A 57260-nucleotide genomic window follows, 5' to 3' on the forward strand; every position below is an offset into this window, starting at 1 on the left:
CCCGGGCAGGGGCTCGTGCGGCTCGGCGTCGATCCCCAGGGCCCGTACCCGCGTGCGGGACGCCACGGCCGCCGCCCGGTACCCGGCGCAGTGCGTCATGCTGCCGACCACCCCGTGCGGCCACACCGGCGCCCCGCGCTCGCCGGGCAGCACCGCCACGGGCGGTACGCCGAGGTCCGCGAGGGCGCGCCGGGCACAGTGCCGGACGGTGGTGAACTCCCTGCGCCGTCCTTCGTGGCGCGCCGCCCCGAGGGCTTCCAATTCCTCGGGAAGAAGGGTGGATTCGGGAACGTCGGCAAAGCTCTCGGCGTACGCCACGGCGGTCGGAAGGATCAGTTCGAGCACTTCAGGACCCTAACGACCGGAACCGTTCTTCCGCCATTTCTACCGGTCGGTCCGGCTGCTAGCGTGATTCGGGACCAGCAATTGCATTCGAACAAAACGCAGATGTTCGTCCACCTAGGGGGATTTCCGCAATGACCAGCGGTATTGATGATGCGTCCACCGCCATAGGCGCGGCCGAAATCGGTTCGAGGAAGCGGCCGCCCAGCCTGCGCCTGCCCGCGGTGGTCCAGACCCTGCTGTTCGCCCAGTACCGGCACAAGCTCTTTCCCCTGCTCCGCCGCAGGCACGGGGACATCTTCACGCTCCGGCTCACCGCGCCCACCCGCCATCTGGTGATCCTCACCAAGCAGGAGGACATCAAGACCGTCTTCGGCGGCCCGGTGGACGTCCTGCACGCGGGCGAGGGCAACGCGATCATGGGGCCGGCCCTCGGCGACCACTCGGTGCTGCTCACCGACGAGGGCGAGCACCGCAGGTCCCGGCGGCTGCTGATGCCCGCCTTCACCGGAGCGGCACTGGCGGGCTATCAGCAGATGGTGGGCGAGCTGACCGGGGCGGAAGTGGAGAGCTGGCCCGAGGAGACCGTGTTCAGCTCCCACGAGCGGATGCAGGCGCTCACCCTGGAGGTGATCCTGCAGGTGGTGTTCGGGGTGACCGACGAGGCGCGGCTGACGCGCATGCGCCCTCTCGTGCGCGGTATCGCGGACATCGGCCCGGTCACCCTCCTCGGCCTCCCCTACCCCCTCCTGCAGCGCTTCGGACCGTGGCGCCGCCACACCGGTCTCCAGCGGGGCCTGGACAGATTGCTGTACGCGGAGATCACCGACCGGCGCCGCGCCGCCGACCTGCACAGCCGGACCGACGTGCTCTCGCGCCTGCTCCAGGCGGCGGAGAACGAGGAGGGCGGCGGGTTCACCGACGCCGAGCTGCGCGACCAGCTCATCACCCTGCTCCTCGCCGGGCACGAGACCACGGCCACGGGCCTGGCGTGGGCCCTGCACGAACTGGTGCGCCGACCGGAACAGTTGCGGCGGGCCCAGCGCGCCGCGGACGAGGGTGACGACGCCTATCTCACGGCCGTCGCCAAGGAGGCGCTGCGGCTCAAGCCCGTGGTGTACGAGGTGGCCCGGCAGCTCACGAAGCCGCTCACCGTCGGCGGCTACCGACTGCCCGCCGGTGCCACGGTGATGCCCGCCATCGGCATGGTGCAGTCGGACCCTGCGTACCACGACCAGCCGGACGAGTTCCGTCCCGAGCGCTTCCTCGACGGTCAGCCGCCCGCCCACACCTGGATTCCGTTCGGCGGCGGCGCCCGTCGCTGCATCGGTGCCGGTTTCGCGCTGCTGGAGGCGACGGTGGCACTGCGCGAGGTGCTCCAGCGGTACGAGATCCGGCCGGACCGGCCCGCTCCGGAGGAGCAGAAGGCCCACCACGTCACGCTGATCCCCTCCCGGGGGGCGCGTCTCGTGGTGAGCCGTCGCCGCTGAGCGGGCCGCACCGGACGAGCGGGCCGCGGCCACCCCCGTAGCGGGGTGGCCGCGGCCCGCGTCATGAGCCCCGCGTCATGAGCCCCGCGTCATGAGCCCCGCGTCCTGCGTCCTGCTCAGCGGGTGACCTCCGCCAGCACCTCCAGACGGCCCGTCAGCAGGCGCTCCCGGCACAGGCCCCGCTGGACCTTTCCGGAGGAGGTGCGGGGGATGGCGCCCTTGCCCAGTGCCACGACCCGGTCGGGGGCGTGGCCGAGCTGCTCGCGCAGTCTCTGCATCACCCGGGCCGCGATCTCCTCGTGCTTCTCGAAGCCCTTCGCGGACTCGAAGGCCACGATCATGCGCTCGGTGTCCGGCACCGCGAAGGCCGCGCACACGGGCCGCACGCCCTCCACCTTGGCGGCGACGTGCTCGTAGTCCTCCGGGTAGAGGTTGCGACCCGAGACGATGATCATGTCCTTCGCGCGGCCGCAGACCACCAGGCCGCCGTCCTCGGTCCGGTAGCCGAGGTCGCCGGTGTGCAGCCAGCCGTCGCGCAGCACGGCCGCGGTCGCCTCCGGGTCCTCCCAGTAGCCCTGCATCAGCGCGGGGCTGTGTACGCAGATCTCCCCGACCCGCCGTTCGCCCAGCGGCTTGCCGTCCGCGTCCCTGATCTCGATCCGGACTCCCGGCACCGGGGGTCCGCAGACCGCCAGCGCGCGGGCGCCGGGGGCGGCGGCGGGCACCGGGGCGGCGAGCGCGCCCGGCTGGAGGCCGTCCCGCGCCACGTGGTCCCAGACCAGCGGCCGGGTGGCCTCTCCCATGGCCACGGCCAGGGTGGCCTCGGCCAGGCCGTACATCGGGGTCATCGCCTGCGGCCGGAGCCCGTACACGGCGCCGGCCTGCACGAACTGTTCGAGGGTGGCGGCGCGGATCGGCTCCGCCCCGTCCCCGCACACCTTCAGGGCGGAGAGGTCCAGCTCCCGCGGACGAAGCCGCATGCCCTGGGCGGCGAGACCGTAGGCGAAGTTCGGGGCGACCGTGCTGGTGGCCCCGAACCGGGAGAGGGCGTCCACCCAGGAGTCCGGCCTGGCCAGGAAGTCCTCCGGCGGCTGGAGCATCATCTTGATCCGGTAGGCCATGCCGGAGAGCACGGAGATCAGGCCCATGTCGTGGTAGAGCGGCAGCCAGCTGACGTGCACGCTGCGGTCCCGCTCCAGTTCGAGCCGCTCGCAGCAGACGGCGGCGTTGGTGAGCATCTGCCGGTGGGTGAGCGCGACCGCGCGGGGCAGGCCGGTGGTGCCCGAGGTGAACTGCAGGTAGGCGAGGTCCTCGGGTCCGACCTGGACCGGACCGCTGATCTCCGTCCGCTCCGCGGCCAGTTCGCCGCAGGTCAGCACGGGTCGGTCACCGGTGATCCGGCCGGTGACGAAGTCGCCGAAGGCATCGGCGACCACCACGCAGCGCGCGTCCACGTGGTCCAGCCTGCGGTTGATCTCGGCGGTGAACTCCGGCAGGTCGGAGAGCCGGTGCGGCAGGGGCAGGATGACGGGCACGGCGCCCGCCCGCCAGACCCCGAAGAGGCTGAGCAGGAAGCCGGGCGAGGTGGAGGAGACGATCGCGACGCGGTCTCCCTTCGCGACGCCCGCCCGGGCCAGACCGCCAGCCACCCGCCGCGCTCCGGCGGCCAGCAGCGCGTACGGCAGCGGCGTCTGATCCAGCCGCCGGTTCACCACGGTGATCCCGCGGGGGGTGGTGGCGGCGAGTTCCAGGACCTCGGGCACGGTCACCGCGCCGAACATGTCCTCGGGACGCGGATGGTCCATGGTCTTCTCTTCCCCGTTCATCCGGCGCTCCGCGCCAGGGCGTGCAGTTCGTCGATGAGGCGGTCGGCCAGGGCGCGCACCGTCGCCTCCGTGTGCAGGTTGGTGCTGTACGTCCACACCAGCCGCAGCGTGCCGTCCGAGGCCATCGCCATCAGGTCGAGGGTCCTGGTCCGGTGGCCGAGGTCGCTGCGGTGGTGGCCGAAGGATTCGACGACCGGCCGGGCGTCGCCGGTGAAGTACTCGCTGACATCGCCCCAGTAATTGAAGCCGATCTCGGGCACCGGGACCCCGGCCATCCGGGCCCGCACCGCCGGGTCGGGGTGCAGGTACCTCAACAGGCCGTATCCGACACCCTGGTGGGGCATCTCGCGGATCTGGCCGCGTACCGAGGCGAGGTCGCCCGGGCGCAGGACCAGCGGCGACAGGGTGGAGAAGCGTGCGACGGTACGGGAGATGTCCAGCGTGCCGAAGGCCCGCTGCCGGCCGTGGCCCTCGACCTCGACGACCAGTTCCGGCTGCCCGGTCCAGTCGGTGACGGCGCGGGCGAGAGCGGTCAGCAGCACCTCGCGGACCTCGGTCCCCTGCTGTCGGGCGAACCCGTTCAGCACGGCGTCCGCGGTCCGTCCGGTCACCTCCGTGAAGTGGCGGGCTGCCGAGGCCTGCGCGTTGGGGCCCAGCCGGTGGTCCACGGGCAGCGGTGCGGGCGACAGCTCGGCGAGCCCGCTCCAGTAGGGAAGTTCGGCCGTGACCTCCTCGCTCGCCGCATGGGCGTGGAGCTGCTCCGCGGCCTGCGGGAGCGAGGCCGTCTTGGGTGGCAGGACCGGCACGTCGCCCCGCTCCAGGGCGACGTAGGCGGTGCGCAGGTCCTCGTAGAACACCCGGGAGGAGTAGTAGTCCATGACCAGCCAGTGGGCGCTGACGAGGAGCCGGGGGCGGCGCCCCGGGCCGAGGTCGAACTGGGTGAGCCGGACGGTCGTGCCGGCGGCCAGGTCGAGCCCGCCGTTGCGCAGGGCGACGTGCCGGGCGATCTCCGCCTCGATGTCGGCATCGGCGACGGCACCGAGGTCGACCTCCGTGACCGCGGACGCGTCCAGGGGCCGCGCCGCGGGCAGCTCCGCGTACGGCCCCTGCTCCTGGGCCGTGCGGAACTCGGCGCGCAGCCCGTCGTGGTGGGCGAGCACGGTGGTGAGGGCCTCGCGCAGCGGTTCGGGTTCCAGCCGCCGGTCCAGCTCGAAGACGGGCCACATGCCGTTCCAGTGGTCCGCGTCGGCGAAGTCCTGCTCGAAGAACCAGAGCTGACTGGGCGACAGGCCGGCCCGGCCGGTGATCTGCCGCTGGTCCGCGGCGGCCGGCGGGCGCTCCGTGGCGAGGGCGGCCTGTTCGGCGACGGTCGGGTGGGCGAAGAAGTCCGCGAGGGTGAGGTGGAGCCCCTGTTCGGCGGCCTTGGCCACGGCGCGTACGCCGAGGAGCGAGTCCCCGCCGAGCGCGTTGAAGTTGTCGTGGCGCCCGATCCGCTGCGCCGGCAGTACGCAGGCCCAGGCGCGGGCCAGGATCTCCTCGGCCGGGGTGGCCGGTGGCTCGTCCCCCGCAGCGATGGCCTCCGGCACGGGCAGCGCGCGCCGGTCGAGCTTTCCGTTGGGGCCGGTCGGCAGCCGGTCCAGGGTCACCACGGCCGAGGGGACCATGTACGAGGGCAGCTTGGCCGCGAGGTGGGTGCGCAGCTCCTCCTCCGCGAGGTCGGCCCCGCTCTCGGGGACGGCGTATCCGATGAGCCGCCGTGCGTCCCTGGCCACGACGACGGCGGTCCGTACGCCGGGGTGGCCGGCGAGCACGGCCTCGATCTCACCGAGTTCGATCCGGTGGCCGCCGATCTTGACCTGGAAGTCGTCCCTGCCGAGCAGTTCGAGGGTGCCGTCGGGCCGGTAGCGGCCGAGGTCGCCCGTGCGGTACAGGCGTTCGCCGGTGACCGGGTGGACGAGGAACTGCGCGGCGGTGCGCCCGGGGTCGTCCCAGTACCCCTGGGCCACTCCCGCGCCCCCGATGTAGAGGTCACCGGTGACATGGTCCGGCTTGTCGGTCAGTTCGGCGTCCAGGACGTGGAAGGTCTGGTTGCGCAGCGGGGTGCCGTACGGAACGCTGCGCCATCCGGGATCGACCTCCTCGATCGGGTGCCAGATCGACCAGATCGCGGCCTCGGTCGCACCGCCGAGGCTGATCAGCTCGGGCGCGTCGGCGGCGATGGCGCGGACCCGGCCGGGCAGGGTCAGCGGGATCCAGTCACCGCTGAGCAGGGCCGTCCGCAGCGATCGCGGGAAGTCGGCGCCCTGCTGTTCGCAGTGCTCCACCAGCAGTTCGAGCAGCGGCGGGACGGTGTTCCACAGCGTCACCCGGTGCTCGTCGGCCAGGGCGGCCCAGCGGCCGGGATCGCGGGCCTCGCCGGGTGCGGGGAGCACCAGGGCGCCGCCGGCTCCGAGCACGCCGAAGACGTCGTAGACGGACAGGTCGAAGCTGAGCGAGGAGAGCCCGAGGACGCGGTCCTCGGAGCCGACGGCGAAGCGGCTGCTGATGTCGTCGACGGTGTTGACCGCCGAGCGGTGGCTGATCATCACCCCCTTGGGGCGGCCGGTCGATCCCGAGGTGAAGATGACGTACGCGAGGTCGTCGGGGCCGGTGGCCGGCGCCCCCTCCGATCCATCCGATCCGTCCGGCCCATCCGGTGCGTCCGATCCGTCCGGTGCTTCCGCCTCCGGCTGCCGGTCCACCACCAGGGCGGTGACGCCCTCCGGGACGTGGCCGCCGGGCTGGACGAGGGCCAGTGTCGCGCGGCCCGCCCCGATCAGCTGGTCGATGCGCTCCCGCGGCAGACCCGCGTCCACCGGCAGGTAGGCCGCGCCGGAGCGGAGCACGCCGAGGACGGCGGGGATCTGCTGCCACCCCTTGTGCATGAGGACGGCGACGAGGGTGTTGGGGGCCACGCCGAGCGCGCGCAGCCGGTGGGCGATCCGGTCGGCCATGCGGTCGAGTTCGCCGTAGGTGAGCGTGGTGTCGGCCGTGATCACGGCGGGCGCCCCCGGCCGGGCGGCGGCCTGACGGTCCACGGCGGTGTGCAGGAGCTCGTCCGGCACCGGCCCCGCGGTGCCGTTCACGCCCTCGCGCACGGCGCGCTGCTTCGCCGGCAGGGTGACCGGGGGTGGCGCCTCCTGCTCGGCGACGGCCCCGACCAGGTCGAGGTAGGCGGTGAACATGTCGTCGAGCACGCCCTCGGGGAACATCTCCTCCACGGCGTCCCAGCTGATCAGCAGATCGCTGCCGCGGGCCACGACCTGGTTGTCGAGGTAGACCTGCGGGGTCTGGGAAATGGCGTACGCGGTCTCGAACACCACGCCTTCGAGGGATCCGAGGCTGTCCTGCTCACGCAGCAGGCTGGTGAACACCACGGGCATGCGCGCCCGGCTGGCGTCACCGCGGCGCCCCAGCTCGCGCTGCACCTCGACACCGCTGAACCGGGCGTGCGCCAGGTCCTGGCGCAGCTGCGTCTGGATCCGCTGTGCGGCGCTCGCGAGGTCGGGCGCGCCGCCGAGGTCGCACTCCAGCAGGATCGTGCTGGTGAAGTCGCCGATCAGCCGGTCGATGTCGACGTGCCAGCGCGGCCGGTCGGCGAGGGTCAGGTTCAGGGTGAACCGGGAGCTCCGGCTCCAGGTGCGCAGGACCTGCGCGTACGCGGCGCACAGCAGCACGGAGGGGGTGACGCCCAGCGAATTGGCGCGGTCCCTGAGCTGCCGCCACACCCGGCCGGTCAGGCGGCGCTCGCGGCGTACGAAGGCGGGTGCCTCCCCGGAGCGGGGGACGGCGCGTACCGGCAGTTCGGGAGCGGGCGGCAGGGTGTCGAGGCGTCCCTGCCAGTACGCGCGGGCCTGCTCGTGGCCCGGCTGCGCACGGTGCGCCGCGACACCGTCGAGGTAGTCGCGGAAGGTCGGTTCGGGCGCCGGGCCGAGCGAGTCGGGGTCGAGGACCAGGCGGATCCACTCGGCCAGCAGTACCTGGATGCTGCCGGCGTCGACGAGCAGCAGGTCGATGCTGATGTGGAGGCGGAGCCGGCCGGCGTCCAGCCGGTGGGTGCGGATGTCGTACAGCGGCCAGGTCTGCGGGTCGAAGATTTGGGCGGCCATCTCCTCGCGGGTCTCTTCGAGCCGACATCGACTCTCGGCCTCCGGGACGCCGCCCAGGTCGCCGTGGCGGAAGCGGTAGTACGGGACCTCCCGCGCCACCTGCTGGCGGCCGTCGGGGAGCAGGACCGCCCGCAGCATGCCGTGGCGGCCGATCAGGGTGTTGAAGGCCTCCTCGACGCGCTCGCGGTCCGCGGTGAACAGGTCGACTTCCACGTAGAAGTGGGCGGAGCGCCCGCCGAGGTCGAATCCCCGGCTCCCCAGCCAGTACGCCTGCTGGACGTCGGTGAGGGCGAAGGGATCGTGATCGCGCTCGGGATCCGGAACCAGCTGCGGGACCGACCCGCCGTCCGTACCATGGTTGAGCAGCGCTCCGGCGAGCGTTTCGAGCGTGCAGTGGCCGAAGAACAGCTCCAGCGGGAGGTCGACGGTGCACGCGGTGTCGATCGCGGACTTGAACCGAACGGCGTCCAGTGAGTCGAGGAAGAGCGGTTCCTGCGGGTCGATCCAGCGGTCGTAGTCGCTGTTGACGCCGGCCAGCAGGTCTCGTATCTGGTTGATGCCCTTGTCCTGGTCAGGGATGGGCACAGCGGATATCTCTGACATCGGTCCCCCGTATCGACCAGCCAGTCATGCTGGTTTGAGAGTGTTATTGCGATGTGGCCTGCGCGTCGGCAACCTTGCGCAGGTAGGAATAGATGCCGCCATTCCTGGCAATCCAGGCAGTAAGTCGGGGTGAGAGGGCGCTGACCACGTCCGCGACCTTCTCCATGACGGGAGCCACGGTGATCTCCACCCTGTTCTCGCGGATGCACTTCAGTACCGCGCGCGCGACCTCGTCCGGCCCCACCCGGCCGAGCATCGGCGGGCGCCGGCCCGCCTGCCAGCCCGCGGAGATCCCGACGTCGGCGATCAGCGTGGGGTAGACCGCGGACACCCCCACGCCGGTCCCCCGCAGCTCCTCGCGCAGGGACCAGGTGAAGCCGACGAGGCCGTGCTTGGCCGAGGAGTTGATCGTGGCGTAGGGATAGGCCGTCCGCCCGCCCACCGAGCCGATGTTGACCACATGGCCGCGCCCCGCGTCCAGCATGTGCGGGAGCACGAGCCTGGTCATCGCCTCGGCCCCGAAGAGATTGACCAGCAGGACTTTCCTGATGTCCTCGATCGAGGCGTCCTGGAACCGGGTGATGCATTCGATCCCGGCATTGTTCACCAGCAGCCCGGGCGGACCCAGTTCGCTCAGGACCGTTTCCACGATCCGCCGCTGAGCCTTCTCGTCGGAAATATCGGCGGGCACCACGAGCGGCTTGTGACCGTGCCGGCCGATTCTTTCCGCGGTGGCCCGCAGGCCTTCCTCCGATCGGGCGACGAGTGCCAATCGGACACCCGCCCTCGCCAGATGTTCGGCGATGTGCGGGCCGACGCCGCGCGAGGCCCCCGTGACGATTCCCACCACATTGTTCAATTCGCGCACGAACATCGTCCTTTGCCGAGAGAAGCGGAGCTAGCGGGACGGCTGCGGAGCGCCGCGGCCGCCGGACAACAGCTGGACCAGCACCGCGACGCAGCACAGCAGTGCCCCGGTCAGTGCCACGGCGCCGATGCCGACGTGATCGAGCACCGCCCCACCGATGACCCCGGACAGTCCGATGCCCAGGTACAGGGCCGACGCGTTGAGCGCGAGCAGCAGACTGCCGGCGCCCGGGGAGAGTTCGAGCAGGCGGCGCTGGACCGGCGGGTTGAACCCCCAGCTCGACACGCCCCACACGAACAGCAGCACGGCTGCGAGCGCGGTGCTGTGCACCACGGACAGCGCCGACAGCGCGATCACGCTGCCGGACACGGCCACCAGCAGCGGCATCCGGTAGCCGAACCGGTCCGCCGCGACACCGCCGAGGACATTGCCGATCGCGCCGCCGATGCCGTACCCGAAGAGCAGCAGGCTCAGCCCGGTGCCGTGCGCCCCGACGGTGTCGGCCAGCACGGGTGCCGCGTAGGTGTACACGGTGAACACCCCCAGGCTGGCGGCCAGGGTGATCCCGAGGACGCTGACCACGCGCGCGTCCGAGGCGACCTCGACGCGCCGGCGCAGCGACACCCGCGCAGGTGCCGCGACCTCGGGCACCGCCACCGCAACGGCCACCGCCGAGAGCGCGCAGAACGCCGCGACCAGCCAGAAGACGCCCCGGTACCCGAGCGGGCCGACGAGCAGCGTGCCGGCGGGGACCCCGACGATGGTGGCCGTCACCAGACCGCCGAACACCCAGGCCGCCGCGCGCGCCCGGCGCTCCGGTCCGCTCAGTTCGGCGGCGACGGCGGTGGCCGCCGGGGTGAACACCGCGGCGCCGACGGCCGTGACGATCCGGGCGGCCAGCAGGACGCCGAAATTCGGTGCCAGCGCGGCGAGCGCGTTGCCCGCCGCGGCCACCAGCAGTGCGGCGACGATCAGCGGACGACGGCGCCACCCGCCCATCGCGACGGCCAGCAGCGGGGAGCCGATCGCGTACGCCACGGCGAAGGACGTGGTCAGCAGCCCCGCCGTGGAAAGGGATACGGACAGCTCCTCGCTCAGCTGAGGCAGTACGCCGGTGACGACATAGCCACTCGTCCCCACTGCGAACGCTCCGAGAGCGAGCGTCAAGACCTTGCCCAACACGAAATGAACCCCCTGCCCCCGGCCGGTCGGTGCCGATTGCGATCATGGCACGGGCCGCGAAGGCCACGCGAACCGGAGTCATCACCACACTCCCACAACAGAAGTTGCAGGCCAACGGGGGTTTTGCGCCAAGATCGACCGGCCCGGGTCCGGACGCGCGCGAGCGGCCCGCGGCAAGGGACACCTTGCCGCGGGCGGTCACCTGCCCGGCCCTACGACCGGATCACTCCTGGCCGGAAGCCGACGGATTCGCAGAGGCGACGCCCGACCGACGGGCCTTCTCGATATCCGCGGCGGAGGGCTTTACCCGGCTGAACTCGTCGTGCCCGACCACGGTGGACTTCCACTGGTCGGCGGCCGTGGTCCCGTAGCTCAGCAGCCACTGGGTCACGATCCGCTCCTGGCTGCCGCCGACGTACTGGCCGCTCCAGGTGGCGACGGAGTGCGCGTTGCGGTAGGCGTTGCGATAGGCGACCGTCCATCCGATGGCGGTCCCGCTGCCGTCGGTGGCGGGTGCGCTGTCGTAGCGGCCGGTCATGACGTAGCGCTTCTCGGCGTTGCCGACGGCGGACTCGTAGGTCCCGACGAACCCGCCGTTCGCGGCCTTGGTCACGACCATGGTCGAGCCGAGCTGGTTGTACCAGGTACCGAGCACGGACGGGCGGCCGTTCGCCCCGTCCTCGGTCCCGGCGATCTCGGCGGACGCGGCCGCCGGGGTGTCCGCGGAAGCACTCGCGGATACCGTGCCGAAGGCCAGGAGCGTTGCGCTGAGAGCTATGAAGACATGGCGTACACGCGTCACGAGATCGATCCCCCTGTGCGGTCCGACAGCCCGGTCCGGTTGCCGGTGGTGGCAGAAGGCCAAAAGGCCGCTTTCGGGGAATATCGTAGGGCGGCACGCTTGCGACGGGCCGGACGTCCGGCGCGAATGTCGGAGTTCGTACCAAGACTCGGCGTGATTCGTTCGCCCGCCTGCCCCCGGGGAATTCCGGAGGCAGGCGGTCCGTGTCAGTTGTCGCGGACCGCGACGATGCCGTTGAACACTCCGACGTACGCGGTGCCGTCGGGGCCGAGCGTGATCGGGGCCCAGTTGTTGTCGTAGAGCGGACCCGTGCCGGTCAACTGCCGCCAGCGGCGCTCACCCGTACGGAAGTCCACGGCCGTGAGGTACCAGGCGTCTATGCCCCAGGCGTTGGGCTCCTTCTCGTAGAAGTAGAGCAGCCCGTTCGCGGTGGAGAGCTTCGGGACCACGGAGGGAGCGCGGATCGCACTCTCCCAGACCGTGTCGCAACCGGTGCCGTCGGCGCGGACGTCGATGCGGGTCACGCCGCCCACGACGGACTTGCCCAGCAGCAGGGTGGTGGGGTTCTCGTAGCCGTAGTTGTTCTCGACGACGATGCTGTTGCCCCAGGTGATCAGGGAATTGTCGGTGGTGGAGGCCCCGGAGCCGAAGACCGGCACCCTGCACACCAGCCGCCGGTCGGCGGGCACCTCCACGCCCCGCTTGTAGACCAGGACGTTCATCCGGTCGTCGGCGTTGTCGGTGATGGCGACGTAGCCCTGGCCGAAGAGGTCCGGGGTGGTGCCCGAACCCTGGTTGACGGAGCCGGGCTTGGCCGCCGTACCCCGGTCGTAGGTCTGGCGCCACTGCACCTCGGGGGTACCGTCGGCGCCGGCGCGGAAGCTGTAGAGCGCATGGTCGGAGACGATCGAGACACCGTCCTCGGCGACGGAGAAGGAGTTCTGGATCTCCTCGCCGCGCAGCTGGACGGAGCGGATCCGGTCGGTCGCGGGGTCCACCGTGCCCACCCGGCCCTGACGGGTAACCCACCAGATCCGGCCGTTCCAGTCGGGCATCACCGAGGTGACGGGGTCGCAGGTGCCGCTGGGCCACAGGTTGGTCCAGGTCACGCAGTCGTGCGGGACCTGCCCGGTGAGGTCCCAGTCGTCCTCGACCGTGAACCGCCAGCTGCCGTCCGGGTTCTGTGCGTGGGCGAGGCGCAGGATGTGCTGGCGGGAATCGGCCAGCACGGCCCGGTCCTGGTGGTCCAGGTAGAAGTAGGCGCCGCCCGAGGTGTCCTTGAAGATCTTCGCGAAGTCGAGCGAGGTGATCGCCTCGACCGTCGAAGAGCGCTGAGGGAGCTGGTACTCCGCGAGCGTGGCGAGCGTACGGGGTTCCAGGAGCTTGACCTTGAAACCGGAGAAGGTGCCGCACACCGTGACGATGCGGCCGCCCGAGTCGAAGGTGGCGGTCGCGCACTCGCCGCCGAGGGCGGCGATCTTCTCGCTGGTCACCTTCGGGTTCCTGCCGAGCGGACCGGACCAGGGGGAGGTGGCGCTGCCCGCCGCGTCGGAGTGCATGCCGCTGCGGCCGTTGGGCGCGAGGAACGGGTGCTGCGGCGGCGCCTCGCCGGGCAGCGGGGCGGCGGCCGCGGGGCTGCCGTCGTAGTGGGTGACGAGGCGGTGACCGGGGGCCTTGGGTATCTCCTCGGCCTGGACCGGCGAGCCGCCGTACATCACCGTGAGTGCGACGACGGGCAGCACGGCGCAGTTCAGCGATCTTCGGAACATCCGGGCTTCCTCCACTTCTTGCCAGCCTTGTTGACAATGCGTCTGATGTCGCGCCGCCGCCAGACGCTAGATCGCACTGTCCGAGGAGTCCATGGATGGGCCGGATGATTCATGAAGGCGCAACAGTCGATCAAGGATTGAGGCTGGAGACCACGTTCGCGGTGGCCGTCAGGCCGTCGTGGATGGTCGCGGCCATGCTGCTGCTCGCGAGGTAGAAGCCGAGCAGCGCGCAGACGACGGCGTGCGAGAACTTGAGCCCGCCACTGCGCAGGAAGATCCACGCGAGGATGAGGAGCAGGACGACCACCGAGAGGGAAATCACCATAGAAACCTCCTTGCTCGCCGTCATCGTGGCGCAGGAGGGGGTGCCTTCGGGCGAAAGACGTGTCCGCCGTACGGGTGTTGACCGTCCGTGACCAGCGGTCAGTCCTTGACGACCTCGTCCCGGTGGGTCGTACGGTCGCACCAGCGCTCCAGCAGCACGGGGTCGTGCCCCAGCGCGAGCAGTGCCGCGAGCAGCGGGGAAGTCCACCGAGGTGGCCGTCCGGACGGTGCGGCCGCGATGCCGGGCCGGCTGAAGACGGTCTCCACCAGCAGCGCACCCGTGATCAGTTCCGGGACCCGGGAGCCGATCAGTGTGAGCATCGGCAGCATGCCGGAGCGCAGCCCGTGCCCGAGCAGGACGATCCGGACACGAACCCGGCCACAACGCCGGCCGCCCGCCGCAGGGGTCTTGTCGGGCTCCCGCCCGCCGTGCCATATATGTCTAGACCTTTAAGGAAGCCGAGGAAGGCACCCCGTGCGACGCAGCGCCCCCACGCCCGCCCTCTGCCTGGCCGCCCTGAGCCTCACCGCCCTCACGGCCTGCACCGCGCCCGACACCGAGCCCCCGCCCGCCCCCGCCGGACTGACCGCCCAGGCCGGCAGCGCCACCAGCGTGCACGTCATGTGGGACGCCGCGGCCGGCCGGGACGGGGTGATCGGCTACCAGGTGTTCGAGGCCGACCACATGGTCCGTGAACTCCCCGCCGAGAAGACCATGGTGGACATCACCGGCCTGGCCCCGCAGACCGGTTACACCTTCACGGTCCGGGCCAAGGACGCCGCCGGGAACCTCTCCGGCCCCGGGCCGGCCGCCCGGGTCACCACCCCGGCGGCCAAGGCGGAGGACCACAGGGCCCCCACTACCCCGGCGACCACCACCGCCCGGGCGACCGGCCCGCGGTCCGCCCAGGTCTCCTGGACGGCGGCGACCGACGACACGGGCGTGACGGCCTACGACGTCTACCAGGGCGGTGTGCGGATCCACACCGCGGGCCCCACCGAGAGCGGCACCGCGCTGACCGGCCTTCAGCCGGACACCGTCTACACCTTCACCGTCCGGGCCCGCGACGGGGCGGACAACTCCTCCCCCGACGGCCCGGCGGTGGACGTGACGACCCCGCCCGCCTCCGGCGACGGCCCGGGCACCGCCCCCGCCGCCTTCACCGCCGCCGCCTCCCCGGGTGCGGTGACGCTGACCTGGACCGCCCCGGACACCGGCCGCGAGACCACCGAGTACGAGCTGTACGTCAACGGACTGCCCACGACCGTCATCCAGTTCGGAGCGGGCGCGGTGCCCCGCGGCCGGGCGGAATACCGGCTCACGGTGGCCGAGCCGGCCGGCACGGTGTGGGCCGTCAAACTGCGGGCCAGGCTCCCCGACGGCAACTGGGGATCCTTCTCCGCGGAGCGGCGGATCACACTCGTCGCGTGAAAAAAGGTACCGATCCGGCCTGAACGGCACGGCCGCACAGGAAGATCGCGCACAATACATCCGTGTTCGGTGCGTACTCGTTCAATGACAATCAGGCAGACTCCGCGGACGGCGATCCGGGACCCGACCCCCGCCCGGTGCCGGGCAACCTGCCGGCGGAACCTGCGAGCTTCATCGGCCGGGAGCGTGAACTCCGGCTGCTCGGCGACCTGTTGCGCGAGCGAAGACTGATCACCCTCACCGGGGCGGGCGGCGTCGGCAAGTCACGGCTCGCCCTGCGGGCCGTCGCCGCCGCCCGCGGGACGCGGCCCGACGGGGTCTGGTGGACGGAGCTGTCACCGCTGCGCGATCCGAGCCTGCTCACCGCCACCGTCGCCCACACGCTGGGCCTCGCCGACCACTCCCCGCGCCCTCCCGACGAGGAGTTGTGCGCGTGGATGGCCGACAAGAAGCTCCTCCTGGTGCTGGACACCTGCGAGCACCTGGTGCCCGCCTGCCGCCACCTGGTCGGTGAACTCCTGCAGTCCGCCCCCGGACTGACGGTCCTGGTCACCTCCCGCGAGCCCCTCGACATGCCGACCGAGGAGGTCGTCGAGGTCCGGCCGCTGCCCTGTGAGGGACCCGACAGCGACGCCCTCGCCCTCTTCCGGGCCCGCGCGCTGGCGGCGGCGCCACGGGCGGCGGCCGTCTTCACCGACCCCGACCGGGCCGCACTGGCCGCCGAGGTGTGCCGGCGCCTGGACGGCATCCCGCTCGCGCTGGAACTCGCGGGCGCCCGGCTGCGGTTGTGGACGCTGGAGCACATGGCCGAGCGGATCGGCGAACGTTTCGAGGTGCTGTCGGACACCCGGGCCTCCCTGCCGCGCCGGCACCGGACGATGCGCACCACCATCGGCTGGAGCCACGAACTGTGCGAACCGCTGGAGCGGTTGCTGTGGGCCCGGCTCTCCGTCTTCACGGGGGACTTCGACATCGCCGCGGCCCGCGCGGTCTGTTCGGGCGGCCCGCTGCCCGCCGCCCGCGTGGAGCGCGTGCTGGCGGGCCTGGCCGCCAAGTCCGTGGTGCTGCGCACCGAGGAACGCGGCGCCGGGGCCCGGTACCGGATGCTGGACACGATCCGCGAGTACGGGCAGGACTGGCTGGACGAGCTCGGCGAGGTGGGGATCGTCACCGACCGGCACGCCCACTGGTACGCGGCCTTCTCCCAAGCCGCCGACCTGGGCTGGATGGGCCCGGGGCAGGTGGACTGGTACCGAAGGATCACCGCCGAGCACGCGCAGCTGCGTACCGCCCTGGAACACCTGCTCACCGCCGACCCGACGGCCGCGCTGGAGATGGCCGGGGCACTGTGGTTCTACTGGTTCGCGTGCGGGCACGTGCACGAGGGCCGCGGCTTCCTGGAACGGGCCCTGCGGGCCGCTCCGCGCACGGGGAGCGCGCACAACCAGGCCGTATGGGCCCTCGGGCTCACCGCACTGCTCCAGGGCGACATGGAGGCGGGACAGCAGCTCGGCGACTTGTGTGCGCGGGACGCCGCCCGGCTCGCGGACCCGGAGCGGGAGCTGCGCGCGGCCTACTTGCACGCGGTCTCGGTCCTCATGCCCGGCGACCCCGTACGGGCCCTGCGGCTCGCCGGCCCACGGGCCCGGGCCGGTCACGGCGGGCGGCCCAGCGGCGCCGGCTGGCTCCTGTGCAAGCTGGCCACCGGCTACGCCCTGTGCGACCTGCGGCGGTTCGAGGAGGCGACCGAGGAGGCGCGGTCCCTGCGGGAGGCCTGCGTGGAGCTGGGCGAGCGCTGGCTGCGGGCGTACGCGGACTACATCCTGGCGGTGGCCGCGCTGGGCCTGGGGGACCACGGGGAGGCCGCCCGGCACGTACGGTCCATGCTCTCCGGGAAACGGCTGCTCGGCGACCGCTTCGGCATCGCGCTGGGCCTGGACCTGCTGGCCGCCGCGGTGGCCGGACTGGGCGACGGGGAGCTGGCGGCTCGGCTGCTGGGCACCGGGCACGCCTGGTGGCGCACGGTGGGCCGGCCGCAGATGGGCGGTTCGCCCTCGCTGACCGCCCTGCGGGACCAGGGCGAGCAGCAGGCCCGCGCGACGATCGGGGACACCGCGTACGAGAGGGCGTTCCTGGGCGGCGCGGCTGCGCCCACCGGCTGATGCACGGCCGGTGGGCCCGGTGATCGGCCTGGGTCCTGGGCTCCCGTCAGTACGGGAGGGGTCTGCCCGACGGTGTGCGCAGGTCCAGGTCTCGGGGGGCGGGCTTCGGGACGGGCTTACGGATCAGCTGCTGGCGCATGCTGCCTCCTCGCTCAGACCAGTGCCGGGCGGCGGGGTTCCACCGTGCGGCTGTCGGGGAGCAGTTCACCGGTGTCGTCGAACATCACGACTCCGTTGCACAGCAGGCTCCAGCCCTGTTCCGGGTGAGAGGCCACAATGCGGGCGGCGTCGTGATCGGCGCTGTCGGCGGTAGGGCAGGGTGGCTGGTGGGAGCACATGGCGCACCTCCTCGCGAAGTGGGGCGGGAGCGCCGGTGGTCACCCGGTCGAATCCGCGATCCACGGTGGCGGTGAGTATTACTGATCGCCGCCCCCGGACGGAACCCATATTCGCCGTCCAGTTCAGGGTGTGTATGCCCGATTACCATGCGCTCATGCCCGCTATCCGGATCGTTCACCGCACGTCTTTTTCACCGGTCGAGGCGTGGCCGAAGCTCACGGACTGGGAGCGCCACGGCGCACAGGTCCCGCTCACCCGGACGATCATCGAGACGGCTCCGCCGACGCACGCCGGAACGATCTTCACGGCCCGCACGGGCGTGAGCAGGATCACGTTCGACGACCGCATGGAGGTCGTCGTCTGGCGACCCCCCACGGAGGGGTTGCCGGGATTGGTCCGGCTGGAGAAGCGCGGACGGTCGGTGACGGGCTGGGCGGAGATCGAGATCCGCCCCCTGCCCGCGGGCGGCTCGGAGGTCCACTGGCGCGAGGAACTGCGGCTGCGCGGCCTCCCCCGCGCCCTGGACCCAGTGGTCGCGGCCGCGGGCCGGTTCCTCTTCGGCCGGGCCCTCGCCCGGCTGCTGCGGCCCTGAGCCCGCGGGCTAGGGTGCCGTGATCACCGCGCCGGTGATCACCAGCGACCGAGGAGATCCCCGTGGCCACTCCGCCACAGCCCCAGCACCGGCCCCAGCAGGGCGCCGGCCCGTACAACCCCTACACCGCGCCCGTCCCGCCGCAGAGCGGTCCGCCCGGCCCGCGGTACGCCGCGCCGCAGCCGTACGGCGCGTACGGCACGCACCCCGAGCCCGGCCGGTACGGCTGCCGGCTGTGCGGGGCCTGGCCGGCCGCGCACGCGACCGTACGCGGCCACCAGGGCATGATCGTGCTGATGCGGTTCCTGAGCCTGCGCGGGCCCTTCTGCCGTGACTGCGGGCTCGCCACGTACCGCCGGATGTCCTCGGACACCCTGTGGCAGGGCTGGTGGGGGCCGCTGTCCCTGTTCATCACGCCCGTGACCCTGCTGATGAACCTCGGCCCCCGGGCGGCCTTCCGCAGGCTCGCTCCCCCGGCGGGCGGTCACCGGCCCGCGCTCGACCCGGGCAGGCCGCTGTGGCGCCGGGCCCCGGCCCTGCTCATGATGGCGCCGGTGCTGCTCGTCCTGCTGGCCGTCCCGGCCCTCGTCCTGCTCGGCATGCTGGTCGGCGACACGAAGCTGACCACGGGCCAGTGCGTGCGCAACGAGGGCAGCTGGACCGACCAGGACCTGCGGGTCGAGTCCTGCGCCTCGCCCCGCGCCGAGTTCCGCGTCACCGGTCCGCCCTGCGCCGCGGGCGACTACATCGCCGACCGCGAGTACGGGCGGGAGGAGTTCACCATGCTCTGCCTCACTCCACTGGGCCGGGCGCAGGGTGCGGCCACCGCACCCGGCACCCCGCCCTCCACGGACTAGCGGATCGGCATACCGGAGATCGTGCGGGCGATCACGAGGCGCTGGATCTCGCTGGTCCCCTCGAAGATCGTGTAGATGGCGCTGTCCCGGTGCATGCGCTCCACCGGGTACTCGCGGGTGAAGCCGTTGCCGCCGAGGATCTGGACCGCCTGGGCAGTGACCTTCTTGGCGACCTCGCTGGCGAAGAGCTTCGACATCGAGCCCTCCGCCGATTCGAACGGCCGGCCCGCGACGGCCATCCAGGACGCCCGCCACACCAGCAGCCGGGCCGCGTCGATCTGGGTCCGCATGTCGGCGAGCTGGAAGGCCACGCCCTGGTTGTCGATGATCGGGCGGCCGAACTGGGTGCGGGTCTTCGCGTAGTCGAGGGCGACCTCGTACGCCGCGCGCGCCGTGCCGACGGCCATCGCGCCGACCGCGGGCCGGGAGGCCTCGAAGGTGGCCATCGCCGCGTTCTTCACCCGCTCGCCCCCGCCGCTGCGCGCCCGCTCGTGGGCCCGCGCGAGGCGCTCGTCCAGCTTCTCCTTGCCGCCGAGCAGGCAGGAGCCGGGGATCCGTACGTCCTCCAGCACCACCTCGGCGGTGTGGGAGGCGCGGATGCCGTGCTTCTTGAACTTCTGACCCTGGGACAGTCCGGGGGTGTTCGGCGGGACGATGAAGGAGGCGTGCCCCTTGGTCCCCAGTTCGGGATCGACGACCGCGACCACGATGTGCACGTTGGCGATGCCGCCGTTGGTCGCCCAGGTCTTGGTGCCGTTGAGCACCCACTCGTCCTTGGCCCGGTCGTAGACCGCGCGGGTGCGCATCGAGCCGACGTCGGAGCCCGCGTCCGGCTCGGAGGAACAGAAGGCGGCGACCTTCACGTCGTCCGGGGTCCCGTACATCTGCGGGATCCAGGTGCCGATCTGCTCCTCGGTGCCGTTGGCGACGACGCCGATGGCCGCGAGCCCCGTACCGACGATGGACAGCGCGATGCCCGCGTCGCCCCAGAAGAGCTCCTCCATCGCCATCGGGATGCCGAGGCCGGTGGGGTCGAAGAACTGCTGGGCGTAGAAGTCCAGCGAGTAGATTCCGACCTTGGCGGCCTCCTGGATGACGGGCCAGGGAGTCTCTTCGCGCTCGTCCCATTCCGCGGCGGCGGGTCGCATCACGTCGGCGGCGAAGCCGTGGATCCAGTCCCGTACCTGCTTCTGGTCGTCGTTCAGCTCCATGGTGAACTCCGCCATGTCCCCTCCACCTGTCTGTACTCGTCCCTGCGGCGGTTACTAGCGGTAACCTACGCGAAGAGCACAGTCTGTTACTGGCGAGTAAGCACTGTCAAGCACCGTCGGCACCGGCCACGACGCCGGACGGGGTGACCGCCGATTCGATCGACAGGGTGTACCGGGTGTTACGTTGCGTGGGCGTCACGCACATCGCAAGGGCGGGGAGAGAAACACGTCATGGAGACCACTCAGCGGGCCGGCGAGCCGGGAGCGGCCGAACGCCGCCGGCGGGAGCTGCTCGAAGCCGCCGACCGGGTCGTGCTCAGGGACGGCCCCAAGGCCTCCATGAACGCGATCGCGGCGGAGGCCGGCATCACCAAACCCATCCTCTACCGGCACTTCGGGGACAAGGCGGGCCTCTACCAGGCCCTCGCCGTCCGGCACACCGACGCCCTGCTCGACTCCCTGCGGGCCGCGCTCGACGCGCCCGCGGAGCGGCGCCGCCGGGTGGAGGCGACCCTCGACACCTACCTCGCCGCCATCGAGGCCCGTCCGCAGGTCTACCGCTTCCTCATGCACCCGGCCGAGGACTCCCACAGCGCCGAACGCGGCTTCGACGTCGGGCTGCACTCGGCCCCGCTGCTGCGCAGGCTCGGCGAGGAGCTGGCCGAGGTGATCGGCGAACGGGTGGACCTCGGCCCGGGCGGCGACCGGCTCGCCCGGATCTGGGGCCACGGCATCGTCGGCATGATGCACGCGGCCGGCGACTGGTGGCTGGGCGAACGCCCCTGCGACCGCGCGGCACTGGTCACGGGCCTGACCGACCTGCTCTGGGGCCGCCTGGCCACCGCCGGCAACCGCCACGACGGCCCGGGCTTCTAGCCCCCGCCGGGGCCATCTTCAGCCTCGCCGGGCCCCCGGCCCCGCCGGCCGATCCAGCCTCGGCCGGGGCCACACCCAGCCTCGCCGGCGTTTGAGGCGCGGGGTCTGGGGCGGCGCCCCGGGAATCCGGCTCCGCCGGGCACCGGGCTCCGCCCGGACCCTCCCCCAGCTACCGCTGGGAGGTGCCGCCTGCTCAAACGCCGGCGAGGCTGAAATACGGCCCCGGCCGAGGGGGAGACGGGCTAGCCGCGCAGCGCCTCGGCCCCCCAGGGGGTCTTCCGGATGGCCCGCCGCAGGCGACGGGCGCGCAGGCCCGTCACGCGCTCCGCGTACACGGTCCCGTCGAGGTGGTCGCACTCATGCTGAAGGCACCGCGCGAAGAAACCGGTGCCCGAGATCCGGACCGCCGCACCGTCCGAGGTGAACCCCTCCACCACCGCGTGGTCGTGGCGGACCGTCCCCGCCTCCAGCCCCGGCAGGGACAGGCACCCCTCCGGCCCCAGGAACTCGTCCCCGTCGGCCGTCACCAGCCGCGGGTTGACGATGTGCCCGACGTGGCGGACGTCCTCGTCGTCGGGGCAGTCGTAGACGAAGACCCGCTGCCCGACCCCGATCTGGTTCGCGGCGAGCCCGACGCCCTCGGCGGCGTACATCGTCGCGAACATGTCCTCGATGAGCCGGTCGAGATCCGGGCCGAATTCGGTGACTTCCGCGCACGCGGAGTGGAGCACCGGATCACCCAGCAGGCTCATGGTGCGGACGAGGCCGGTGGTACCGGGGATGGGGCGCTGTCGCATGGCCGTAAGCCTACGACGGGCGACTATATGAGGAGATCCGCGGCGGGGCGGGGGCGCCGCGGTCAAGGCCCGGGCCGGTACTGGATAGGCTGGGGCCGACCGACGCAAGGAGGACAAGGGACGATGGCAGGCAACACGGAGCCGCTTTCGCCGCGGGCCAAGCTGGCCGTGACGGCGGGCAAGGCCGCGGCGGCGGTGTCGCGGGCCGCGGGACGCGGAAGCGGATCGGTGATCGGTGGCAAGGTCGCACTCAGGCTCGACCCCGATCTTCTCGGCGCGCTGGCGCAACATCTCGATGTCGTCCTCGTCTCCGCGACGAACGGCAAGACCACGACGACCCGGCTGATCGCGGAGGCCCTGCGGGCCAGCGGTCCGGTCGTCTCCAACGCCCTCGGCGCCAACATGCCCGCCGGCATCACCTCGGCGCTGGCCGGCGGTTCGGACGCCAAGTACGGCGTCATCGAGGTCGACGAGAAGTACCTGGCCGGGGTGGCCCGGGACGTCACCCCGAAGGTGATCGCCCTGCTCAACCTCTCCCGCGACCAGCTGGACCGCGCCGCCGAGACCCGCATGCTCGCGGAGAAGTGGCGCGAGGGCCTCCAGGGCTCCAAGGCGGTCATCGTCGCCAACTGCGACGACCCGCTGATCGTGTGGTCCGCCTCCTCCTCCCAGAACGTGGTGTGGGTCGCGGCCGGCCAGGAGTGGAAGGACGACGCCTGGTCGTGCCCCTCCTGCGGCGGCGTCATGCAGCGCCCGGGCGACGACTGGTTCTGCGGCGAGTGCGGCTTCCGGCGCCCGACCCCGACCTGGGTGCTCTCCGGCGATCACGTCCTGGACCCGCACGGCAGTGCCTGGCCGATCCACCTCCAGCTGCCGGGCCGCGCCAACAAGGCCAACGCCGCCACCTCCGCCGCCGTGGCCGCCGTCTTCGGCGTCCCGCCGCAGGTCGCGCTGGAGCGGATGTACCAGGTGCAGGCCGTCGCCGGCCGCTACGACGTGGTGCACTTCCAGGGCCGTGAGCTGCGGCTGCTGCTCGCGAAGAACCCGGCGGGCTGGCTCGAAACGTTTTCGCTGATCGATCCCCCGCCGACCCCGGTGATCCTCTCGGTGAACGCGCGCGGCGCCGACGGCACCGACACCTCCTGGCTGTGGGACGTGGACTACCCGCGGCTGCTCGGTCACCCGATCTTCGTCATCGGTGACCGCAAGCTGGACCTCGCGGTCCGCCTCGAGGTCGCGGGCCTGGACTTCCGGGTGTGCGAGACCCTCGACGAGGCCGTGCAGCTCGCGCCGCCCGGACAGATCGAGCTGATCGCCAACTACACCGCCTTCCAGGACGTGCGCCGCCGCGTCGGCAACTAGTACCCATAAGGACAAGAGCATGAGCGACAACAGCCTGCGTCTGGTGTGGGTCTACCCCGACCTGCTGAGCACGTACGGAGACCAGGGCAACGCCCTGGTGGTGGAGCGCCGGGCGCGCCAGCGCGGCCTGGACGTGCAGCGCGTGGACGTGCGCAGCGACCAGCCCATCCCCACCTCGGGCGACATCTACCTGATCGGCGGCGGCGAGGACCGGCCGCAGCGCCTCGCCGCGGAGCGACTGCTGCGCGACGGCGGTCTGGAGCGCGCCGTCTCGAACGGGGCGATCGTCTTCTCCGTCTGCGCCGGGTACCAGATCCTCGGCAAGGAGTTCGTCAACGACCAGGGCCAGCGCCAGGAGGGCCTCGGCCTGCTGGACGTGGTCACCGTGCGCGGTGAGGGCGAGCGGTGCGTCGGCGACGTCCTCGCCGACATCGACCCGCGCCTGAACCTGCCGCAGCTGACGGGCTTCGAGAACCACCAGGGCGTGACCCACCTCGGCCCGACGGCCAGGCCGTTCGCCCGGGTGAGCATGGGCCGCGGCAACGGCACCGGTGACGGCACCGAAGGCGCGTACAACGACACGGTGTTCGGCACGTACATGCACGGCCCCGTGATGGCCCGCAACCCGCAGATCGCGGACCTGCTGCTGAAGCTGGCCCTCGACGTGAACGCGCTGCCGGCCATAGACGACCGGTGGTACGAGGCGCTGCGCGCGGAGCGCATCGCCGCCGCGACGCAGCCCGCGTAGCGCCCGGCGGACCGCTCATCGGGGCGGCCCCGTCATCATGTGTTCGGCCCGGTTTTCCCTAGGGGGAACCGGGCCGACGTGGTTTCGCACGACGAGTGGGACCAGCATGTGGAGGATGGTTCAGTCCACCGCTCCACCGCTTGTAGGGTGGCCGTAGTTCCAACCGGACGACGTGGTCCGGTCGCCGGCCCACGTTGCAAAGGTCCGTTCCTGCCATGCGCATAGGTGTGCTCACTTCCGGTGGCGACTGCCCCGGTCTCAACGCCGTCATCCGTTCCGTCGTGCACCGCGCCGTCGTCGACCACGGCGACGAGGTGATCGGCTTCCACGACGGCTGGAAGGGCCTTCTGGAGGCGGACTACCGCAAGCTCGACCTCGACGCCGTCGGCGGCATCCTCGCCCGCGGCGGCACCATCCTCGGCTCGTCCCGGGTCCAGCCGGCGCACCTGCGCGACGGTGTGGAGCGCGCCCGCGGCCATGTCGCGGACCTGGGCCTCGACGCGATCATCCCGATCGGCGGCGAGGGCACCCTGAAGGCCGCGAACCTCCTCGCGCAGGCCGGTCTGCCCATCGTCGGGGTCCCGAAGACCATCGACAACGACATCGCCTCCACCGACGTCACCTTCGGCTTCGACACCGCCGTCGGGGTGGCCACCGAGGCGCTGGACCGGCTGAAGACCACCGCCGAGTCCCACCAGCGCGTGATGGTCGTGGAGGTCATGGGCCGCCACACCGGCTGGATCGCCCTCCACTCGGGCATGGCGGCCGGCGCGCACGCCATCGTCGTACCGGAGCGCCCCTTCGACATAGAGCAGCTGACGGAGATCGTCGGCGAGCGCTTCTCCGCGGGCAAGCGGTTCGCGATCGTCGTGGTCGCCGAGGGCGCCAAGCCGAAGCCGGGCTCGATGGACTTCGAGGAGGGCGGCACCGACATGTACGGGCACGAGCGGTTCGCCGGCATCGGCAACCGGCTCGCCGTGGAACTGGAGCACCGCCTGGGCAAGGAGGCCCGGCCGGTGATCCTGGGCCACGTCCAGCGCGGCGGCACGCCCACCGCGTACGACCGGGTCCTCGCCACCCGCTTCGGCTGGCACGCCGTGGAGGCCGCGCACCGCGGTGAGTTCGGCATGCTGACCGCGCTGCGCGGCACGGACATCGTGATGGTGCCGCTCTCCGAGGCGACGTCGACCCTCAAGACGGTCCCCGCCGAGCGGTACGACGAGGCGCAGACGGTTCTCTGACATCCCTTTTGTGCGCCCCTTCTATCGTGGGCCGCCCCCGCGCGCAAGAGCGTGCGGGGGCGGCACTACTGTGGTGGGGCACCACGGTCAAGGGAGTGAACAGATGGATCACAGCGGGCACGGCATGGACATGAACATGGACCTGCCGCCGTTCACTCTCGGGCGTGGTCTGGAGTTCTCGTTCGACGCCTTCTTCCTGTTCGGCTCGCTGATCGCGCTCGCCCTGTACGGAGGGGCCGTGCTGCGGCTGCGCCGGCGCGGGGACTCCTGGCCGCCGGGCCGGACCATCGCCTTCGCCGTGGGCGTGCTGACCGTGCTCCTCGTGATGTGCACCAAGCTGAACGACTACGGCATGGTCATGTTCAGCGTGCACATGGTCCAGCACATGGTGATCAGCATGGTCACCCCGATCCTGGTGCTGCTGGGCGCTCCGGTGACGCTGGCGCTGCGTGCGCTGCCGCCCGCCGCCCGCGGTCACAAGGGGCCGCGCGAGCTGCTGCTGATGCTCCTGCACAGCCGGTACATGAAGGTGATCACCCACCCGGCCTTCACGATCCCGATGTTCATCGCGAGCCTGTACGCCCTGTACTTCACGCCGCTCTTCGACTTCCTGATGGAGAGCCGCACCGGGCACGTCGCGATGATGCTCCACTTCCTCGCCGTCGGCCTGATCTTCTTCTGGCCGATCATGGGCATCGACCCGGGGCCGCACCGGCCGGGCTACGTGATGCGGATGCTGGAGCTGTTCGCGGGCATGCCCTTCCACGCCTTCTTCGGCATCGCCCTGATGATGGCGAGCCAGCCGATGATCAAGACGTACGCGAACCCGCCGGCGTCGCTCGGCATCGACCCGCTGCTCGACCAGCAGTGGGGCGGCGGCATCGCCTGGGCCTTCAGCGAGATTCCCTCGGTGCTGGTCCTGATCGCCCTCGTGTACCAGTGGTATCACTCCGAGCAGCGGGCCGCACGGCGGTCCGACCGGGCCGAGGAGCGCAACGGCGACAAGGAGCTGGAGGCATACAACTCGTATCTCGCCTCGCTCCAAGCGCGTGGCCAGTAGCGCGATCCCGCCTCGGGGCGCCACCATGGGGCATGACCGGATCCGTTAAGGCGATGGCAGTCATGACCTTCGCCGCACTGGTGGCCGTGGCCGCGTACTCCGTGGCCCTCGGCAGCAACGGCTGGCTCTGGTTCGGCTGGGTCGTGCTGGGACTGCTGACCGCCGGGATGGCCGCCACACGCAATGTCTGAGCAATGCCACGTCCGACCCCTGCAGCCCGCGGCTCACCGTCCGTAAAATGGCGGTGACAACGGGATATCGACAGGAGCGGCCTGGTGTTCTACCACTTGCTCAAGCACGTGTTGCTCGGTCCCCTGCTGCGGCTGCTGTTCAGACCGCGGATCGAGGGCCTGGAGAACATCCCGGCGGAGGGGGCCGCGATCGTCGCGGGCAATCACCTGTCGTTCTCGGACCATTTCCTGATGCCGGCGATCCTCAGGCGGAGGATCACTTTCCTCGCCAAGGCCGAGTACTTCACGGGCCCCGGGGTCAAGGGCCGGCTCACCGCCGCCTTCTTCCGCAGCGCCGGGCAGATCCCCGTGGACCGCTCGGGGAAGAACGCCGGACAGGCGGCCCTGCGCGAGGGCCTGGGCGTACTGGCCAAGGACGAGCTGCTGGGCATCTATCCGGAGGGGACGCGCTCGCACGACGGCCGGCTCTACAAGGGCAAGGTGGGGGTCGCCGCGATGGCCCTGGGCGCCGGGGTGCCCGTCGTGCCCTGCGCGATGGTGGGCACTTTCGAGATCCAGCCGCCCGGGAAGAAGATCCCGAAGATCCGGCGGGTGACCATCCGCTTCGGCGAGCCGCTGGACTTCGCCCGATACGCCGGAATGGAGGGTGAGCGGGCCGTCCTGCGGGCGGTCACCGACGAGATCATGTACGCGATCCTCGGGCTGTCCGGCCAGGAGTACGTCGACCGGTACGCGGCCGAGGTCAAGGCCGAGGAGGAGGAACAGCGGAAGAAGGCCCGGCGCACCGCGCGCTGAGCCTTCTCCCGCTCGTCCCGGGCGGTCCCGCCCGTCCTTAACGGACGGCGGGGAGCTCCTCCGGCGCCGGGAAGACCGAGGACTCGGCCGGGGCGTCGGAGGACAGGGACTTCGCCGCGGCCGGGGCCGGGGCCACCGGGGTGGCGTGCGGGGCGCAGGTCACGTCCTTGGCGTCGACCTTGCCGGTGAGCAGGTAGCTGTCCACCCGGGTGTTGATGCAGGGGTTCAGCAGGCTGGTGACACCGTGCGAGCCCGCGCTCTTCTCGGTGATCAGACGCGAGCCGGCAAGGCGGCGGTGCAGCTCGACCGCGCCCTTGTACGGCGTGGCCGCGTCCCGCTCGGACTGGACGATCAGCACGGGGGGCAGGCCGTGCTTGGCGCCGACGGCGATCGGAGTGCTCTGCTTGGCCTTCCAGGTCGCGCAGGGCAGGTTCATCCACGCGTTGGACCAGGTCAGGAACGGGTACTTCTCGTGCAGCTTGGTGTTGTCCCGGTCCCACTTGGACCAGCTGGTGGGCCACTTCGCATCGGCGCACTCGACGGCGGTGTAGACGGCGTTGCCGTTCTCGGACGACGCGTTGCCCTTGGTGTCCGACATGTCCGGGGCGATGGCGTCGATGAGCGCCTGCTCGTCACCGGCCGCCCAGGCCGCGAAGGTCTGGGCGACGGGCACCCAGGAGGAGTCGTAGTACGGGGCGCCCTGGAAGAAGCCGATGAGCTCGGCCGGGCCGACGATCCCGCCGAGCGGCTTGGCCTTGGCCTTGGCGCGCAGCTCCTGCCACTTGGCCTCGACCTCGGCGCGGGTGGCACCGAGGTGGAAGACGGCGTCGTTCTTGGCGACCCAGTCCTGCCAGTCGTTCCAGCGCATCTGGAAGGCGACGTCCTGGCCGAGGTTGGCCTCGTACCAGATGTTGTCCTGCGACGGGTCCACCACGCTGTCGACGATCATGCGGCGCACATGGGTCGGGAAGAGGGTCGCGTAGACCCCGCCCAGGTAGGTGCCGTAGGAGACGCCGAGGTAGTTCAGCTTCTTCTCGCCGAGGCCGGCCCGGATCACGTCGAGGTCGCGCGCGGTGTTCGGTGTGGTCATGTGCGGCAGCATCTCGCCGCTGCGCTCCTTGCAGCCGTCCGCGTACTCGGCGGCGAGCTTGCGCTGGGCGCGCTTGTCGGCCTCGCTGTCCGGGACCGGGTCGGCCTTGGGGGCCTTCACGAACTCCTGCGGGTCGATGCAGGAGATGGGCGCGGAGTGGCCGACGCCGCGCGGGTCGAATCCCACGAAGTCGTAGGCCTTGGAGGCGTTGACCCACAGCGGGCTCTTGGTGGTGACGCGGCGCGGGAAGCGCATGCCGGAACCGCCGGGGCCGCCGGGGTTGTAGACGAGGGCGCCCTGGCGCTCCTCCTTGGTCCCCGTGCTGCCGATGCGGTCGACGGCGATGTCGATGGTCTTGCCGAACGGCTTCGCGTAGTCGAGCGGGACCTTCACCCAGCCGCACTGGATGGGCTTCTCGAAGCCCCAGTCCGCCGGGCAGTCCTTCCAGTCGATCCCGGCGCGGGCGGCACGGGCGGCGGCGATCTGCGCGCCCAGCGCCTCGGGCAGCCTGCCGTCGCTGCCGGCGGAGGCCGCCGCGGCGGGCGGGGCCAGCAGCAGGCTCGCCGCAAGTGTGCCGGTGATCAATGTGGCGGCGCTCGCCAGCGCCGCGTTGCGTATCACGTGGTTGTTCCCCCTGCGTCAGATGCCGCCGTGGGCGGCCTGGTTGGTCGGGTTCGGTCGTCGGCGTGCAGGGGGATCCTGTCGTCTGACCCCGACCCGGCGACAGGGCCGGATCGACTTCTTTGCCAACCCGATAACCGGCGAGGTGTGTACCGCTGAGCGGTGCCTGTTGCGTCCCGCTTTCACCGTCCCCCTCAGCGGCCGTAGGTACGGCAGGCCGCGTCGAGCAGCTCGCGCACCCGCAGGGCGTCCGGGGCCAGTGCCGTCACCAGAACGGCCGGACCGGCCAGCGGAGTCACCACCGCGAACTCCCCCAGGACGGCCGCCGCGGGCGGACTACCGGCGAAGGCCGGTTCCACCACCAGGAGTTGGCCGAGCGCCCGGTGCCCGGCCAGGCCGGCCGGACCGTCCCAGCCGCCGGGCGCTCCGGGTCCGCAGGCCAGCTCCTGGTCCAGCAGCGCAGTGCCTGCGCGCTCGACTGCGAGGCGGCTGCGCAGCAGGCCGGGCGCCTCCCCGGTCCGGCCCAGTACCTGCTCCTCGCGCAGCACCAGGCGTGCGGTGGGGGCCATGCGGACCCGGGTGCGCACCCGGAGGTCGCTGCCGCGCACCGAGACCAGCGGTTCGGGGAGCCAGCGCACCGACGCCCCGTCCTCCAGGGTGAGGTGCACGTCGTACCGCGCGGGTTCGCCGGACCGGCCGGGCAGCGCCAGGGTGGCCGCCGCCGAGGCGAGGGCGAGGTGCGCCCCGGGTCCGGCGGTGGCCTCGACGGTGAGGTGGTCCCCGCCGAGCGGGGCGCTCATCGCGCCGACCAGCATGACCCCGGCCTCGGCCGCCGACGACGAGCGGGTCCGGCGCAGCGCGAGCGGTCCCTCCCCTGCCAGCAGTGGCAGGGCGGTGCCGCCCCGCCCGTCGGCCGCGGCGCGGATGCGGGCGGTGGCCCGCAGGCCCGCCGGCGGCGTGGCGGGTGCCTGCGCGCGGTCCGTGGTGGCTGCGCCGCTCATCGCGGGGACCAGGCGGCGATCCGCTCGCGCACCCAGGCGGCCACCGGTCCGACCCCTTCGGGGCCGCGCAGCGACTGGAAGGCGACGGGCAGCTCGCCGCGCTGTGCGGCGGCGTCGCGGGCCATCCGGTCGAGGTCGGAGCCGACGTGCGGCGCGAGGTCGGTCTTGTTGACGACGAGGAGGTCGGCGGTGGTGACGCCGGGGCCGCCCTTGCGGGGGATGTCGTCCCCGCCGGCCACGTCGATGACGAAGATCTGGGCGTCGACGAGTCCGCGGGAGAAGGTGGCGGTGAGGTTGTCCCCACCGGACTCGACGAGGATCAGGTCCAGTCGGCCGTGCTCCCGGAAGGCGTCCTCCAGCTCCTCCACGGCCTCCAGGTTGGCGGAGATGTCGTCGCGGATGGCGGTGTGCGGGCAGGCCCCGGTCTCGACGGCGGTGATCCGCTCGGACGGCAGGACGGCCTCGCGGAGCAGGAACTCGGCGTCCTCGCGGGTGTAGATGTCGTTGGTGACGACGGCCATGGACAGCTCGGAGCGCAACGCGCGGCACAGGGCGGCGACGGTGGCGGTCTTGCCGGAGCCGACGGGGCCGCCGAGTCCGATGCGCAGGGCCCGCCGGGTGCCGTCGGGCCGGAGCGGATCGGCGCTGTGGGTGTGCCGGTGGGGGTAGGTCACCGCGTGGTCGAGGTGCATGGGGGGTGTCTCCTTCAGGGTTCAGGAAGCGAAGAGCCGTACCGGCCAGTCGGCATGAACCTCCGCCGAGATGTCCAGCAGCGGCGAGGAGGCCGCGGGCAGGGCCTGCGGGCCCTGCGAGCGGGCCCGCAGCGCGGCCCGCTCCGCCCGGGCCGCGACGGCGTCGAGCTCGGGGGCGAGCCGGGCCAGTACCCCGCTCGCCTCGAAGGGGTCCAGGCCCAGCAGCCGCACGGTCGCGGTGGCGGGCCCGCCGACGCTCTCGTACGCCGCCACGTGCGCGGCGTCCCCCGGGCCGAGCCCGGCCGCCCGGGCGGTCACGCCGAGGACCACGGGCTGGTGGGCCCCGCGTGGGAACGCCGCCGCCAGGGCCTCCAGTTCGGCCCCGGGCCAGGTGGCCCGGGCAGCCCGCAGCAGCTGCCGCCCCAGCCGCCGGGCCGCGGTGCGCAGCGCGAGCGAGGGGGTCCGGGCGTCGGCGGCGGCGTCCAGTACGGCCGGGTCGAGCCCGAGAGCGGCGGCCGCGGCGAGCGCGGCGGCGGTGAGGCCGGCGGTGTGCAGCCGGCCCCGGCAGAAGTCCTCCAGGGTGGCGGCATCGTGGATCCGGCCCGCCTTGCAGGCGGCCTCGGCCCCGCCGGAGTGGGCGTGGCCCCCGGCGGGGAACCGGCCGTCGGCGAGGACGAGCAGCGCGGCGCGGCTCATCAGGGACCTCTTCTCAGAACAGGAAGTAGCGCTGGGCCATGGGCAGTTCCGTGGCGGGCGCCGGTTCCACGGCCTCTCCGTCGATGGTGACCGTGAAGGTGTCGGCGTCGACCTCGACCCTGGGCATGGCATCGTTGTTACGCATGTCGGCCTTGCCCACCTTGCGGGTGCTCTCGATGGCCACGAACTGCTTTCCGAGCCCGAGCCGTTCGGGCAGCCCGTCGTCGAGCGCGGCCTGGGCGGTGAAGTTCAGGGAGTTGAGGCCGGGCGCCCGGCCGTGGCTGCCGAACATCGGCCGGGGCAGGACGGGCTGCGGGGTGGGGATGGAGGCGTTGGCGTCGCCCATCTGCGCGTAGGCGATCTGGCCCCCCTTGATGACGAGTTCGGGCTTGACCCCGAAGAACGCCGGGTTCCAGAGCACCAGGTCGGCGAGTTTCCCGGTCTCGACCGAGCCGATCTCGCGGGCGAGTCCCTGGGCCACGGCGGGGTTGATCGTGTACTTGGCCACATAGCGGCGGGCGCGGTGGTTGTCGGCGGGTCCGTCGCCGGGGAGGAAGCCGCGGCGCTTCTTCATCACGTGGGCGGTCTGCCAGGTGCGCAGCACGACCTCGCCGACCCGGCCCATGGCCTGGGAGTCGGAGGAGATGATGGAGATGGCCCCGAGGTCGTGGAGGACGTCCTCGGCGGCGATGGTCGAGGGCCGGATCCTCGATTCGGCGAAGGCGAGGTCCTCGGGGACGGCCGGGTTGAGGTGGTGGCAGACCATCAGCATGTCGAGGTGTTCCTCGACGGTGTTGACGGTGTGCGGCCGGGTGGGGTTCGTGGAGCTGGGCAGTATGTTGGGCTCGGAGACCACGGTGATGATGTCGGGTGCGTGCCCGCCGCCGGCGCCCTCGGTGTGGTACGAGTGGATGGTCCGCCCGGCGATGGCCGCGAGGGTGTCCGCGACGAATCCGGCCTCGTTGAGGGTGTCGGTGTGGATGGCGACCTGGGCGCCGGTCTCCTCGCACACCCCGAGGCAGGCGTCGATGACGGCAGGGGTGGCCCCCCAGTCCTCATGGATCTTGAATCCGAGGGCGCCGCCGCGCAGTTGGGAGTACATGCCCTCGCGGGACATGGTGTTGCCCTTGCCGAGCAGGCCGATGTTGACCGGGTAGGCCTCCAGGGCGGCGAACATCCGGGCCAGGTGCCAGGGCCCGGGGGTGACGGTGGTGGCCTTCGTTCCCTCGGCCGGTCCGGTGCCCCCGCCGACGAGGGTGGTGATCCCGGAGGCGAGCGCCTCCTCGATGATCGTCGGGGAGATGAAGTGCACGTGGGCGTCTATGGCACCGGCGGTGAGGATCTTCCCGTTGCCGGCGATGATCTCGGTCTCCGGACCGATGACCAGGGCGGGCTCCACCCCGTCCATGGTGTCGGGGTTGCCGGCCTTGCCGATGCCGCAGATCCGGCCGTCGCGGATGCCGAGGTCGGCCTTGACGATGCCCCAGTGGTCGAGGACGACGACACCGGTGATCACGGTGTCGGGGGCGCCCTCGGCGCGGGTGGTGCGGGCCTGCCCCATGGATTCGCGGATCACCTTGCCGCCGCCGAACACGGCCTCGTCGCCGGCCCGCCCGGGGCCGCCGCTGAGGTCCCGCTCGATCTGGACGAAGAGGTCGGTGTCGGCGAGCCGGATCCGGTCACCTGCCGTCGGCCCGAAGAGGTCGGCGTACACCTGGCGGGACAGCTCAGCCATCGAGCGGCCCTCCGGTCTCGCCACGGAGCCCCGGTACGGTGCGCAGCCCGCCCAGGGGTACGAGTTCCACCGCGACCGGGATGCCCGGCTCGAAGCGGACGGCCGTACCGGCGGCGATGTTGAGCCGGAGCCCGCGGGCGGCGGGGCGGTCGAAGTCGAGACCGGGGTTGGCCTCGGCGAAGTGGTAGTGGGAACCGACCTGGACCGGCCGGTCGGCGGCGTTGAGCACGGTGAGGCGGGTGACGGGACGGCCCTCGTTGAGGAGCACCGGGCCGTCCCCGTAGGCGATTTCGCCGGGGATCATGCGGGGGTACTCCGTTTCAGACGATCGGATCGTGGACCGTGACGAGCTTGGTGCCGTCCGGGAAGGTCGCTTCGACCTGGACGTCGTGGATCATCTCGGGGATGCCCTCCATGACGTCCTCGCGGGTCAGGACGGTGCGGCCCGAGGCCATCAGCTCGGCCACCGTCCGGCCGTCGCGGGCCCCCTCCAGAAGGTGCGACGTGATCAGCGCGATCGCCTCCGGATGGTTGAGGCGGACCCCGCGCGCCCTCCGCTTCTCGGCCACGTCGGCGGCCACGTGGATGAGCAGTCTCTCCTGCTCGTGCGGTGTCAGTTGCACGCGTATCACCAAGCTTCCGGGACAAGATCAACTATGGGCGGGGCGACCCTACCGGCCTTCAACACTTTGTTGACCTGCACATATCCGAACCAAGCGAGTCTTTCCCAACGCGGGAAAAGGCTTTCCACCCCGACCACCACCGCTTTACCGGATCATGGATGATCATTGGCGGTCGAACGTGGCGCCACGCTAAGCCCTGAGCTTTTCCACTGCGTTAACCCACGTTTCGGGCAGGTACCCGGTTCAACTCCGGCGCCCCGCGCACCCGATTCCGTATACGGCTCCGCAAACGGATCCCCCATCGAGGAGACAGATGTTCGTCAACCCCGTCCGGCACATCACCTTCGACGCCCTGGACCCCTACCGGATCGCCGAGTTCTGGTCCGCGGTGACCGGCTTCCCGGTCCACCCCGACGACGTGGAGGGGGACGACGAGGTCCTGCTGGAGTCCGGGCAGCCCGGCGTGCCGGGACTGCTGTTCATCCGGGTCCCGGACACCAAGGCGGTCAAGAACCGGGTCCACTTGGACATCCAGCCGCCCACCGGCACCCGGGACGAGACCGTCGAGCGCCTGATCGGGCTCGGCGCGAAGCTCGTGGACGACCGCCGCGACGCGGACGGCGTCGCGGGCTGGGTCGTCCTCGCCGACCCCGAGGGCAACGAGCTGTGCATCGAGCGCAGCGCGGTCGAACGCGGCCTCGTCTAGGCCGTCTCTTCCGGATCTTGCCGGGCCCGCGGCGCCCGGCACCGCACCTCGCTGCGTTGTCGGGCCCGCCCCAGTACGTCCAGTACAAGGACGACCCTCCGCCTTGCGATGTACGGCACCGGACGCCGCGGGCTCGGCCGACAAGTTCCGAAAGAGACGGCCCAGGCCGCCTCTTTCGGAACTTGCCGGAATCCGGCAGGTCAGCAGCCGGTGACACTGCCCGCCGGGGCCACGACGCTCCAGGGCAGCGCGATCCACACCGTCTTGCCGCCGTCCTCGGTCGGGGTGACCGAGAGCCGGCCGCCCGCCTCCGCCGTCAGCCAGCGGATGATGACCATGCCCCGGCCGTTGTCCTGCTGGACGGCGGCCGGGAGCCGCTTGGGCCAGCGGGGGTGGCTGTCGGTCACCCCGACGCGCAACCACTCCTGGCGTTCCAGCCGGACGTCGACGGTGAAGGTCGGCGACTGGCCGAAAGTGTGCTGTACGGCGTTGGTGGCGAGCTCCGAGACGATCAGCCGGACGCTGTCGGCGGTGTCGGCGTCATCGGGGAGTCCCCATTCGCTCAGCACCTCCGCGACATAACGTCGGGCAGCGGCGACCGAGGCGGGATCGCTCGGCAGAGTGACGGATGCTTCCTGGTGATCTGCCATGGCGACGGTCCCTTTCCCACCGGGGCGAAAAGCCCCGGATCTGTGCTGGACGCCAGAGTGCCACCCATCCTGCCGTCACATCTGCCTTTCCCCCAAGATATGCATATATCTGTCCCTCGATGCGGTGAACTCTGCTACGGAAGAGCGTATTTGGACGGCAGACTGGTGCGAGCTGTGCCGGTGGAAGGAGGCGGGTGTGCAGCACGGTCCCGCGGTGCGCCGACGCAAGCTCGGCGAGGAACTGCGTGCCCTGCGCGACCGGTCCGGACTCACCAGTGGTGAGGCGGCCCGGATCGTAGGGTGGCACCAGTCGAAAATCAGCCGTATCGAGACGGGGCGGAGCGGCGTAAAACCGGAGGACATCCGGCTGCTCCTCGACGCCTACGGGGAGATCGTCGGCCCGCAGCAGCGCGCACTGCTGGAGGCGCTGTCGGCCTCGGCGGCCGGCCCCGGTCCGGCGGGCGACACCGGCCGCCGCCGCCAGTGGTGGCACGACTACCGGGGGCTGCTGCCGCAGGAGTACCGGGACTTCATCAGCCTGGAGGCGGGGGCCCGTTCGGCCCGTACCGTGGAGCTGTCCGTGGTCCCGGGGCTGCTGCAGACACCCGGTTACGCACGGGCCGTGACCCGGGCCGCGCTGGGCGGGCTGCCGGAGCCGAAGGTGGACGCGCTGGTCGAGGTACGGCTGGCCCGGCAGTCGGTGCTGCGGGCCGATCCCCCGCTGGAGCTGAGCGCCGTACTGGACGAGGCGGTGCTGCGCCGGCAGATCGGCGGGCCGGGGGTGATGGCCGAGCAGTTGCGGCACTTGGCGGAGGTGTCCCGACTGCCCCAAGTACGCCTGCAGGTACTTCCGTTCAGCGTCGGCGGGCATCTCGGCCTGACCGGACCGTTCGTCATTTTTTCATTTCCGGACATCGCCGATCTGGATGTGGTGGTACTCGACCATTTGACGAGTAGCCTCTATCTGGAGCGGAAGGAAGACCTTGAGGCGTACGGCGCCGCGTTCCGCACCATCCAGGCGCACGCCCTCCCGCCCCAGGACTCGTCGGATCTCATCAGCTCACTCGCTGACGACGCGTAAGGAGGCACCCCCGTGTCCGCAACCCCCTTATCCAGCAGCGGACTTCCGACCAGCGTGCGGTGGCGGCGGAGCAGCCGCAGCACCGGAATGAACAACTGCGTGGAAACGGCCGCCCTTCGCGGCGGCCTGCTGGCCGTCCGTGACTCCAAGCGGACGGACGGCCCGGCCGTGCTCTTCACCGGGCCGGCCTGGGACGGATTCCTCGCCTCCGTACGGGTGGAGGCGCAGGCCTAGCACCCGCCCCGGCAGCGCCCGGGACCGGGCCGAACGACCTACCGGCCCCGGCCCTGCACAGCTCCGGCGGGCGCCGTCGCCAGGATCGTCCCGACCGCCCGATCGATCTCGTCCCCCGTGAGATCGGCGCGGGCGGTCAGCCGCAGCCGGGAGATGCCGTCCGGCACCGACGGCGGGCGGAAGCACCCCACGGACAGACCTGCCTCGCGGCAGTCGGCGGCCCAGCGCAGTGCCGCCGACGCCGACGGGGCCCGCACCGACACCACGGCCGCGTCCGGCCGGGCCGCGGTCAGGCCGGACGCGGTGAGTCGCCCGTACAGCTGGGCGGCCACCTCGCGGGCCCGGCCCGCACGCTCCGGTTCCCGCTGGAGCAGGCGCAGGCTCGCCAGCGCCGCACCCGCGGCGGCCGGGGCCAGCCCGGTGTCGAAGATGAAGGTGCGCGCGGTGTTGACCAGGTGCCGGATCACCCTGGCCGGGCCGAGCACGGCTCCGCCCTGGCTGCCGAGGGACTTCGAGAGGGTCAGGGTGGCGACCACGTACGGCGCGCCCGCGAGCCCGGCCGCCTGCAGTGCGCCGCGGCCGCCCTCCCCCAGTACGCCCAGCCCGTGGGCATCGTCGACGACCAGGGCGGCGCCCTCGTCCCGGCAGGCGGCGGCGTACCCGGCGAGCGGCGCCGCGTCCCCGTCCACGGAGAACACCGAATCGCTGACCAGCAGCGCCCGGCCCTCGTGCGCGGCCAGCGACTTGCGGGCGGCGTCCGGGTCGGCGTGCGGGACGACGGCCGTCTCGGCGCGCGAGAGCCGGCAGCCGTCGACGATCGAGGCGTGGTTCCCCGCGTCGGAGACGACCAGCGTGCCCCAGTCGCTCAGCGCCGTGACGGCCGCGAGGTTGGCCGCGTACCCGGAGGAGAGGACGACCGCGGCCTCGAACCCGCAGAAGGCGGCGAGCTCCCGCTCCAGCTCCGTGTGGAGCTCGGTCGTCCCCGTGACCAGACGGGAGCCGGTGGCTCCGGCGCCCCAGCACTCGGCGGCCCGCTGCGCCCCGCGGATGGTCTCGGGATGCCGGGACAGGCCGAGGTAGTCGTTGCTCGCGAGGTCCAGCAGCGGCGACACCGGCGGCCTGGGACGCAGGGTGCGGACCAGTCCGGCCTCCTCCCGCGCGCGCTCCGCGGCGTCGATCCAGGCGAAGACATCCACGGGGTCGGGGGTGTGCTGGGGCATCGGCAGGTCCTCGTGTTTTGTCGGCAGTCCACAGACCTGCCCGACCCTAGCTCCCGCGACTGCTGCGCCAGGTGTGGTGATACACACACACCCATCCGGCCATGTTGTGCGATCTCTCCTTGGCCGGGAGCGGGGGTGTGGTCCAGGATCGGGTTCATGGACCTGCTGAACACCCTGGTGGACAAGGGGCTGCGGCGAGAGCTGCCGACCCGCGAAGAAGCGCTCGCCGTACTGGCGACTTCTGACGACGAACTGCTCGACGTGGTGGCCGCGGCCGGCAAGGTGCGCCGCCAGTGGTTCGGCCGTCGGGTCAAGCTGAACTACCTGGTCAACCTGAAGTCGGGCCTGTGCCCCGAGGACTGCTCCTACTGCTCCCAGCGCCTGGGGTCGACGGCCGGGATCCTCAAGTACACGTGGCTGAAGCCGGAGGAGGCCTCCCAGGCCGCCGCGGCCGGCGTCGCCGGCGGCGCGAAGCGGGTCTGCCTGGTCGCGAGCGGCCGCGGGCCGACGGACCGGGACGTGGACCGCGTCGGCAAGACGATCGCGGCGATCAAGGAGCAGAACGAGGGCGTCGAGGTCTGCGCGTGCCTCGGCCTGCTCTCGGACGGCCAGGCGGAGCGGCTGCGGGACGCGGGCGCGGACGCCTACAACCACAACCTCAACACCTCCGAGGCGACGTACGGGCAGATCACCAAGACCCACACCTACGCGGACCGCGTCGACACAGTGCAGAAGGCGCACGGCGCCGGTCTGTCCGCGTGCTCCGGTCTGATCGCGGGCATGGGCGAGAGCGACGAGGACCTGGTCGACGTCGTCTTCTCGCTGCGCGAGCTGGACGCGGACTCGGTGCCGGTCAACTTCCTGATCCCGTTCGAGGGCACCCCGCTGGCCAAGGAGTGGAACCTCACCCCGCAGCGCTGCCTGCGCATCCTGGCGATGGCGCGGTTCGTCTGCCCCGACGTCGAGGTCCGCCTCGCCGGCGGGCGCGAGGTGCACCTGCGCTCGATGCAGCCGCTGGCCCTGCACATCGTCAACTCGATCTTCCTCGGCGACTACCTGACCAGTGAGGGCCAGGCCGGCCAGGCCGACCTGGACATGATCGCGGACGCCGGTTTCGAGGTGGAGGGCGCCGGTACGTCGACCCTGCCCGCGCACCGCTCCGACGTCGCGGCCGCCGCCACCGGCGGGGGCTGCGGCTCGAACGGAGGCGCCTCGCTCTGCGGTTCGGGCGCGCCCGCCGAGGGCGACGCCCCGGCCGCGGGCTGCGGCTCGGCGTGCGGCGGCTGCTCCGGCCACGCGCCGGCGGACGAGACGCCCGTACCGGTCCAGGCCGAGGCCGGCGGGGTCCGGCCGGAGCTGGTGGCGGTCCGCCGCCGCGGCGCGGGGACGGACATCGCCCCCAATGCCTGATCAGCTCCACCGGCTGTCGGCCGGCGCGGAACTGCTCGCGCTGGACCGGCAGCACGTCTGGCACCCGTACGGTCCGATGCCCGGCCGGCAGGAGCCGCTGGTCATCGCCTCCGCCTCGGGGGTGCGGCTGCGGCTCGCCGATCCGTCCCAGGGCCACGGCCACGAAGAGCTGGTCGACGGCATGTCCTCCTGGTGGTCGGCGATCCACGGCTACAACCACCCGGTGCTCAACGAGGCCGCGACCGCGCAGCTGGGCCTGATGTCGCACGTGATGTTCGGCGGGCTCACCCACGAGCCCGCCGTCCGGCTCGCCGCGAAGCTCGTCGAGATCACCCCGACGGGGCTTGAGCACGTCTTCCTCTCCGACTCGGGCTCGGTGTCCGTCGAGGTCGCGGTCAAGATGTGCCTGCAGTACTGGCGTTCGCTGGGGCGCACGGGCAAGACCCGGCTGCTGACCTGGCGCGGCGGTTACCACGGGGACACCTGGCAGCCGATGGCCGTCTGCGACCCCGAGGGCGGCATGCACGAGCTGTGGCAGGGCCACCTGCCGCGGCAGGTCTTCGCGGACGCGCCCCCCGGCGGTTTCGACACACCCGTCGACCGGGCGTACGCGGACCACCTGCGTTCCATGATCGCCGCGCACGCGGACGAGCTGGCCGCGGTCATCGTGGAACCGGTGGTGCAGGGTGCGGGCGGCATGCGCTTCCACCACCCGGGTTACCTGCGGGTGCTGCGCGAACTGTGCGACGAGTACGGGGTCCTGCTGATCCTGGACGAGATCGCCACGGGATTCGGCCGTACGGGCGCGTTGTTCGCGGCCGACCACGCGGGGATCACCCCGGACGTGATGTGCCTGGGCAAGTCGCTGACCGGGGGTTACCTCACGCTGGCGGCCACCTTGTGCACGGAACGGGTGGCGAACGGCATCTCGCAGGGCGAGGTCCCCGTGCTGGCGCACGGGCCGACCTTCATGGGCAACCCGCTGGCCACCGCCGTGGCGCTGGCCTCCGTCGAGCTGCTGCTCGGCCAGGACTGGGCGACGGACGTCAAGCGGATCGAGGCGGGGCTGCGCGAGGGCCTGGCCGTCGCCGCGGACCTCCCCGGGGTGAAGGACGTACGGGTCCTGGGCGCGATCGGCGTGGTGCAGCTCGACCACGAGGTCGACGTGGCCGCGGCCACCCGGGCGGCGGTGCGCGAGGGCGTGTGGCTGCGCCCGTTCCGGGACCTGATCTATGTCATGCCGCCGTTCGTGACCGGCGACGAGGACGTGAACCGTATCTGCCGCGCCGTGTGCGCGGCAGCGCAGGAAGGCTGAGATGTCCGTATTGATGGTGTCCGGGACGGGCACCGAGATCGGCAAGACCGTGGTCACGTCGGCGATCGCGGCGGCCGCGGTGGCGGCCGGCCGCTCGGTGGCGGTGCTCAAGCCCGCGCAGACGGGTGTCGGCCCGCAGGAACCGGGGGACGCCGCGGAGGCCGTCCGGCTGGCCGGGCCCTCCGTCACGGCAGTGGAACTGGCCCGCTACCCGGAGCCCTTGGCCCCGGACACGGCCGCCCGGCGGTCAGGGCTGCCCACACTGGCCCCGGCACAGATCGCGGAGGCCGCGGAACGGCTGTCGCTGGACCACGACCTGGTCCTGGTGGAGGGCGCGGGCGGGCTGCTCGTCCACTTCGACGAGTCGGGCAACACGCTGGCCGACGCGGCCCGCCTGCTCGGTGCGCCGACGCTGATCGTCGCCCCGGCGGGTCTGGGCACCCTCAACTCCACCACCCTCACGGCGGAGGCACTCCGGGCCCGGGACCTGACCCCGCTGGGCGTGGTGGTGGGCAGCTGGCCGCAGAGCCCGGACCTGGCGGCCCGCTGCAACCTGGCGGACCTCACGAGGTCCTCGGGCCTGCCGCTGCTGGGCGCGGTCCCGGAGGGCTCGGGGACCCTCGCGCCGGAGCTCTTCCGGGCGTCGGCCCCGTCCTGGCTGGCCCCGTCCCTGTCGGGCACCTGGTCGGCCCGGTCCTTCCTCTCCACCTGGTCCCCTCCCACCTTCGTCCCCACCGGCGCACCCTCCAGCCCCGCCGGCGTTTGAGGCGCGCGGCCCGGGGCGGAGCCCCGAGCCTGTGACCCCCGCCGGCACAAACCCAGCCCCGCCGGCGTTTGAGGCGCGGGGCCCGGGGCGGAGCCCCGAGTCCGTGACCCCCGCCGGCACAAACCCAGCCCCGCCGGCGTTTGAGGCGCGGGGTCCGGGGCGGAGCCCCGAGTCCCTGAGCCCCGCCGGCGACTGCGGCGCGGCCGTCCGACCAAGGCGGCCGCACCCACCCGCCGGCGCACGGCACGGCACCGGCACCCGCACCGGCGGCTAGCCCAGCGGCTTCACCCAGCGCGTCCACTGCTCCTGCGGCCGATAGCCCACCGCGCCCCACACCCGGTGCGCCCGCTCGTTGCGGTCGAGCACCATCGCGTCCCCGCGCCGGCCGCCGAGGGCCACGAAGCGCTCCTCGGCGGCGGCCAGCAGGGCGGCCCCGATGCCCTGCCTGCGGTACCCGGGGTGCACGGCGAGCCGGTAGAGGTGACAGCGCCACCCGTCGAAGCCCGCGATCACCGTGCCGACGAGCTCGCCTCCCTGCCGGGCGAGCAGCAGCGCCTGCGGGTCCCGCTCGTGCAGACGCTCGACGCCGGCGAGGTCGTCGCTGATACTCGTTCCCTCCGCGGCGGCCTTCCAGAAGTCCAGGACGGCGCCCAGGTCGGCGGCCGACGCGGGGCCGATATGAAGATCAGTCATGTCCGGATCCCACCATCCGGCCACGCTCCGCCAAAAGCGTGATCCGTTCCCTTTGCTCTTCCTTTACCATGTGGTGAAAGGTCCCTCTTGAGTGAAAGGTGTGAGCGTCCGCCCATGGGCGAGCCTCCCAGTCCCCCACATACCTGCCCGCGACATACCCGCCCGCGACATCGCGCGGTCCCCCGCTTCCTGGCCGATCATGGGACGGAGGTGATCGACCGATGACCGAAGTGCTCCTGCTCGTCGTGGCACTGCTGCTCTGTCTCGTCTGTGGAGTCTTCGTCGCGGCCGAGTTCTCGCTGACGACCGTCGAGCGCAGCGAACTCGAACGAGCAGTCGAGCGCGGCGAACGCGGGGCCGACAGCGCCCTGGCCGCCGTCCGCACCCTGACGTTCCAGCTCTCCGGCGCCCAGCTCGGCATCACCGTCACCGGCCTGATCATCGGCATGATCTCCAAGCCGTCGATCTCCGCCCTGCTCCAGGCGCCCTTCGAGTCCCTGGGCCTGTCGGCCGGCGCCGCCTCCTCCACCGCCCTGGTCCTCGGCACCGTCCTGTCGACCGTCGTCCTGATGGTCGTCGGCGAGCTGGTGCCCAAGAACTGGGCGATCTCCTCCCCGCTCGCGATCGCCAAGCGCGTGGCGACCGTGCAGCGGGTCTTCAGTCGGGCCTTCAGGCCCCTGATCAGCCACCTCAACACCACCGCGAACCACATGGTGCGCCGCTTCGGCCTGGAGCCGGCCGAGGAGCTGGCGTCCGCGCGCACCCCGCAGGAGCTGGTCGCCCTCGCACGCCACTCCGCGAAGGCGGGCGCACTGGAGAAGGACACGGCCGAGCTGTTCGTCCGGACCCTGAACCTCGCGGACCTGACCGCGGAGAACGTGATGACCCCGCGCGTCCAGGTCACCGCGCTGGATGTGCAGACCACCGCGGAGGACGTGGCGAACGCGACGCTGGCCACCGGTCTGTCCCGCTTCCCGGTCTACCGCGGCAGCCTCGACACCGTCGTCGGCACCGTCCACATCAAGGACGTACTGGCCCTGCCGGCCGCGGAACGCCGCCGCCGCCCCGTGTCGCAGCTGCTGCGCGAGCCCCTCCTCGTACCGGAGTCGCTCACCGTGGACCGGCTGCTGGACCGGCTGTCCGGCAAGCAGACGATGGCCGTGGTCATCGACGAGTACGGCGGTACGGCCGGTGTGGCCACGCTGGAGGACATCGTCGAGGAAGTCGTCGGCGAGGTCCGCGACGAGCACGACCCGCACGAGACCCCGGACCTGGCCCCGGCCGGTACGGACGCCTCCGGGCGCCTGCTCTACTCGGCCGACGGCGCGGCGCGCACCGACCAGCTCCGGCGGATCGGACTGCGCGTGCCGGAGGGTCCGTACGAGACCCTGGCCGGCCTGATAGCGACCGAGCTGGGCCGGATCCCGGCGGTCGGCGACCGCATGGAGCTGGACGGCTGGCGTCTGGACGTGGTGGACGCCGTCGGGCGACGGGCCTCGCGGGTGCTGCTGCACGCCCCGGTCGAGCCCACCGAGGACGGGGAGCGGGGCCGATGACCGTCATCCAGCTGCTGATCGGCCTGGCGACCCTGGTCGTCAACGCCTTCTTCGTCGGCGCGGAGTTCGCGCTGATCTCGGTCCGGCGCAGCCAGATCGAACCGTACGCCGAGCAGGGCGACCGGCGGGCCCGCGCCGTCCTGTGGGGCCTGGAGCACGTGTCGGCGCTGATGGCCGCGGCCCAGCTGGGCATCACACTGTGCACCCTGGTGCTGGGCGTGGTGGCCGAGCCCGCCATCGCGCATCTGCTGACCCCGCTGTTCGACCTCGTCGGGGTACCGGCCGGCGTGACCCACGCGATCTCCTTCGTGGTGGCGCTGGCGCTGGCGACGTACCTGCACATGCTCTTCGGCGAGATGGTGCCGAAGAACGTGGCGCTGGCCGAGCCCGTGCGGACCGCCCTGCTGCTGGGGCCGCCGCTGGTGACGGTCACGCGGGCGCTGCGGCCGGTGATCTTCGCGATCAACGCCTTCGCCAACACCCTGCTGCGCCTGCTGCGGGTGGAGGTCAAGGACGAGGTCGCGGCGACCTTCACGGACGACGAGCTGGCCCGGATGGTCAAGGACTCCAGCAACGCGGGGCTCCTCGACGACCGGGCGAGCGAGCGCCTGCACGACGCCCTGGAACTGGGCCGGCGGCCCGTGACCGACGTGGTGCTGCCGGCGGACCGGGTGGTCACCGCCCGGGAGGGCATCAGCCCGGCCGGACTGGAGCGGCTGTCGGCCGAGTCCGGGTACTCCCGCTTCCCGGTGGTGGACGCGCAGCACAAGATCCTGGGCTACCTGCACGTGAAGGACGCCCTGGACGCGGACGACGAGGCCCGGGAGGCGTCCTTCCCGGTGTCGGCACTGCGGCCGATCGCCCAGGTGCGGGCGGAGACTCCGCTGGACGACGTGCTGACCGCCATGCGGCGCAGCCGTACGCACCTGGCGGCGGTCCTCGGGGCGGAGGGCGCCATGACGGGCCTGGTGACGATGGAGGACGTCCTGCGGGAGCTCTTCGGCAGGCCCGCTTCGACGTGATCCGCCGGGACGTGCGGTCCCCGGCCCTGCGGGGCCGGGGTACCGCGCGGTAACATCACTGCGCCATGGAGATGAATGCCTCTTACACCAGTTTTGTCGCGGTCGGCGACTCCTTCACCGAGGGAATGTCCGACCGGCTTCCGGACGGCTCCTACCGCGGCTGGGCGGATCTGCTGGCCGCCCGCCTCGCGGCGCGCGAGCCGGCCTTCCGCTACGCCAACCTCGCGGTGCGCGGCAAGCTGATCGGGCAGATCGTCGAGGACCAGGTCCCGGTGGCGGCGGCGATGGGCGCGGACGTGGTGACCCTGGTGGGCGGGCTGAACGACGCCCTGCGCCCCAAAGTGGACATGGGCCGGGTCCGCGACCACCTGGAGTCGGCCGTGGAACTCCTCGCCCCCTCCTGCAAGCGCCTCGTCCTGATGCGCTCCCCGGGACGCAACGGGCCGGTGATGGAACGCTTCCGGCCGCGCATGGAGGAGCTCTTCGCCACCATCGAGGAGCTCGCAGCCCGGCACGGCGCCGTGGTGGTTGACCTGTACGGGGCCTCCGCGCTGGCGGACCCCCGGATGTGGGACGTCGACCGGCTGCACCTGACCGCCGAGGGCCACCGCCGGGTGGCCGAGGCCGTCTGGCAGTCGCTGGGCCTGCCCGCCGAGGTGGACTGGCGCACCGAACTGCCGGCCGAGGCTCCGCCGGGCTGGACCGTACGCAGGGCCCAGGACCTGAGCTTCGCCCGGCAGCACCTGCTCCCCTGGATCGGCCGCCGCCTGACGGGCCGCTCCTCCGGGGACGGCCGCCCGGCCAAGCGCCCCGAGCTGCTGCCCTACGGGGACGCGCCGCTCTCGTAGCAAGCCACAATCCCGGGTGGCGGCCCTACCTGCGTAAACGCACAGCCGCGGCCCAAGTAGACTTTCTCCACGTGACTGCCAAGCCCCGCATCCCCAATGTCCTGGCCGGCCGCTACGCCTCCGCGGAGCTCGCCGTCCTGTGGTCCCCCGAGTACAAGGTGACGCTGGAGCGGCGGCTGTGGCTCGCCGTGCTGCGCGCCCAGAAGGACCTCGGTATCGAGGTCCCGGACGAAGCCCTCGCCGACTACGAGCGCGTCCTCGAAACCGTCGATCTCGCCTCGATCGCCGAGCGCGAGAAGGTCACCCGGCACGACGTGAAGGCCCGCATCGAGGAGTTCAACGCCCTCGCCGGTCACGAGCACGTCCACAAGGGCATGACCTCGCGCGACCTGACCGAGAACGTCGAGCAGCTGCAGATCCGGCTCTCGCTCGAGCTCGCCCGGGACCGCACGGTCGCCGTACTCGCCCGTCTCGGCAAGCTGGCCGGCGAGCACGCCGAGCTGGTCATGGCCGGTCGCTCCCACAATGTGGCCGCGCAGGCGACCACCCTGGGCAAGCGCTTCGCCACCGCGGCGGACGAGCTGCTCGTGGCCTACGAGCGCCTGGAGGACCTGCTGGGCCGCTACCCGCTGCGCGGCATCAAGGGCCCCGTCGGCACCGCCCAGGACATGCTCGACCTGCTCGGCGGCGACGCCGCCAAGCTCGCCGACCTGGAGCAGCGGATCGCCGCCCACCTCGGCTTCGCCCAGGCCTTCACCTCGGTCGGCCAGGTCTACCCGCGCTCGCTCGACTACGACGTGGTCACCGCGCTGGTGCAGCTGGCCGCCGCCCCGTCGTCGATCGCCAAGACGATCCGGCTGATGGCGGGCCACGAGCTGGTGACCGAGGGCTTCAAGCCCGGCCAGGTCGGCTCCTCCGCGATGCCGCACAAGATGAACACCCGCTCCTGCGAGCGCGTGAACGGCCTGATGGTCATTCTGCGCGGCTACGCCTCGATGACCGGTGAGCTGGCCGGCGACCAGTGGAACGAGGGCGACGTCTCCTGCTCCGTGGTGCGCCGCGTGGCCCTGCCGGACGCCTTCTTCGCCTTCGACGGCCTGCTGGAGACCTTCCTGACGGTCCTCGACGAGTTCGGCGCCTTCCCGGCGGTCGTCGCCCGTGAGCTGGACCGCTACCTGCCCTTCCTCGCGACCACCAAGGTCCTGATGGGCGCGGTGCGGGCCGGCGTGGGCCGCGAGGCCGCCCACGAGGTCATCAAGGAGCACGCGGTGGCCTCCGCACTCGCCATGCGCGAGCAGGGCGCCGAGCGCAACGAGCTGCTCGACAAGCTGGCCGCCGACGAGCGGATGCCGCTGGACCGGGCCCAGCTGGACGCCCTGATGGCCGACAAGCTGTCCTTCACCGGCGCGGCGGGCGACCAGGTCGCGGCGGTGGTCTCCCGTATCGAGGCGATCGCCAAGCAGCACCCGGAGGCCGCCGGCTACGCACCGGGGTCGATCCTCTGACCCCCGACGAGCTGAACGCCGCCCGCGACCACGTCCTCCCGGACGTGGTCGCGGGCGGTCTGCGTGTGCTCTTCTGCGGCATCAACCCCGGACTCCTCTCCGCCGCGACGGGCCACCACTTCGCCCGCCCCGGCAACCGCTTCTGGCCCGTCCTGCACCTCTCGGGCTTCACCCCGCGCCGGCTGGCCCCCGCCGAGCAGGAGGAGCTGCTGACCTACCGTCTCGGCATCACCAACGTCGTGGCCCGGGCCACGGCCCGCGCCGACGAGCTGAGCGCCGAGGAGTTCCGCGAGGGAGGCCGCATCCTGACCGCCAAGGTGGAACTGCTGCGCCCCCAGTGGCTGGCGGTGGTCGGCGTGACCGCCTACCGCACCGCCTTCGGCGAGCCGAAGGCGAAGATCGGCCCTCAGGAGCGGACCATCGGCTCCACCCGCGTCTGGGCCCTCCCCAACCCGAGCGGTCTCAACGCCCACTGGACCGCCGAGTCCATGGCCCAGGAGTACGCCCGGCTCCGCACGGCCGCCGAGGCGTCGGACAGCCCGTAGAACTCCCGGGGCGAGCACCTGTCTGATCGCGGAAGCCCGGGGCCGCGGCAGCTTTTAGGATCTGCGGCATGGCAACAAGACTCGTGCAGATCAATATGAAGGCTCAGGACGACTCCGCCCTCGGCCGGTTCTGGGCGGAGGCACTCGGTTGGGGTGTCGACAGCGAGGGACCCGGCGTCACCAACCTCGAACCCGTGGGTTTCGCCTACCCCGACCCCGTGGCCGTCTGCATCGACATCGTCGCCCGCCCGGAAGCCAAAACGGTGAAGAACCGGGTGCACCTTGATCTGGCCACCACCTCGACCGCCCATCAGGCGGAGTTGGTCGCGCGCTTGAAGGATCTCGGCGCGACCCTCGCCGACGTGGGTCAGGGCGACGTCCCCTGGACGGTCATGGCCGACCCGGAGGGAAACGAGTTCTGCGTCCTGGAGCCCCGCCCGGTCTACCGGGACACCGGGCCGATCGCCGCGGTGGTGGTCGACTGCACCGACCCGCGAGAGATGGCCCGGTTCTGGGGCCGGGCGATGGACTGGACGCTGCACGAGGTCACCGACGACCGTGCGACCATGCGCTCCGCCAGAGGCGTCGGCCCCTACCTGGAGTTCCTCCGCACCCCCGACGCCAAGAGCGTGTGGAACCGCGTCCACCTCGACGTGTGCCCCTACCCCGGTGACGACCTGGGAGCAGAGGAAGCCCGACTGCGCGCCCTGGGCGCCACCGACCCCGGTATCGACCGGTCCGCAATTTCCTGGACGGTTCTGGCCGACCCGGAAGGCAACGAGTTCTGCATCCTCACTCCTCGCTGACCCCGAGCGGCTCCGGCCATCGGCGAGTACCGGGAGATCGTCGCTCTGCCAGGAGCACATCTGCCGCCTCGTTTCGTCAGGAGTTCTCAGGGAGGGTCGGTGACCGTGACCCCTGCCATCAGCCGGTAGGGGTCCTCCGGGTCCCACTGCGCCACGTAGGCCACCAGCCAGTGGGCTCCGGCCCGCCACAGGTGCACGTGGTCGGTGCTGTTGCCCATCTCCCCCCATGGCTGCGGTATCTCCTCCCCGTCGAACCCGCGGTCCCTCGGCGTCCGCAGCGAGAAGATCTGCGGCGCCCCCCACCGGTCGGTCGCGGCCTGGGCGAGCGCCCCGTACTCGGCACCGATCTGGTCGGCCGCCTCGATCCGACCCGATCCGTCGTCGTCCCAGAAGTCCTGTGTGCTGGCGAGCTGGACCAGGTGGAATCCCGGACCGCTGCTGTTTCCTCCGGTCCGGACCGGCTCGGACGGGAACTCCTTCGCCCGGAGCCGGTCGATCGTGTCGAGGTGCTCTGCCGTGGTCATACCGTCAGTATCCCGAGGGCCACTGACAACTGGCCCGACGTCACGCGTCCCGCCGACGGAGGGTACGCGGGCGCAGTTCCTGCTCACGCCGTACGGCCGCGACTCCTCCGACAGCGCCATGAGTCTTGCTCCGTCGGCTCATTGGGGGGACCGCTGGCGCACCGTGCTGTGGCTGGAGGCGCGGATGGTCATCGCGGTCGGTGCGGTCGGTTCCTCCGTCGGACCGCCCCGCGATCGCGGTGCTGCGCGAGTCGGGGCCGCCGCCGTCGCAGTGGCCGACGCTCGCGGAGGCCGACCGGCTGCTGGAGTCGGCCCGGGCCTCCGGCTCCGCGGTGGGCGCACAACTGACGGGTGAGCCGGAGAAGTTGCCGGGCCCCGTCACCCGGGAGGGGTACCGGATCCTGCAGGAGTCGCAGGCGCAGGGGGCGGGAGCGGGCGGCCCTGACCGAGCGGGTGGAGGCGGTTCTGCGGCTGATGGCGCGGGGCCTCACCGACGTGGAAATCGCCGGCGAGCTGATCATCGACAGGGAGACGGTCACGTCCTGCGTCAGCGCCGTCCGGGGGAAGCAGGGGGCGCGGGACCGGACGCAGGCGGTGATCACGGCGTACGAGTCGGGGTTCGTCTTCCCCGCCTGAGGGAAGGGTTGCTTCCGGCCGATGGGGGGCTGCTTCTCGCCGACTCGGCGGGTGGGCAGTACGATCCGGCTGACAAGCTCGCTAGCTGGGAGGACACACGTTGGGGCAGCTGACCGGCGGGGACCCCTCTCTGCTCCGGCGGATCAATTCCGCCGTGGTGCTGCGCGCACTGCGGACGGCCGGATCGCCGACCCTCACCGACCTCACACGGCTGACGGGGCTCTCCCGGCCGACCGTGGAGGGCGTGGTGGAGGGACTGATCGCGACCGGGCTCGTCGTCGAGGCGGACGCGGAGGAGGGCGCGCGGCGGCAGGGCCGCCCGGCCAGGCGCTTCCGCTTCCGCACCGAGGCGGGGCATCTGCTCGGCATCGAGATCGGCGCGCACCGGATCGCGGTGCTGCTGTCCGGGCTGGACGGCCGGGTCATCGGTGCCGGCACCAAGGATGTCGCGGAGACGGCGTCCGCCGACGAGCGGCTGGAGCGGGTACGGGCGGCCGTCGCCGATCTGCTGCGCCGCGCCGGGGTGCCACGGGACTCCCTGCGGGCGGTCGGGGTCGGCAGCCCGGGCATCGTGGAGGCTGACGGCACGGTCCGCCTCGGTACCGCGCTGCCCGGCTGGACCGGGCTGCCGCTCGGGGAACGGCTGCGGCGCTCGTTCCGCTGCCCCGTCCAGGTGGAGAACGACGCCAATGCGGCGGCGGTCGCCGAGCACTGGAAGGGGGCCGCGCGGGACACCGGCGACATGGTGTTCGTGATGGCGGGGCTCAGCCCCGGCGCCGGCTCGCTGATCGGTGGCCGGCTGCACCGCGGCTTCGGCGGCGCGGCGGGCGAGATCGGCGCCCTGCACCTGCTGGGCCGCGAGGTCACGCCGGAGCGGCTGCTGTCGACCACCGGTGAGCCCCTGCATCCGTTGGACGAGCCCGCCGTCGCCGAGGTCTTCGCCATGGCCAAGCGGGGCGACGAGCGGGCGGTGGCCGCCGTGGAGCGGTTCCTGCAGCGGCTGGTGCACGATGTGGCGGCGCTGGTCCTGGCGATGGATCCGGAGCTGGTGGTCGTCGGCGGCTGGGCGGCCGGCCTGGACGGGGTGCTGGAGCCGCTCCGCCAGGAGCTGGAGCGCTACTGCCTGCGCCCGCCGAGGGTGGCCCAGTCCATGCTCGGCGAGGCCGCCGTGGCGACCGGCGCCCTCCGGCTCGCGCTGGACCACGTCGAGGAGGAGCTCTTCGCGGTGGAGAAGACGGTCACCGCCCGCCGCTGACCCCGCCCCCGCGCGCCCGGCGTCCCGTACGACGTGGAATGGCCCGGCCCCGGCAGTTGCCGGGGCCGGGCCATTCCACGTCGTTGCGCGCCGTTCCGTGCCGTGCGGTCAGGAGGCGACGCGCGGCTCGTGGGTGATCTCGACGTTGCCCGAGTCGCCGAAGGTGAGGCGGCAGGTGTCGGCGCGGTAGGTGGCCACCGAGACCGCCGCGGTGCCCGCGGCGGTGAAGTAGCGCGTGGTGACCAGCAGCACCGGGGCGCCGGGCAGGCGGTCCAGTTCCTTGGCGTCGTCGGCGCGGGCGGAGCCGAGCTCCACCGAGCGGTCCTGGCCGTCGAGCACCAGCCGCTGCAGCTCGCGCAGGACGGCGCGGGCGCGGGCCGGGCCGGCCGGGGCCTCGATGGCGGGCAGTCCCGGCACCGAGGCGGCCGGCACGTAGAGCAGTTCGGCGGCGACGGCCTGGCCGTGGGTGACCCGGGTCCGGCGCACCGTGTGCACCGGCTGGTCGGCGGCGAAGGCGCCACCGGTACCGAGGAGCTTGAGCACGGCGGGCGTCGGCAGGGTCTCGGCCGCGTCCAGCGGCTCCCAGCCGTCGACGCTCTCGCCGGGCCAGCTGTGCTGCGCGCTGCCGACGGCGACGCCGACGCGCGGCGGGGCGACGGTGGTGCCGACGCCGCGGCGACGCTGGAGGCGGCCTTCGAGTTCCAGCTGCTCCAGCGCCTGGCGCAGGGTCGCGCGGGCGACTCCGAAGCGGGCCGCGAGCTCACGCTCGTTGGGCAGCACCTCGCCGACGGCGAAGTCCTGGTCGAGCGCCTCGCTGAGGACGGTCTTGAGGTGCCAGTACTTCGGCTCCGGCGCCGTTTCGAGCTGCGTGGTCCCCACCCTGACTCCTCCTGCCATCGCTGCACTCGCCGTGTGTTTCAGCGGCAGTTCCGCGCCCTTGTTTATTAAAGGTTCCTGCACTATCCCTGCGACGATAGGACGGCATACCCCCTTGGTCAAGACCAATGCTCGTACCTTTGCCGGGCAGAACGGGCATATGTATCAAGCCGTTCACGGGATGTTCTCGATGGCGCGGAAGGCTTGTAGTCAAGGGCTACCGGACGGTAATCATGGCGGTAGGCACTACTGACATCCTGTCTCGCACGCGCCAACGACGAGGAGCAGCATGACCGCCACGGTCTCCTTCACGATCGATTCGCCGCTCGGCCCCCACACCGCGACCGTCGCCTACGAGCGCAAGGGCGCCGGCGAACCGCTCCTCCTGCTCCACGGCATCGGCCATCACCTTCAGGCCTGGCACCCGGTGATCGACATCCTGGCCGCCGAGCACGACGTGATCGCCGTCGACCTGCCCGGCTTCGGCGCCTCGGAGCCCCTGCCCAAGGGCGTCCCGTACTCCCTCGGAACCGTGGCCCCGGCCCTCGGGGCGCTGTGCACCGCCCTCGGCGTCGAGCGCCCGCACGTCGCGGGCAATTCGCTCGGCGGCCTGCTCGCCCTCGAGATGGGCCGGAGCAACCTCGTCCGCTCGATCACCGCCCTGTCCCCCGCCGGTTTCTGGACCGAGGGCGAGCGCCGCTACGCGTTCGCCACGCTCCTCGCCATGCGCGCCGGCGCCAAGGCGCTCCCCCTCCCCGCCGTACGGCGGCTCTCGCGCACCGCCGCCGGCCGCGCCGCGCTCACCGGCACCATCTACGCCCGCCCGTCCCGCCGCCCGGCCGAGGCCGTCGTCGCCGAGACCCTCGCCCTGCGCGAGGCCACCGGCTTCGAGGACACGCTGGCCGCGGGTGGTTCCGTACGGTTCACCGACGACGTGCCCGGCCTGCCGGTCACCATCGCCTGGGGCACCCGCGACCGCCTGCTGCTGCGCCGCCAGGGCGTCCGCGCCAAGCACACCGTCCCCGGCGCCCGGCTGGTACGACTCCCGGGCTGCGGTCACGTCCCGATGAACGACGATCCGGCGCTCGTCTCCCGGGTGGTGCTGGACACGGCCCGCAGCGCACGGCTCGCGGTCGCCTGAACGGCCGAACCGGCCGAACCGGCCGAACCACCCGGACAGATGAACGAATGAGCGGCTGACGGCTGTTCACCCGCGGTTCGCGTGGGAGACGCGGCCGGGCCGGTGTGCGACGGCACGCTGGTCCGACCCGTCCTCGCCGGCCCCAGGAGACGTACCGATGGCATCGATCCCGCACACCCGACGGTCCCTCATCGGCGGATCCCTCGCCCTGTCCTCCGCGCTGATCGCCGCTCCGGCCCTCGCGGTCCCCGCCTTCGCCCGCTCCGGCCGGCCCAATGCGCTCTGGGGCGTCCAGTCCGGCGAGATCACCGCCCACTCGGCCACCGTGTGGACCCGTTCCGACCGCCTGGCACGGATGTACGTCGAGACCTCCCCGAGCGAGGCGTTCCGCTACGCCGTACGCCGCCACCGCGGCCCGCTCCTCGGCCCGTCGAGCGACTTCACCGGGACCACCGTCCTGCGCGACCTGCCGCCCGGCCGGCAGATCCACTACCGGGTCGTCCTGACCGACCCCGACGACCCCCGCCGCAGTTCCTCGCCGGTCCACGGCACCTTCCGCACCACCCCCGTCTCCCGCCGCCACGACGTGCGCTTCCTGTGGTCCGGCGACCTGGCGGGCCAGGGCTGGGGCATCAACCCCGATCTCGGCGGCTACCGCGTCTTCGAGGAGATGCGGCTGCGCAACCCCGACTTCTTCCTCTTCAGCGGGGACACGATCTACGCCGACGGGCCGATCAACGCCACCGCCCCCCTCCGCGACGGCACCGTCTGGCGCAATGTCACCACCGAGGAGAAGGCGAAGGTCGCCGAGACCCTCGCCGAGTTCCGCGGGAACTTCCGCTACAACCTGCTCGATCGCAGCCTGCTCGGCTTCAACGCCCAGGTTCCGGTCCTCGCCCAGTGGGACGACCACGAAGTGCGCAACAACTGGTTCCCCGGCCAGCTGATCGACGACCCCCGCTACACCGTCAAGGAGGCCGACACCCTCGCCGCCCGCGCCCGCCAGGCCTTCGGGGAGTACTTCCCCGTCACCGACCTGCGCGGCGGCCGCGCCGAGGGCCGGATGTACCGCGTGATGCGGTACGGCCCGCTGCTCGACGTCTTCGTGCTCGACATGCGCACCTACCGCAACGCCAATTCCCCCGGCACCCGGACCGAGGACCCCGTCGGCATCCTCGGCGCCGAGCAGCTGGCCTGGCTCAAGCGCGAGCTCTCCCGCTCCCGCGCGACCTGGAAGGTGATCGCCGCCGACATGCCGCTGGGCATCGTCGTCCCCGACGGCGCCGCGAACTTCGAGGCCGTCGCCCAGGGGGACCCGGGCGCTCCGCTGGGCCGCGAGCTCCAGATCGCCGAGCTCCTGCGGCACATCAAGCACCAGCGCATCACGGGCACCGTCTGGGTCACGGCCGACGTGCACTACACCGCCGCGAACCACTACGCGCCCGAGCGGGCGGCCTTCACCGACTTCGCGCCGTTCTGGGAGTTCGTGTCCGGCCCGATCGGCGCCGGCGGCTTCCCGGCCGGGCGGCTCGACGCCACCTTCGGTCCGGAGACCGCCTACGTGCAGTCGGCCCCCTTCGCCAACATGTCGCCCTCGGAGAACCCCCCGTACTACGGCGAGGTCGACATCGACGGCGGGAGCGGGGAGCTCACCGTCCGGTTGCGCCGCCAGGGAGGGGACGTACTCTTCGCCCGGACCCTCCAGCCCGGACGCGTGGGCCAGTAGGGCCAGCAGGGCATGAAAGGCGGCTGACCTGCCCGCAATCCGGAAATGGCCTGGAAAACTGGGTGAAATCGGCCAGATGGACACTTAACCAGTCGGTCACAGATCGTTCGTGATCACGCAACACCCCTGCGCCACAGTGGTGTGCATGACTGACCGTAACCTCGCCCCCGCCCAGCGTCCCCACCGTCACCACTGGCGCCGCGACATCGTCGAACTCGCCGCACTGTTCTGCGCCGTCGCGGTCGCCGACGCCATCGCCAATCTCGTCGTGCACGGCCCGAGGGGCCCGATCATGCTGATCGCCTCGGCCGTCGCACTCCTGGTGACGGCGGCCTTCCACACCTGGTGGGCACGGCGCCACAGCCATGCGCCGCCGCCGCAGAGCACGGCGCCCAGCGATCCGACGGCGTCGGCGCCCACCGCCTCCGGCACGAGCGCGACCGCCAGCAGCACCGCGCTCTGGCGGATGCGCACGACCGTACGGGACGAACCGGGCTCCCTGGCCGCCCTCTGCACCGCCCTCGCCCGTAACAGTGTCGACATCCTGACCCTTCAGACGCACCCGCTCCCCGAGGGCGGCACGGTCGACGAGTTTCTGCTGCGCGCCCCGCAGGAGCTGCCCTCCGCCGACCTCTCCCGGGCCATCTCCCGGGCCGGTGGCCACAGCACCTGGATCGAGCGCGCCGACGCCCACGACCTCGTCGACACCCCGACCCGGGTCCTGGGCCTGGCCACCCGCACCGCCCTGGACGCCGCCGAGCTGCCCCTCGCCCTGCGCCAGCTGCTCGGCCGCTGCACGATCCACTCGATCCCGGCGACCACCCTCTCCGGCCGCCCCAACGCCGGTGCGGACGCCCCGGTCGAGGGCGTCCTGGAGACCACGGTCATGCGGCTGCGCGACCCCTCCGGCGGCGCGATCACCGTGGAGCGGCCCTACCTCCCGTTCACCCCGACCGAGTTCGCCCGGGCCCGTGCCCTCGTCGAACTCGACGCCCGGCTCGGTCCCCGCGTGCCGCGCAGCCAGGACGTGCTGACCCTGCCCGAGGGCAACGAGATCACCGTGCGCCGCGCCGACGGCTCCGACCTGGCGGCGGCCCGCGCCATGCACGACCGCTGCTCGGATCGCACCCTGTCGCTGCGCTACCACGGGCCCGTCGCCGACGCCGACCGCTACCTCGGCCACCTGCTGAGCCCCCGCTTCGGCCGCACGCTCGCCGCGACCACCGCCTCCGGGAAGCTCGTGGCCCTCGGCCACCTGCTGTGGGACGGCGACGAGACCGAGGTCGCACTGCTCATCGAGGACGACTGGCAGCGCCGCGGCATCGGTTCCGAGCTGCTGCGCCGACTCATCTCGATGGCCGTCGAGGCCGGCTGCGACAGCGTGTACGCCGTCACCCAGGCCGCCAACACCGGCATGGTCGCCGCCATGCGCGGCCTCGGCCTCCCCCTCGACTACCAGATCGAGGAGGGCACCCTGGTGATCACGGCGCGGCTGGACGCGACCCCGGTCGGCTCCCGGCTGCCCTACGACCTACCCCGCGAGCTGCCGCACGAACAGCCGGCTCCCCGGCGCCACCGCTGAGCGATCCTGCCCGGAGCCGGGACACTCCGCGGGTACCGGCTCCGGTCAGGATCCATCGGCACCCGGCCGGATCGCGGGGATCCCGGGCCCCCCGCCGAACCCCACGGGCCCCCGCGGGATCCCACCGGCTCCCACGGACGGCGGGATCCGGCCAAACTCCGCGCGCCCACCCCCGCCGACTCCTCCGCCATGGGCATGAAGTCACTTGCGGGCAGGGCCGGTTGACCGATCTCCGCATGCGCCACCGCAGCCGCTCCGGCCCGCGTCAGCGGGCTGACGCCCATGGGTGATGACGGGAACGCATCCCACATACGAAGATGGCCGCATGTCAGAGATCCTCCACAACGGCAGCGCACCCCGGCTGCCCCGCCAGGTGGCCGACGCGTACGTCGACGACCTCATCGCCCTCGACCCGATCACGGGCACCTACCTCGGTGTCGCCGCGAGTTCGAGCAGGCTCCCGGACTTCTCCCCGGCGGGCCGCGCGGCCGTCGCCGAGCTCGCTCGTGAGACCCTCGCGCGCCTCGACGCCGCCGAGTCCGCGCCCGGCGCCGACAGCGACGCCGAACGCCGCTGCGCCCGGCTGCTGCGCGAGCGCCTCACCGCCGAGCTCGCCGTCCACGAGGCCGACGAGGACCTGTGCGCGGTCAGCAACATCCACAGCCCCGCGCACTCCGTCCGCGAGATCTTCTCCCTGACCCCCGCCGACACCGACGAGGACTGGGCGGCGATCGCCGAGCGCCTGCGCGCCGTACCGGCCGCCTTCGACGGCTACCGCGAGAGCCTCGGACTCGGCCTGGAGCGCGGCCTGTACGGCGGCCCCCGCGCCACCACCACCATGATCGGACAGCTCACCACCTGGGCCGGCCAGGACGGCTCGGAGGCGCCCTTCTTCGAGGGCTTCGCCGCCGCCGGTCCGGACTCCCTGCGCGCCGAGCTGGACACCGCGGCCGCCGGCGCGACCGCCGCGGTCATCGGTCTGCGCGACTGGATGACCTCGGTGTACGCCCCCGCCGTCGAGGGCAGGCCGGACACCGTGGGCCGCGAGCGCTACGCCCGCTGGTCCCGCTTCTTCAACGGTACGGACCTGGACCTGGACGAGGCGTACGCCTACGGCTGGTCGGAGTACCACCGCCTGCTCGCCGAGATGAAGTCGGAGGCGGCCAAGATCCTCCCGGGCGCCGGCCCCTGGGAAGTGCTGAAGCACCTCGACGAGCACGGCGCCCACATCGAGGGCGTGGACGAGGTCCAGGCCTGGCTCCAGGGCCTGATGGACGAGGTCATCGAGAACCTCGACGGCACCCACTTCGAACTCGCCGAGCGCGTCCGCAAGGTGGAGTCCCGCATCGCCCCGCCGGGCGGCCCCGCGGCCCCGTACTACACCTCCCCCTCGGAGGACTTCTCCCGCCCGGGCCGCACCTGGCTGCCCACCATGGGCCTGACCCGCTTCCCCGTGTACGACCTGGTGTCCACCTGGTACCACGAGGGCGTGCCGGGCCACCACTTGCAGCTCGCGCAGTGGACGCACGTGGCGGACCAGCTCTCCCGCTACCAGGCCACCGTCGGCATGGTCAGCGCCAACGCCGAGGGCTGGGCGCTGTACGCGGAGCGGCTCATGGACGAGCTCGGCTACCTCAAGGACGCCGAGCAGCGCCTGGGCTACCTGGACTGCCAGATGATGCGCGCGG

Annotated in this window: 52 protein-coding genes and 2 pseudogenes (2 of these 54 cut by a window edge); 30 read left to right on the plus strand and 24 right to left on the minus strand. The window is 72.2% G+C overall.

Annotated features, from left to right (window positions below; translation table 11 throughout):
* Positions 1-345, minus strand: the 5' end (the start) of a protein-coding gene (locus IE257_RS33120) for a 4'-phosphopantetheinyl transferase family protein (protein ID WP_189973536.1). Its footprint begins 420 nt before the window's first position; the window shows 345 of its 765 coding nt (coding positions 1-345); its start codon is at positions 343-345; its stop codon lies off the left edge, out of view.
* Positions 346-476: 131 nt separating this feature from the next.
* Between IE257_RS33120 and IE257_RS33125 the strand changes: the two genes are divergently transcribed.
* A complete protein-coding gene (locus IE257_RS33125; RefSeq protein ID WP_189973537.1) occupies positions 477-1832 on the plus strand; it encodes a cytochrome P450 in 1356 nt (451 codons plus the stop codon).
* Positions 1833-1948: 116 nt separating this feature from the next.
* Here the strand turns inward: IE257_RS33125 and IE257_RS33130 are convergent, their stop codons facing one another.
* The 8 genes and pseudogenes from IE257_RS33130 to IE257_RS39555 form a co-directional block, all read right to left on the minus strand.
* Positions 1949-3658: an AMP-binding protein gene (locus tag IE257_RS33130; protein WP_189973538.1), complete on the minus strand. Its 1710-nt coding sequence runs from the start codon at positions 3656-3658 to the stop codon at positions 1949-1951.
* Entirely contained in the window at positions 3655-8391 is a 4737-nt protein-coding gene (locus IE257_RS33135; RefSeq protein WP_189973539.1) for a non-ribosomal peptide synthetase, read from the minus strand. Before IE257_RS33135 ends, IE257_RS33130 begins: the two co-directional genes overlap by 4 nt.
* A gap of 61 nt (positions 8392-8452) precedes the next feature.
* A complete protein-coding gene (locus tag IE257_RS33140; protein ID WP_189973540.1) occupies positions 8453-9283 on the minus strand; it encodes an SDR family NAD(P)-dependent oxidoreductase in 831 nt (276 codons plus the stop codon).
* 24 nt (positions 9284-9307) lie between these two features.
* The gene (locus tag IE257_RS33145) at positions 9308-10459 is read right to left on the minus strand and encodes an MFS transporter (protein ID WP_189973541.1); all 1152 of its coding nucleotides are present in this window, start codon (positions 10457-10459) and stop codon (positions 9308-9310) included.
* Positions 10460-10682: 223 nt separating this feature from the next.
* Positions 10683-11261, minus strand: coding sequence for a streptavidin (locus IE257_RS33150; RefSeq protein WP_189973542.1), 579 nt, complete (start codon positions 11259-11261; stop codon positions 10683-10685).
* A gap of 206 nt (positions 11262-11467) precedes the next feature.
* Positions 11468-12976 carry a hypothetical protein gene (locus IE257_RS33155; RefSeq protein ID WP_229920818.1) on the minus strand — a complete coding sequence of 503 codons (1509 nt, stop codon included), beginning with the start codon at positions 12974-12976 and terminating at the stop codon, positions 11468-11470.
* A gap of 184 nt (positions 12977-13160) precedes the next feature.
* A complete protein-coding gene (locus tag IE257_RS33160) occupies positions 13161-13355 on the minus strand; it encodes a hypothetical protein (RefSeq protein WP_030388219.1) in 195 nt (64 codons plus the stop codon).
* Positions 13356-13453: 98 nt separating this feature from the next.
* Positions 13454-13759: pseudogene (locus IE257_RS39555) on the minus strand (ABC transporter permease subunit); the annotation flags it as partial.
* Between the two features lie 70 nt (positions 13760-13829).
* Here IE257_RS39555 and IE257_RS33170 point away from each other — a divergent pair.
* Positions 13830-14786: a fibronectin type III domain-containing protein gene (locus tag IE257_RS33170; RefSeq protein ID WP_189973544.1), complete on the plus strand. Its 957-nt coding sequence runs from the start codon at positions 13830-13832 to the stop codon at positions 14784-14786.
* A 62-nt stretch (positions 14787-14848) separates the two neighbouring features.
* Entirely contained in the window at positions 14849-16948 is a 2100-nt protein-coding gene (locus IE257_RS33175; protein ID WP_229920804.1) for an ATP-binding protein, read from the plus strand.
* A gap of 152 nt (positions 16949-17100) precedes the next feature.
* Here the strand turns inward: IE257_RS33175 and IE257_RS33180 are convergent, their stop codons facing one another.
* Positions 17101-17286 (minus strand): DUF5999 family protein, encoded by a 186-nt coding sequence (locus IE257_RS33180; RefSeq protein ID WP_030388211.1) that lies wholly within the window; start codon positions 17284-17286, stop codon positions 17101-17103.
* Positions 17287-17441: 155 nt separating this feature from the next.
* Between IE257_RS33180 and IE257_RS33185 the strand changes: the two genes are divergently transcribed.
* Positions 17442-17879, plus strand: coding sequence for an SRPBCC family protein (locus tag IE257_RS33185; protein ID WP_189973545.1), 438 nt, complete (start codon positions 17442-17444; stop codon positions 17877-17879).
* Between the two features lie 62 nt (positions 17880-17941).
* Positions 17942-18736, plus strand: coding sequence for an LppU/SCO3897 family protein (locus IE257_RS33190; protein WP_229920805.1), 795 nt, complete (start codon positions 17942-17944; stop codon positions 18734-18736).
* Here the strand turns inward: IE257_RS33190 and IE257_RS33195 are convergent.
* Positions 18733-19962, minus strand: a complete 1230-nt coding sequence (locus tag IE257_RS33195; protein ID WP_189973546.1) for an acyl-CoA dehydrogenase family protein — start codon at positions 19960-19962, stop codon at positions 18733-18735. The genes IE257_RS33190 and IE257_RS33195 overlap by 4 nt on opposite strands.
* Before the next feature lie 216 nt (positions 19963-20178).
* On the opposite strand from IE257_RS33195, the gene IE257_RS33200 reads away from it, so the two are divergent.
* A complete protein-coding gene (locus IE257_RS33200) occupies positions 20179-20823 on the plus strand; it encodes a TetR/AcrR family transcriptional regulator (protein WP_189973547.1) in 645 nt (214 codons plus the stop codon).
* Between the two features lie 242 nt (positions 20824-21065).
* Here IE257_RS33200 and def read toward each other — a convergent pair whose 3' ends face one another.
* Positions 21066-21620, minus strand: coding sequence for a peptide deformylase (gene def / locus IE257_RS33205; RefSeq protein WP_189973548.1), 555 nt, complete (start codon positions 21618-21620; stop codon positions 21066-21068).
* Between the two features lie 123 nt (positions 21621-21743).
* On the opposite strand from def, the gene IE257_RS33210 reads away from it, so the two are divergent.
* The 6 genes from IE257_RS33210 to IE257_RS33235 all read left to right on the plus strand — a co-directional run bounded on the left by IE257_RS33210 (position 21744) and on the right by IE257_RS33235 (position 27017).
* Positions 21744-22982, plus strand: coding sequence for a MurT ligase domain-containing protein (locus IE257_RS33210; protein ID WP_189973549.1), 1239 nt, complete (start codon positions 21744-21746; stop codon positions 22980-22982).
* A 19-nt stretch (positions 22983-23001) separates the two neighbouring features.
* The gene (locus IE257_RS33215) at positions 23002-23730 is read left to right on the plus strand and encodes a type 1 glutamine amidotransferase (protein ID WP_189973550.1); all 729 of its coding nucleotides are present in this window, start codon (positions 23002-23004) and stop codon (positions 23728-23730) included.
* 215 nt (positions 23731-23945) lie between these two features.
* Positions 23946-24971, plus strand: coding sequence for a 6-phosphofructokinase (locus tag IE257_RS33220; RefSeq protein ID WP_189973551.1), 1026 nt, complete (start codon positions 23946-23948; stop codon positions 24969-24971).
* Positions 24972-25074: 103 nt separating this feature from the next.
* Positions 25075-26031, plus strand: coding sequence for a cytochrome c oxidase assembly protein (locus tag IE257_RS33225; RefSeq protein ID WP_189973552.1), 957 nt, complete (start codon positions 25075-25077; stop codon positions 26029-26031).
* Between the two features lie 32 nt (positions 26032-26063).
* Positions 26064-26222, plus strand: coding sequence for a hypothetical protein (locus IE257_RS33230; protein WP_189973553.1), 159 nt, complete (start codon positions 26064-26066; stop codon positions 26220-26222).
* Positions 26223-26306: 84 nt separating this feature from the next.
* Positions 26307-27017 carry a lysophospholipid acyltransferase family protein gene (locus IE257_RS33235; RefSeq protein WP_189973554.1) on the plus strand — a complete coding sequence of 237 codons (711 nt, stop codon included), beginning with the start codon at positions 26307-26309 and terminating at the stop codon, positions 27015-27017.
* 37 nt (positions 27018-27054) lie between these two features.
* Here IE257_RS33235 and IE257_RS33240 read toward each other — a convergent pair whose 3' ends face one another.
* From IE257_RS33240 to IE257_RS33270, 7 genes are all read right to left on the minus strand, one after another.
* Positions 27055-28728 carry an alpha/beta hydrolase gene (locus IE257_RS33240; protein WP_189973555.1) on the minus strand — a complete coding sequence of 558 codons (1674 nt, stop codon included), beginning with the start codon at positions 28726-28728 and terminating at the stop codon, positions 27055-27057.
* 194 nt (positions 28729-28922) lie between these two features.
* Positions 28923-29729: an urease accessory protein UreD gene (locus tag IE257_RS33245; protein ID WP_189973556.1), complete on the minus strand. Its 807-nt coding sequence runs from the start codon at positions 29727-29729 to the stop codon at positions 28923-28925.
* A complete protein-coding gene (gene ureG, locus IE257_RS33250; RefSeq protein WP_189973557.1) occupies positions 29726-30421 on the minus strand; it encodes an urease accessory protein UreG in 696 nt (231 codons plus the stop codon). Before ureG ends, IE257_RS33245 begins: the two co-directional genes overlap by 4 nt.
* Before the next feature lie 21 nt (positions 30422-30442).
* Positions 30443-31117 carry an urease accessory protein UreF gene (locus IE257_RS33255; protein WP_189973558.1) on the minus strand — a complete coding sequence of 225 codons (675 nt, stop codon included), beginning with the start codon at positions 31115-31117 and terminating at the stop codon, positions 30443-30445.
* Between the two features lie 13 nt (positions 31118-31130).
* Positions 31131-32852, minus strand: a complete 1722-nt coding sequence (locus IE257_RS33260) for an urease subunit alpha (RefSeq protein ID WP_189973559.1) — start codon at positions 32850-32852, stop codon at positions 31131-31133.
* Positions 32845-33156: an urease subunit beta gene (locus tag IE257_RS33265; protein ID WP_189973560.1), complete on the minus strand. Its 312-nt coding sequence runs from the start codon at positions 33154-33156 to the stop codon at positions 32845-32847. Before IE257_RS33265 ends, IE257_RS33260 begins: the two co-directional genes overlap by 8 nt.
* A 16-nt stretch (positions 33157-33172) precedes the next feature.
* A complete protein-coding gene (locus tag IE257_RS33270; protein WP_189973561.1) occupies positions 33173-33475 on the minus strand; it encodes an urease subunit gamma in 303 nt (100 codons plus the stop codon).
* 313 nt (positions 33476-33788) lie between these two features.
* On the opposite strand from IE257_RS33270, the gene IE257_RS33275 reads away from it, so the two are divergent.
* Positions 33789-34181 carry a VOC family protein gene (locus tag IE257_RS33275; RefSeq protein ID WP_189973562.1) on the plus strand — a complete coding sequence of 131 codons (393 nt, stop codon included), beginning with the start codon at positions 33789-33791 and terminating at the stop codon, positions 34179-34181.
* Positions 34182-34381: 200 nt separating this feature from the next.
* On the opposite strand, the gene IE257_RS33280 is transcribed toward IE257_RS33275, so the two are convergent.
* Entirely contained in the window at positions 34382-34831 is a 450-nt protein-coding gene (locus tag IE257_RS33280) for an ATP-binding protein (RefSeq protein ID WP_189973563.1), read from the minus strand.
* Positions 34832-35027: 196 nt separating this feature from the next.
* Between IE257_RS33280 and IE257_RS33285 the strand changes: the two genes are divergently transcribed.
* Both IE257_RS33285 and IE257_RS33290 read left to right on the plus strand, forming a co-directional pair.
* Complete coding sequence (locus IE257_RS33285) at positions 35028-35912, plus strand: helix-turn-helix domain-containing protein (RefSeq protein ID WP_189973564.1); 885 nt, start codon at positions 35028-35030, stop codon at positions 35910-35912.
* A 12-nt stretch (positions 35913-35924) separates the two neighbouring features.
* A complete protein-coding gene (locus IE257_RS33290; protein WP_189973565.1) occupies positions 35925-36146 on the plus strand; it encodes a DUF397 domain-containing protein in 222 nt (73 codons plus the stop codon).
* Between the two features lie 38 nt (positions 36147-36184).
* Here IE257_RS33290 and IE257_RS33295 read toward each other — a convergent pair whose 3' ends face one another.
* Positions 36185-37366 (minus strand): 8-amino-7-oxononanoate synthase, encoded by a 1182-nt coding sequence (locus IE257_RS33295; protein ID WP_189973566.1) that lies wholly within the window; start codon positions 37364-37366, stop codon positions 36185-36187.
* Positions 37367-37522: 156 nt separating this feature from the next.
* On the opposite strand from IE257_RS33295, the gene bioB reads away from it, so the two are divergent.
* From bioB to bioD, 3 genes are read left to right on the plus strand one after another with little or no spacing between them, the layout of a single operon-like run.
* Entirely contained in the window at positions 37523-38776 is a 1254-nt protein-coding gene (bioB, locus tag IE257_RS33300) for a biotin synthase BioB (protein ID WP_189973567.1), read from the plus strand.
* Positions 38769-40091: an adenosylmethionine--8-amino-7-oxononanoate transaminase gene (locus IE257_RS33305; protein WP_189973568.1), complete on the plus strand. Its 1323-nt coding sequence runs from the start codon at positions 38769-38771 to the stop codon at positions 40089-40091. The genes bioB and IE257_RS33305 overlap by 8 nt, the downstream gene beginning before the upstream one ends.
* Position 40092: 1 nt before the next feature.
* On the plus strand, positions 40093-40857 hold the full coding sequence (bioD, locus tag IE257_RS33310) for a dethiobiotin synthase (protein ID WP_189973569.1): 765 nt from the start codon (positions 40093-40095) through the stop codon (positions 40855-40857).
* Positions 40858-41127: 270 nt separating this feature from the next.
* Here bioD and IE257_RS33315 read toward each other — a convergent pair whose 3' ends face one another.
* Positions 41128-41550, minus strand: a complete 423-nt coding sequence (locus IE257_RS33315; RefSeq protein WP_189973570.1) for a GNAT family N-acetyltransferase — start codon at positions 41548-41550, stop codon at positions 41128-41130.
* Between the two features lie 221 nt (positions 41551-41771).
* Between IE257_RS33315 and IE257_RS33320 the strand changes: the two genes are divergently transcribed.
* From IE257_RS33320 to IE257_RS33345, 6 genes are all read left to right on the plus strand, one after another.
* Positions 41772-43106, plus strand: coding sequence for a hemolysin family protein (locus IE257_RS33320; protein ID WP_189973571.1), 1335 nt, complete (start codon positions 41772-41774; stop codon positions 43104-43106).
* Positions 43103-44128, plus strand: a complete 1026-nt coding sequence (locus IE257_RS33325; RefSeq protein ID WP_189973572.1) for a hemolysin family protein — start codon at positions 43103-43105, stop codon at positions 44126-44128. The genes IE257_RS33320 and IE257_RS33325 overlap by 4 nt, the downstream gene beginning before the upstream one ends.
* Before the next feature lie 65 nt (positions 44129-44193).
* Complete coding sequence (locus IE257_RS33330) at positions 44194-44976, plus strand: SGNH/GDSL hydrolase family protein (RefSeq protein ID WP_189973573.1); 783 nt, start codon at positions 44194-44196, stop codon at positions 44974-44976.
* Between the two features lie 71 nt (positions 44977-45047).
* Positions 45048-46481 carry an adenylosuccinate lyase gene (purB, locus tag IE257_RS33335; RefSeq protein ID WP_053170258.1) on the plus strand — a complete coding sequence of 478 codons (1434 nt, stop codon included), beginning with the start codon at positions 45048-45050 and terminating at the stop codon, positions 46479-46481.
* A complete protein-coding gene (gene mug / locus IE257_RS33340; RefSeq protein ID WP_189973641.1) occupies positions 46478-47026 on the plus strand; it encodes a G/U mismatch-specific DNA glycosylase in 549 nt (182 codons plus the stop codon). The genes purB and mug overlap by 4 nt, the downstream gene beginning before the upstream one ends.
* A 68-nt stretch (positions 47027-47094) precedes the next feature.
* Positions 47095-47832, plus strand: coding sequence for a VOC family protein (locus IE257_RS33345; protein WP_189973574.1), 738 nt, complete (start codon positions 47095-47097; stop codon positions 47830-47832).
* A gap of 86 nt (positions 47833-47918) precedes the next feature.
* Here the strand turns inward: IE257_RS33345 and IE257_RS33350 are convergent, their stop codons facing one another.
* Positions 47919-48356 (minus strand): hypothetical protein, encoded by a 438-nt coding sequence (locus IE257_RS33350; RefSeq protein WP_189973575.1) that lies wholly within the window; start codon positions 48354-48356, stop codon positions 47919-47921.
* 426 nt (positions 48357-48782) lie between these two features.
* Between IE257_RS33350 and IE257_RS33355 the strand changes: the two are divergent.
* Positions 48783-48992 (plus strand): annotated as a pseudogene (locus tag IE257_RS33355) (response regulator transcription factor); the annotation flags it as partial.
* A 100-nt stretch (positions 48993-49092) separates the two neighbouring features.
* Entirely contained in the window at positions 49093-50247 is a 1155-nt protein-coding gene (locus IE257_RS33360; protein ID WP_052873079.1) for an ROK family transcriptional regulator, read from the plus strand.
* Between the two features lie 108 nt (positions 50248-50355).
* Here IE257_RS33360 and IE257_RS33365 read toward each other — a convergent pair whose 3' ends face one another.
* Complete coding sequence (locus tag IE257_RS33365; protein WP_189973576.1) at positions 50356-51126, minus strand: GntR family transcriptional regulator; 771 nt, start codon at positions 51124-51126, stop codon at positions 50356-50358.
* Between the two features lie 286 nt (positions 51127-51412).
* Between IE257_RS33365 and IE257_RS33370 the strand changes: the two genes are divergently transcribed.
* From IE257_RS33370 to IE257_RS33385, 4 genes are all read left to right on the plus strand, one after another.
* Positions 51413-52264: an alpha/beta fold hydrolase gene (locus IE257_RS33370; protein WP_189973577.1), complete on the plus strand. Its 852-nt coding sequence runs from the start codon at positions 51413-51415 to the stop codon at positions 52262-52264.
* 157 nt (positions 52265-52421) lie between these two features.
* On the plus strand, positions 52422-53990 hold the full coding sequence (locus tag IE257_RS33375; protein WP_189973578.1) for an alkaline phosphatase D family protein: 1569 nt from the start codon (positions 52422-52424) through the stop codon (positions 53988-53990).
* 145 nt (positions 53991-54135) lie between these two features.
* On the plus strand, positions 54136-55572 hold the full coding sequence (locus tag IE257_RS33380; protein ID WP_189973579.1) for a GNAT family N-acetyltransferase: 1437 nt from the start codon (positions 54136-54138) through the stop codon (positions 55570-55572).
* A gap of 325 nt (positions 55573-55897) precedes the next feature.
* Positions 55898-57260, plus strand: partial view of a DUF885 domain-containing protein gene (locus IE257_RS33385; protein ID WP_189973580.1) — the 5' portion only. 341 nt of this gene lie beyond the right edge of the window; only the first 1363 of its 1704 coding nucleotides appear in the window; the start codon lies at positions 55898-55900; its stop codon lies off the right edge, out of view.

This window comes from Streptomyces avidinii (assembly GCF_014650695.1).
Lineage (GTDB): Bacteria > Actinomycetota > Actinomycetes > Streptomycetales > Streptomycetaceae > Streptomyces > Streptomyces avidinii.

Bases quoted from the DNA above. Each gene is read 5' to 3' on its own strand.
- IE257_RS33325 (WP_189973572.1), top strand. From the start codon at position 43,103: ATGACCGTCATCCAGCTGCTGATCGGCCTGGCGACCCTGGTCGTCAAC.
- IE257_RS33140 (WP_189973540.1), bottom strand. From the start codon at position 9,283: ATGTTCGTGCGCGAATTGAACAATGTGGTGGGAATCGTCACGGGGGCC.
- IE257_RS33350 (WP_189973575.1), bottom strand. From the start codon at position 48,356: ATGACCACGGCAGAGCACCTCGACACGATCGACCGGCTCCGGGCGAAG.
- IE257_RS33320 (WP_189973571.1), top strand. From the start codon at position 41,772: ATGACCGAAGTGCTCCTGCTCGTCGTGGCACTGCTGCTCTGTCTCGTC.
- def (WP_189973548.1), bottom strand. From the start codon at position 21,620: ATGCGACAGCGCCCCATCCCCGGTACCACCGGCCTCGTCCGCACCATG.
- IE257_RS33275 (WP_189973562.1), top strand. From the start codon at position 33,789: ATGTTCGTCAACCCCGTCCGGCACATCACCTTCGACGCCCTGGACCCC.
- IE257_RS33195 (WP_189973546.1), bottom strand. From the start codon at position 19,962: ATGGCGGAGTTCACCATGGAGCTGAACGACGACCAGAAGCAGGTACGG.
- IE257_RS33130 (WP_189973538.1), bottom strand. From the start codon at position 3,658: ATGAACGGGGAAGAGAAGACCATGGACCATCCGCGTCCCGAGGACATG.
- ureG (WP_189973557.1), bottom strand. From the start codon at position 30,421: ATGCACCTCGACCACGCGGTGACCTACCCCCACCGGCACACCCACAGC.
- bioB (WP_189973567.1), top strand. From the start codon at position 37,523: ATGGACCTGCTGAACACCCTGGTGGACAAGGGGCTGCGGCGAGAGCTG.
- IE257_RS33160 (WP_030388219.1), bottom strand. From the start codon at position 13,355: ATGGTGATTTCCCTCTCGGTGGTCGTCCTGCTCCTCATCCTCGCGTGG.
- IE257_RS33200 (WP_189973547.1), top strand. From the start codon at position 20,179: ATGGAGACCACTCAGCGGGCCGGCGAGCCGGGAGCGGCCGAACGCCGC.
- IE257_RS33225 (WP_189973552.1), top strand. From the start codon at position 25,075: ATGGATCACAGCGGGCACGGCATGGACATGAACATGGACCTGCCGCCG.
- IE257_RS33230 (WP_189973553.1), top strand. From the start codon at position 26,064: ATGACCGGATCCGTTAAGGCGATGGCAGTCATGACCTTCGCCGCACTG.
- IE257_RS33185 (WP_189973545.1), top strand. From the start codon at position 17,442: ATGCCCGCTATCCGGATCGTTCACCGCACGTCTTTTTCACCGGTCGAG.
- bioD (WP_189973569.1), top strand. From the start codon at position 40,093: ATGTCCGTATTGATGGTGTCCGGGACGGGCACCGAGATCGGCAAGACC.
- IE257_RS33245 (WP_189973556.1), bottom strand. From the start codon at position 29,729: ATGAGCGGCGCAGCCACCACGGACCGCGCGCAGGCACCCGCCACGCCG.
- IE257_RS33380 (WP_189973579.1), top strand. From the start codon at position 54,136: ATGACTGACCGTAACCTCGCCCCCGCCCAGCGTCCCCACCGTCACCAC.
- IE257_RS33315 (WP_189973570.1), bottom strand. From the start codon at position 41,550: ATGACTGATCTTCATATCGGCCCCGCGTCGGCCGCCGACCTGGGCGCC.
- IE257_RS33305 (WP_189973568.1), top strand. From the start codon at position 38,769: ATGCCTGATCAGCTCCACCGGCTGTCGGCCGGCGCGGAACTGCTCGCG.
- IE257_RS33280 (WP_189973563.1), bottom strand. From the start codon at position 34,831: ATGGCAGATCACCAGGAAGCATCCGTCACTCTGCCGAGCGATCCCGCC.
- IE257_RS33125 (WP_189973537.1), top strand. From the start codon at position 477: ATGACCAGCGGTATTGATGATGCGTCCACCGCCATAGGCGCGGCCGAA.
- IE257_RS33265 (WP_189973560.1), bottom strand. From the start codon at position 33,156: ATGATCCCCGGCGAAATCGCCTACGGGGACGGCCCGGTGCTCCTCAAC.
- IE257_RS33375 (WP_189973578.1), top strand. From the start codon at position 52,422: ATGGCATCGATCCCGCACACCCGACGGTCCCTCATCGGCGGATCCCTC.
- IE257_RS33180 (WP_030388211.1), bottom strand. From the start codon at position 17,286: ATGTGCTCCCACCAGCCACCCTGCCCTACCGCCGACAGCGCCGATCAC.
- IE257_RS33155 (WP_229920818.1), bottom strand. From the start codon at position 12,976: ATGTACGGCGGCTCGCCGGTCCAGGCCGAGGAGATACCCAAGGCCCCC.
- IE257_RS33345 (WP_189973574.1), top strand. From the start codon at position 47,095: ATGGCAACAAGACTCGTGCAGATCAATATGAAGGCTCAGGACGACTCC.
- IE257_RS33260 (WP_189973559.1), bottom strand. From the start codon at position 32,852: ATGGCTGAGCTGTCCCGCCAGGTGTACGCCGACCTCTTCGGGCCGACG.
- IE257_RS33220 (WP_189973551.1), top strand. From the start codon at position 23,946: ATGCGCATAGGTGTGCTCACTTCCGGTGGCGACTGCCCCGGTCTCAAC.
- IE257_RS33215 (WP_189973550.1), top strand. From the start codon at position 23,002: ATGAGCGACAACAGCCTGCGTCTGGTGTGGGTCTACCCCGACCTGCTG.
- IE257_RS33210 (WP_189973549.1), top strand. From the start codon at position 21,744: ATGGCAGGCAACACGGAGCCGCTTTCGCCGCGGGCCAAGCTGGCCGTG.
- IE257_RS33295 (WP_189973566.1), bottom strand. From the start codon at position 37,366: ATGCCCCAGCACACCCCCGACCCCGTGGATGTCTTCGCCTGGATCGAC.
- IE257_RS33330 (WP_189973573.1), top strand. From the start codon at position 44,194: ATGGAGATGAATGCCTCTTACACCAGTTTTGTCGCGGTCGGCGACTCC.
- IE257_RS33370 (WP_189973577.1), top strand. From the start codon at position 51,413: ATGACCGCCACGGTCTCCTTCACGATCGATTCGCCGCTCGGCCCCCAC.
- IE257_RS33255 (WP_189973558.1), bottom strand. From the start codon at position 31,117: ATGAGCCGCGCCGCGCTGCTCGTCCTCGCCGACGGCCGGTTCCCCGCC.